The 55625-nt window shown below is 64.0% G+C and carries 59 protein-coding genes, 1 tRNA gene and 1 riboswitch (1 of these 61 running past the window's edge); of the genes, 22 read left to right on the forward strand and 38 right to left on the reverse strand.

Translation table 11 applies throughout. The features are described 5' to 3' along the window. Positions 1–1164 (forward strand): glycerol kinase GlpK (locus tag L632_RS0116580; RefSeq protein ID WP_028717154.1); only part of this gene is annotated, 1164 nt, incomplete at its 5' end. Between the two features lie 291 nt (positions 1165–1455). Here the strand turns inward: L632_RS0116580 and L632_RS0116585 are convergent. Further along, on the reverse strand, positions 1456–2652 hold the full coding sequence (locus L632_RS0116585; RefSeq protein WP_028717155.1) for a PLP-dependent aminotransferase family protein: 1197 nt from the start codon (positions 2650–2652) through the stop codon (positions 1456–1458). Positions 2653–2797: 145 nt separating this feature from the next. On the opposite strand from L632_RS0116585, the gene L632_RS0116590 reads away from it, so the two are divergent. Next, a complete protein-coding gene (locus L632_RS0116590) occupies positions 2798–3766 on the forward strand; it encodes a bile acid:sodium symporter family protein (protein WP_028717156.1) in 969 nt (322 codons plus the stop codon). Here the strand turns inward: L632_RS0116590 and nrdF are convergent. From nrdF to nrdH, 4 genes are all read right to left on the reverse strand, one after another. Continuing rightward, positions 3763–4734 carry a class 1b ribonucleoside-diphosphate reductase subunit beta gene (nrdF, locus tag L632_RS0116595; RefSeq protein WP_028714312.1) on the reverse strand — a complete coding sequence of 324 codons (972 nt, stop codon included), beginning with the start codon at positions 4732–4734 and terminating at the stop codon, positions 3763–3765. The two genes, L632_RS0116590 and nrdF, sit on opposite strands and share 4 nt — an antisense overlap. Positions 4735–4797: 63 nt before the next feature. After that, positions 4798–6924, reverse strand: coding sequence for a class 1b ribonucleoside-diphosphate reductase subunit alpha (gene nrdE / locus L632_RS0116600; RefSeq protein ID WP_028714311.1), 2127 nt, complete (start codon positions 6922–6924; stop codon positions 4798–4800). Further along, complete coding sequence (nrdI, locus tag L632_RS0116605; RefSeq protein ID WP_028714310.1) at positions 6906–7334, reverse strand: class Ib ribonucleoside-diphosphate reductase assembly flavoprotein NrdI; 429 nt, start codon at positions 7332–7334, stop codon at positions 6906–6908. The genes nrdE and nrdI overlap by 19 nt, the downstream gene beginning before the upstream one ends. 10 nt (positions 7335–7344) lie before the next feature. Continuing rightward, entirely contained in the window at positions 7345–7566 is a 222-nt protein-coding gene (nrdH, locus tag L632_RS0116610) for a glutaredoxin-like protein NrdH (protein WP_028714309.1), read from the reverse strand. A 90-nt stretch (positions 7567–7656) separates the two neighbouring features. After that, positions 7657–7846, reverse strand: a riboswitch (cobalamin riboswitch). Positions 7847–8223: 377 nt separating this feature from the next. Between nrdH and L632_RS22940 the strand changes: the two genes are divergently transcribed. The 7 genes from L632_RS22940 to L632_RS25195 all read left to right on the forward strand — a co-directional run bounded on the left by L632_RS22940 (position 8224) and on the right by L632_RS25195 (position 14489). Then, on the forward strand, positions 8224–10479 hold the full coding sequence (locus L632_RS22940) for a TonB-dependent siderophore receptor (RefSeq protein ID WP_051416345.1): 2256 nt from the start codon (positions 8224–8226) through the stop codon (positions 10477–10479). Positions 10480–10608: 129 nt separating this feature from the next. After that, complete coding sequence (locus L632_RS0116620; protein WP_028714308.1) at positions 10609–11292, forward strand: Fe2+-dependent dioxygenase; 684 nt, start codon at positions 10609–10611, stop codon at positions 11290–11292. Continuing rightward, entirely contained in the window at positions 11289–12386 is a 1098-nt protein-coding gene (locus tag L632_RS0116625) for an alpha-hydroxy acid oxidase (RefSeq protein ID WP_028717157.1), read from the forward strand. The genes L632_RS0116620 and L632_RS0116625 overlap by 4 nt, the downstream gene beginning before the upstream one ends. Continuing rightward, positions 12386–12784, forward strand: coding sequence for a flagellar biosynthesis regulator FlaF (locus L632_RS25085; RefSeq protein ID WP_084648128.1), 399 nt, complete (start codon positions 12386–12388; stop codon positions 12782–12784). The genes L632_RS0116625 and L632_RS25085 overlap by 1 nt, the downstream gene beginning before the upstream one ends. Further along, complete coding sequence (flbT, locus tag L632_RS23995) at positions 12784–13188, forward strand: flagellar biosynthesis repressor FlbT (protein ID WP_084648129.1); 405 nt, start codon at positions 12784–12786, stop codon at positions 13186–13188. The genes L632_RS25085 and flbT overlap by 1 nt, the downstream gene beginning before the upstream one ends. Positions 13189–13247: 59 nt before the next feature. Continuing rightward, complete coding sequence (locus L632_RS24000) at positions 13248–13979, forward strand: DUF1217 domain-containing protein (protein WP_232220991.1); 732 nt, start codon at positions 13248–13250, stop codon at positions 13977–13979. A gap of 270 nt (positions 13980–14249) precedes the next feature. Then, a complete protein-coding gene (locus tag L632_RS25195) occupies positions 14250–14489 on the forward strand; it encodes a DUF4011 domain-containing protein (protein ID WP_084637907.1) in 240 nt (79 codons plus the stop codon). Here the strand turns inward: L632_RS25195 and L632_RS22945 are convergent. Both L632_RS22945 and L632_RS24425 read right to left on the reverse strand, forming a co-directional pair. Continuing rightward, positions 14396–15106, reverse strand: a complete 711-nt coding sequence (locus L632_RS22945) for an AAA family ATPase (protein ID WP_051416342.1) — start codon at positions 15104–15106, stop codon at positions 14396–14398. The genes L632_RS25195 and L632_RS22945 overlap by 94 nt on opposite strands. Continuing rightward, positions 15103–15267: a hypothetical protein gene (locus tag L632_RS24425; RefSeq protein ID WP_156929531.1), complete on the reverse strand. Its 165-nt coding sequence runs from the start codon at positions 15265–15267 to the stop codon at positions 15103–15105. The genes L632_RS22945 and L632_RS24425 overlap by 4 nt, the downstream gene beginning before the upstream one ends. A 984-nt stretch (positions 15268–16251) precedes the next feature. On the opposite strand from L632_RS24425, the gene L632_RS0116640 reads away from it, so the two are divergent. The 6 genes from L632_RS0116640 to L632_RS0116665 all read left to right on the forward strand — a co-directional run bounded on the left by L632_RS0116640 (position 16252) and on the right by L632_RS0116665 (position 20821). Continuing rightward, on the forward strand, positions 16252–16803 hold the full coding sequence (locus L632_RS0116640) for a thioredoxin family protein (RefSeq protein WP_028714303.1): 552 nt from the start codon (positions 16252–16254) through the stop codon (positions 16801–16803). Beyond that, on the forward strand, positions 16804–17487 hold the full coding sequence (gph, locus tag L632_RS0116645; RefSeq protein ID WP_028714302.1) for a phosphoglycolate phosphatase: 684 nt from the start codon (positions 16804–16806) through the stop codon (positions 17485–17487). 114 nt (positions 17488–17601) lie between these two features. Then, positions 17602–18030: a TIGR01244 family sulfur transferase gene (locus L632_RS0116650; RefSeq protein WP_028714301.1), complete on the forward strand. Its 429-nt coding sequence runs from the start codon at positions 17602–17604 to the stop codon at positions 18028–18030. A 19-nt stretch (positions 18031–18049) separates the two neighbouring features. Continuing rightward, on the forward strand, positions 18050–18205 hold the full coding sequence (locus tag L632_RS24430) for a hypothetical protein (protein WP_156929530.1): 156 nt from the start codon (positions 18050–18052) through the stop codon (positions 18203–18205). 75 nt (positions 18206–18280) lie between these two features. Next, complete coding sequence (gene typA / locus L632_RS0116660; RefSeq protein WP_028714300.1) at positions 18281–20101, forward strand: translational GTPase TypA; 1821 nt, start codon at positions 18281–18283, stop codon at positions 20099–20101. A gap of 84 nt (positions 20102–20185) precedes the next feature. Further along, complete coding sequence (locus L632_RS0116665) at positions 20186–20821, forward strand: TetR/AcrR family transcriptional regulator (RefSeq protein ID WP_028714299.1); 636 nt, start codon at positions 20186–20188, stop codon at positions 20819–20821. Positions 20822–20839: 18 nt separating this feature from the next. On the opposite strand, the gene L632_RS0116670 is transcribed toward L632_RS0116665, so the two are convergent. The 5 genes from L632_RS0116670 to L632_RS0116690 form a co-directional block, all read right to left on the reverse strand. Continuing rightward, positions 20840–21163, reverse strand: coding sequence for a 2Fe-2S iron-sulfur cluster-binding protein (locus L632_RS0116670; protein ID WP_028714298.1), 324 nt, complete (start codon positions 21161–21163; stop codon positions 20840–20842). A gap of 180 nt (positions 21164–21343) precedes the next feature. After that, entirely contained in the window at positions 21344–22552 is a 1209-nt protein-coding gene (locus L632_RS0116675; protein ID WP_028714297.1) for a beta-ketoacyl synthase, read from the reverse strand. Between the two features lie 137 nt (positions 22553–22689). Beyond that, positions 22690–22950: an acyl carrier protein gene (locus tag L632_RS0116680; protein WP_028714296.1), complete on the reverse strand. Its 261-nt coding sequence runs from the start codon at positions 22948–22950 to the stop codon at positions 22690–22692. Positions 22951–22996: 46 nt separating this feature from the next. Further along, a complete protein-coding gene (lpxD, locus tag L632_RS0116685; RefSeq protein WP_028714295.1) occupies positions 22997–24091 on the reverse strand; it encodes a UDP-3-O-(3-hydroxymyristoyl)glucosamine N-acyltransferase in 1095 nt (364 codons plus the stop codon). Between the two features lie 26 nt (positions 24092–24117). After that, positions 24118–25752, reverse strand: coding sequence for a murein L,D-transpeptidase (locus L632_RS0116690; protein WP_232220992.1), 1635 nt, complete (start codon positions 25750–25752; stop codon positions 24118–24120). Positions 25753–26057: 305 nt separating this feature from the next. Between L632_RS0116690 and L632_RS0116695 the strand changes: the two genes are divergently transcribed. Beyond that, a complete protein-coding gene (locus tag L632_RS0116695) occupies positions 26058–26618 on the forward strand; it encodes a DUF882 domain-containing protein (RefSeq protein ID WP_028714293.1) in 561 nt (186 codons plus the stop codon). Positions 26619–26693: 75 nt separating this feature from the next. On the opposite strand, the gene L632_RS0116700 is transcribed toward L632_RS0116695, so the two are convergent. Both L632_RS0116700 and L632_RS0116705 read right to left on the reverse strand, forming a co-directional pair. Further along, positions 26694–27446, reverse strand: coding sequence for an SseB family protein (locus L632_RS0116700; protein WP_028714292.1), 753 nt, complete (start codon positions 27444–27446; stop codon positions 26694–26696). Further along, positions 27430–28047 carry a uracil-DNA glycosylase family protein gene (locus L632_RS0116705; RefSeq protein WP_028714291.1) on the reverse strand — a complete coding sequence of 206 codons (618 nt, stop codon included), beginning with the start codon at positions 28045–28047 and terminating at the stop codon, positions 27430–27432. The genes L632_RS0116700 and L632_RS0116705 overlap by 17 nt, the downstream gene beginning before the upstream one ends. Positions 28048–28248: 201 nt before the next feature. Between L632_RS0116705 and L632_RS0116710 the strand changes: the two genes are divergently transcribed. The 3 genes from L632_RS0116710 to kdsA are packed head-to-tail and all read left to right on the forward strand — an operon-like array spanning position 28249 to position 31503. Beyond that, positions 28249–28902 carry an ABC transporter ATP-binding protein gene (locus L632_RS0116710; RefSeq protein ID WP_028714290.1) on the forward strand — a complete coding sequence of 218 codons (654 nt, stop codon included), beginning with the start codon at positions 28249–28251 and terminating at the stop codon, positions 28900–28902. After that, on the forward strand, positions 28886–30673 hold the full coding sequence (locus tag L632_RS0116715; RefSeq protein ID WP_028717159.1) for a capsule biosynthesis protein: 1788 nt from the start codon (positions 28886–28888) through the stop codon (positions 30671–30673). The genes L632_RS0116710 and L632_RS0116715 overlap by 17 nt, the downstream gene beginning before the upstream one ends. Next, positions 30670–31503, forward strand: a complete 834-nt coding sequence (gene kdsA, locus L632_RS0116720) for a 3-deoxy-8-phosphooctulonate synthase (protein ID WP_028714288.1) — start codon at positions 30670–30672, stop codon at positions 31501–31503. The genes L632_RS0116715 and kdsA overlap by 4 nt, the downstream gene beginning before the upstream one ends. Here kdsA and L632_RS0116725 read toward each other — a convergent pair whose 3' ends face one another. Continuing rightward, on the reverse strand, positions 31504–32712 hold the full coding sequence (locus L632_RS0116725) for an NAD(P)/FAD-dependent oxidoreductase (protein WP_028714287.1): 1209 nt from the start codon (positions 32710–32712) through the stop codon (positions 31504–31506). Positions 32713–32807: 95 nt separating this feature from the next. Here L632_RS0116725 and L632_RS0116730 point away from each other — a divergent pair. After that, a tRNA-Gln gene (locus L632_RS0116730) sits at positions 32808–32882 on the forward strand. Positions 32883–33223: 341 nt separating this feature from the next. Here the strand turns inward: L632_RS0116730 and L632_RS0116735 are convergent. From L632_RS0116735 to L632_RS0116790, 12 genes are all read right to left on the reverse strand, one after another. Next, positions 33224–33574: a hypothetical protein gene (locus L632_RS0116735; RefSeq protein WP_156933681.1), complete on the reverse strand. Its 351-nt coding sequence runs from the start codon at positions 33572–33574 to the stop codon at positions 33224–33226. 102 nt (positions 33575–33676) lie between these two features. Then, a complete protein-coding gene (locus L632_RS0116740) occupies positions 33677–34207 on the reverse strand; it encodes a hypothetical protein (RefSeq protein ID WP_028717161.1) in 531 nt (176 codons plus the stop codon). An 81-nt stretch (positions 34208–34288) separates the two neighbouring features. Further along, positions 34289–34465: a hypothetical protein gene (locus tag L632_RS24435; RefSeq protein ID WP_156929403.1), complete on the reverse strand. Its 177-nt coding sequence runs from the start codon at positions 34463–34465 to the stop codon at positions 34289–34291. A 151-nt stretch (positions 34466–34616) separates the two neighbouring features. Further along, entirely contained in the window at positions 34617–35177 is a 561-nt protein-coding gene (locus L632_RS24440; RefSeq protein WP_156929402.1) for a hypothetical protein, read from the reverse strand. Between the two features lie 66 nt (positions 35178–35243). Beyond that, the gene (locus L632_RS0116755) at positions 35244–35690 is read right to left on the reverse strand and encodes a hypothetical protein (RefSeq protein ID WP_028711369.1); all 447 of its coding nucleotides are present in this window, start codon (positions 35688–35690) and stop codon (positions 35244–35246) included. A gap of 512 nt (positions 35691–36202) precedes the next feature. Then, positions 36203–38764, reverse strand: a complete 2562-nt coding sequence (locus L632_RS23600) for a phage tail tape measure protein (RefSeq protein ID WP_028717162.1) — start codon at positions 38762–38764, stop codon at positions 36203–36205. Between the two features lie 17 nt (positions 38765–38781). Beyond that, the gene (locus tag L632_RS0116765; protein ID WP_028717163.1) at positions 38782–40416 is read right to left on the reverse strand and encodes a terminase large subunit; all 1635 of its coding nucleotides are present in this window, start codon (positions 40414–40416) and stop codon (positions 38782–38784) included. Then, positions 40416–40808: a phage terminase small subunit P27 family gene (locus L632_RS0116770; protein WP_028711367.1), complete on the reverse strand. Its 393-nt coding sequence runs from the start codon at positions 40806–40808 to the stop codon at positions 40416–40418. Before L632_RS0116770 ends, L632_RS0116765 begins: the two co-directional genes overlap by 1 nt. Continuing rightward, complete coding sequence (locus L632_RS0116775) at positions 40805–41122, reverse strand: phage head closure protein (RefSeq protein WP_028717164.1); 318 nt, start codon at positions 41120–41122, stop codon at positions 40805–40807. Before L632_RS0116775 ends, L632_RS0116770 begins: the two co-directional genes overlap by 4 nt. A 1-nt stretch (position 41123) precedes the next feature. After that, positions 41124–41528 (reverse strand): DUF3168 domain-containing protein, encoded by a 405-nt coding sequence (locus tag L632_RS0116780; RefSeq protein WP_051476473.1) that lies wholly within the window; start codon positions 41526–41528, stop codon positions 41124–41126. Between the two features lie 8 nt (positions 41529–41536). Next, positions 41537–41992: an HK97-gp10 family putative phage morphogenesis protein gene (locus tag L632_RS0116785; protein WP_028717166.1), complete on the reverse strand. Its 456-nt coding sequence runs from the start codon at positions 41990–41992 to the stop codon at positions 41537–41539. Beyond that, positions 41985–42302 (reverse strand): head-tail connector protein, encoded by a 318-nt coding sequence (locus tag L632_RS0116790; protein WP_084648131.1) that lies wholly within the window; start codon positions 42300–42302, stop codon positions 41985–41987. Before L632_RS0116790 ends, L632_RS0116785 begins: the two co-directional genes overlap by 8 nt. A gap of 132 nt (positions 42303–42434) precedes the next feature. Between L632_RS0116790 and L632_RS24010 the strand changes: the two genes are divergently transcribed. Both L632_RS24010 and L632_RS24015 read left to right on the forward strand, forming a co-directional pair. Next, a complete protein-coding gene (locus L632_RS24010) occupies positions 42435–43241 on the forward strand; it encodes an HNH endonuclease (protein ID WP_084637752.1) in 807 nt (268 codons plus the stop codon). 161 nt (positions 43242–43402) lie between these two features. Continuing rightward, entirely contained in the window at positions 43403–44848 is a 1446-nt protein-coding gene (locus tag L632_RS24015) for an RNA-directed DNA polymerase (RefSeq protein WP_198021838.1), read from the forward strand. On the opposite strand, the gene L632_RS24445 is transcribed toward L632_RS24015, so the two are convergent. The 11 genes from L632_RS24445 to L632_RS22955 form a co-directional block, all read right to left on the reverse strand. Further along, a complete protein-coding gene (locus L632_RS24445) occupies positions 44829–45434 on the reverse strand; it encodes an SLATT domain-containing protein (protein WP_156933682.1) in 606 nt (201 codons plus the stop codon). The two genes, L632_RS24015 and L632_RS24445, sit on opposite strands and share 20 nt — an antisense overlap. A 46-nt stretch (positions 45435–45480) precedes the next feature. Continuing rightward, positions 45481–45801, reverse strand: a complete 321-nt coding sequence (locus L632_RS24020; protein ID WP_371256000.1) for an HNH endonuclease — start codon at positions 45799–45801, stop codon at positions 45481–45483. Positions 45802–45832: 31 nt separating this feature from the next. Continuing rightward, positions 45833–46312 carry a phage tail assembly chaperone gene (locus L632_RS0116800; RefSeq protein WP_156933683.1) on the reverse strand — a complete coding sequence of 160 codons (480 nt, stop codon included), beginning with the start codon at positions 46310–46312 and terminating at the stop codon, positions 45833–45835. Positions 46313–46447: 135 nt separating this feature from the next. Then, the gene (locus tag L632_RS0116805) at positions 46448–48007 is read right to left on the reverse strand and encodes a phage major capsid protein (protein WP_028717169.1); all 1560 of its coding nucleotides are present in this window, start codon (positions 48005–48007) and stop codon (positions 46448–46450) included. Next, the gene (locus tag L632_RS0116810) at positions 48000–48317 is read right to left on the reverse strand and encodes a gene transfer agent family protein (protein ID WP_028717170.1); all 318 of its coding nucleotides are present in this window, start codon (positions 48315–48317) and stop codon (positions 48000–48002) included. Before L632_RS0116810 ends, L632_RS0116805 begins: the two co-directional genes overlap by 8 nt. Then, positions 48314–48448 (reverse strand): hypothetical protein, encoded by a 135-nt coding sequence (locus tag L632_RS25090; RefSeq protein ID WP_256380446.1) that lies wholly within the window; start codon positions 48446–48448, stop codon positions 48314–48316. Before L632_RS25090 ends, L632_RS0116810 begins: the two co-directional genes overlap by 4 nt. Beyond that, entirely contained in the window at positions 48441–49649 is a 1209-nt protein-coding gene (locus tag L632_RS0116820; RefSeq protein ID WP_036698646.1) for a phage portal protein, read from the reverse strand. Before L632_RS0116820 ends, L632_RS25090 begins: the two co-directional genes overlap by 8 nt. Positions 49650–49733: 84 nt before the next feature. Beyond that, the gene (locus L632_RS0116825; protein ID WP_028717172.1) at positions 49734–51536 is read right to left on the reverse strand and encodes a site-specific integrase; all 1803 of its coding nucleotides are present in this window, start codon (positions 51534–51536) and stop codon (positions 49734–49736) included. A gap of 619 nt (positions 51537–52155) precedes the next feature. Continuing rightward, positions 52156–53106: a GGDEF domain-containing protein gene (locus tag L632_RS0116830; protein WP_051416121.1), complete on the reverse strand. Its 951-nt coding sequence runs from the start codon at positions 53104–53106 to the stop codon at positions 52156–52158. Between the two features lie 41 nt (positions 53107–53147). Continuing rightward, a complete protein-coding gene (locus L632_RS0116835; RefSeq protein WP_028717173.1) occupies positions 53148–53717 on the reverse strand; it encodes a heme NO-binding domain-containing protein in 570 nt (189 codons plus the stop codon). A 38-nt stretch (positions 53718–53755) separates the two neighbouring features. Continuing rightward, a protein-coding gene (locus L632_RS22955; RefSeq protein WP_232220994.1) for a ComEC/Rec2 family competence protein crosses the window boundary here: on the reverse strand, positions 53756–55625 show its 3' portion. Its footprint extends 314 nt past the window's final position; 1870 of the gene's 2184 nt are visible here — the last part of the coding sequence; its start codon lies beyond the right edge, outside the window — the gene reads right to left on this strand; its stop codon occupies positions 53756–53758.

The raw sequence follows: 55625 nt of genomic DNA on the forward strand, positions 1-55625 counted from the left end.
CTTTGCGACCGGCTCAGGGCCGAGGGGCACGAGCCGATGATCGCCGCCCGCACCGGGCTGCTGCTCGACCCGTATTTCTCGGGCTCGAAGCTGAAATGGCTCCTGGACAATATCGACGGCGCCCGCGATCGCGCCCGGCGCGGCGAGCTCGCCTTCGGCACCGTGGACAGCTGGCTGATCTGGAACCTGACCGGGGGCCGCACCCATGCCACCGACGCCACCAATGCCGCCCGCACCCTGCTTTTCAACATCGCCGAGAACCGCTGGGACGAGGATATCTGCGCGCTTTTCGACATCCCAATGCAGCTTCTGCCCGAGGTCAGGGATTGCGCCGCCGATTACGGCGCCACGCGGGCCGACCTGTTCGGGCGCGAGATCCCGATCCTCGGCGTCGCCGGCGACCAGCAGGCGGCGACGGTGGGCCAGGCCTGTTTCGCGCCCGGGATGATGAAAGCGACCTATGGCACCGGCTGCTTCGCGCTGCTGAACACCGGGGAGGAGATGGTGGCCTCGAAGAACCGGCTGCTGACCACCATCGCCTACCGGCTGGGGGGCCGGACGAGCTATGCGCTGGAGGGCTCGATCTTCGTGGCCGGGGCGGTGGTGCAATGGCTGCGCGACGGGCTGGGGATCATCCGTTCGGCGGCCGAGACGCAGGGTCTGGCCGAGGCGGCGGATCCGGGGCAGGAGCTGGTCCTGGTGCCGGCCTTCACCGGGCTGGGGGCGCCCTATTGGCGGCCGGACTGCCGGGGCGCGGTGTTCGGGCTGACGCGGAACTCGGGTCCGGCGGAGCTGGCGCGGGCGGCGCTGGAGAGCGTGGGCTTCCAGACCCGCGACCTGTGGGAGGCGATGCGGGCGGACTGGCCGGGCGCCGCTGCGGGGGTGCTGCGGGTGGATGGCGGCATGGCGGCGAGCGACTGGACGATGCGGTTCCTGGCCGACATCCTGGGCGCGCCGGTGGACCGTCCGCGGGTGACCGAGACGACGGCGCTTGGCGCGGGCTATCTGGCGGGGCTGCAGGCGGGCCTGTGCCCGCCGCCCGAGGATTTCGCCCGCGCCTGGGCCTTGGAGCGCCGCTTCGAGCCCGCCATGGCCGAGGGCGAGCGCGAGGCCCGATACGCAAGGTGGAAAAGCGCCGTGGAAGCGACGATGGGGGCGGCATGAGCGGGGACGGCATGAGCGGGTTTTCCTTTGCCCTGCCGGGCCGGGTGATCTTCGGCCGCGGCCAGGCGCAGAACGCCCCGGCGATGATCCGGGTCCTGCGCCATGGTCCGGCATCGCCTTCCGCCGCGACGTCTCAAAGCAGGGCCGAAGCGGATGGGCGAGCTTCGGCCTGGCGGCTGCGGCGCGCTCCGGTAGGCGGGCAAGGGGCGATGAGGCCCGGTCCTGTCGCGCCTTATCCAGAGATGCCGCGAAGCTGCTGGCCCTGCCGCCTTTCTGGCCGGGCTGGCGCGCTCAGCCCGCCTCGGCCAGTGCGGCGCGGATGGCGCGGGCAAGCCGCCGACAGCCCTCCTCCAGCCGCTCGGGCGGGTTCAGGGTGAAGTTGATCCGCAGCGAGCGGCGGTCAAGCCCCTCGGGATCGAAGACGCTGGAGGGCGAGATGCACACCCCCTCGGCCATCGCATGATGCAGCAGCCGGTCGGTATCCAGCCGCGGATCGCGCGCCGTCGCCCAGACGAACATGCCGCCGACCGGCACCTGCCAGTCCAGGTCCCCCGCCAGGTGCTGCTGCATCGCTGTGCAAAGCGCGTCGCGCCGGGCGCGATAGATCGCCAGCACCTCGGGGCGGATGCGGTCGGTCATGCCCGCCTGCAACGCCCGCAGCGCCAGCATTTGCGACAGCCCGCTGGTGCACATGTCCGAGCCCTGCTTGGCGGTGGCCAGCGCCGCGATCATCTCGGGCGCGGCGATCACCCAGCCGATGCGCAGCCCCGGAGCCAGTTCCTTGGAGAGCGACCCCATATAGACTACCGGGCCGTCATAGGGCCCGGGCCGCTCGGCCCCCGACAGGTCGAGCAGCCGGGGCAGGGGCCCGCCCTCATAGTAAAGCGCGCCATAGGGGTCGTCCTCGATCAGCCAGGTGCCGGTGGCATGGGCAGCGGCGACCAGCGCCTGCCGCTCGGGCAGGGCCACCAGCCGGCCGCTGGGATTCGAGAAATTCGGCACCGTATAGGCGAATTGCGCCCCCGCCAGCGCGGCATGGGGGTCGAAACCATTGCTCTCGATCCGCATGGCCCGGTAACGCGGCGCATGCGGCATCCAGGCGTCGAGGGCCCCCAGATAGGCCGGGCTTTGCGCCGCGACCAGCCCGCCCGGCTGCAACAGCACCTTGCCCGTCAGTTCCAGCGCCTGCATGCCGCCGGTGGTGATCAGCACGTTCTCGCGCGAAAGCCGCAGCGCCTCGGTCGAGAAGCGGGCGGCGATCAGGTCGCGCAGCGCCGGCAGGCCGGGGATCGGGCCATAGCCCAGCGTCTCGTCGGGGTGGTTGCGGATCGCCTCGGCGGCAAGATCGGCCAGTTCCTCGACCGGCCAGACCGAGGGCTCGGGCAGGCCGCCGGCAAGGTTGACCAGATCGGGCACCTGTCCCGCCGCCAGAAAGACCGAGGTCACATCGTTGCTGCAGGACAGCCAGGGGGCAAAAGCGGGACGCATCGTCGGAACCGTTTCATCGGGGCATGATCCTGCTGTGACCGTTTTTTGCCAGCGGGGCAAGGGTCATGCCTTTGCGCCGCGCTCCGGCTTGTGCCCGGCGCGGATGTATATCAGACAGGGGCGCGACAGCGCGAAGGGGCAGGGAATGCAGGCACTGAAACGGATCGGCATCGACACCTACATGCTGCTGCTGATCGGCATGGTGCTGCTGGGGCTGGTCCTGCCCGCCCGCGGCATCGCGGCCGAGATCCTGCGCGGCGCCACCTTCTGGGCGGTGACGCTGCTGTTCTTTCTCTACGGCGCCAAGCTGGATCCGGCCTCGGTGCGGGCGGGGCTCTTGAACCTGCGGCTTCAGGGCCTGACCTTCGCCGCCACCTATGCGCTGTTTCCGGCCCTGGGCATTTTGCTGGCCGCGCTGTTCGGCGGCGTGCTGGGACCACAGCTGGCGCTGGGGCTGCTGTTTCTCGCCGTGCTGCCCTCTACGGTGCAAAGCTCGATCGCCTTCACCTCGATCGCGGGCGGCAACGTGCCGGCGGCGATCTGCGCGGCCTCGCTGTCGAACATGGTGGGCGTGGTGCTGACGCCGCTGCTGGTCACGCATCTTCTGCATCAGGAGGGGGGCGGCGCCAGCCTCGACGCCATCGAGAAGATCGCCGTGCAGATCCTGCTGCCCTTCGTCGCCGGGCAATTGCTGCGGCGCTGGATCGGCGGCTTCGTCCAGCGCCACCGGCTGCTGACCATGGTGGTGGATCGGGGCTCGATCCTGCTGATCGTCTATTCCGCCTTCGGCGCCGGCACCGTCGCCGGCATCTGGTCGGCGATCCCGGTGCCGGGGCTGGTGCTGTGCTTCCTGGTCACCGCGCTGCTGCTGGCCTTGGTCATGGGGGGCATGGTCGGTGCCGGGCGGCTGTTCCGCCTGCCGCCCCAGGACCAGGCGGTGCTGTTCTTCTGCGGCTCGACCAAAAGCCTCGCCAGCGGGCTGCCCATCGCCACGGCGATCTTTCCGGCCGCGGCGGTGGGTGCGATCGTGCTGCCGGTGATGATCTATCACATGACGCAGCTGCTGGTCTGCTCGGCCATCGCGCAGCGGCTGGCGCGGAACCCACGACCCTAGAAATTCCAGTCCTCGTCCTCGGTCGCCACCGCCTTGCCGATGACATAGCTCGACCCCGAGCCGCTGAAGAAATCGTGGTTCTCGCTGTCCGGCGACAGGGCGGCCATGATCGCCGGGTTGACCTCGCAGGCCTGCGGCGGGAACAGCGCCTCGTAGCCCAGGTTCTGCAAGGCCTTGTTGGCGTTGTAATGCAGGAAGGCCTTGACGTCCTCGGTCAGCCCGATGCCGTCGTAAAGCTCGGCGGTATATTTCGCCTCGATGTCGTAGAGATCGAAGATCAGCGCGAAGGCGAAATCCTTCAGCGCCGCGCGCTCGGCCTCGCCCAGCCGCTCCAGACCGCGCTGGTATTTATAGCCGATGTAATAGCCATGCACCGCCTCGTCGCGGATGATCAGCCGGATCAGGTCGGCGGTATTGGTCAGCTTGGCGCGGCTCGACCAGTACATCGGCAGGTAGAAGCCGGAATAGAACAGGAAGCTTTCCAGGAACACGCTGGCGATCTTGCGCTTCAGCGGGTCCGAGCCGGCCTTGTATTCCTCCAGCACCAGCCGCGCCTTCTGCTGCAGATGCGGGTTCTCCTCGGCCCAGCGGAAGGCCGCGTCCACCTCGGGCGTCAGGCACAGCGTCGAGAAGATCGAGGAATAGCTGCGCGCATGCACCGCCTCCATGAAGGCGATGTTCGACAAGACCGCCTCTTCATGCGGGGTCAGCGCATCGGGCATCATCGCAGGCGCGCCCACGGTGTTCTGGATGGTGTCCAGAAGCGTCAGCCCGGTAAACACCCGGATGGTCAGTTCGCGCTCCTCTGGCCGCAGCGTGGCCCAGCTCTGTACGTCGTTGGACAGCGGCACCTTCTCGGGCAGCCAGAAATTCACGGTCAGCCGGTTCCAGACCTCCAGGTCCTTCTCGTCCTCCAGCCGGTTCCAGTTGATCGCTCGCAAGGGCGTGCGCAGGGCATGATCCTTCATCCGAAGAACCTTTCTTTCTTGTCTAAATATCCCACGGGGGTCCGGGGGTGTGAAACCCCCGGCTCAAAGCGTGCAGGAGACGCAGCCCTGCACCTCGGTGCCTTCCAGCGCGGTCTGGCGCAGCCGGATGTAATAGATGGTCTTGATGCCCTTCTTCCAGGCGTAGATCTGGGCGCGGTTGATGTCGCGCGTGGTGGCCTCGGCCGGGAAGAACAGCGTCAGAGACAGGCCCTGGTCGACATGTTCGGTCGCCGCCGCATAGGTATCGATGATCGCCTCGGGACCGATCTCGTAGGCGTCGCGGTAATAGTCCAGGTTCTCGTTGGTCATGAAGGCCGCGGGATAGTAGACGCGGCCGATCTTGCCTTCCTTGCGGATCTCGATCCTGGCGACGATGGGGTGGATCGAGCTGGTCGAGTTGTTGATGTAGCTGATCGAGCCGGTGGGCGGCACCGCCTGCAGGTTGCGGTTGTAAAGCCCGTGCCGCATCACCGATTCCCGCAGCATGGCCCAATCCTCGCGCGTGGGCAGGGCGATGCCCTCGAAGACCCGGGCGACCTCGGGCAGCGAGGGCAGCCAGTCGCGCGTGACGTATTTGTCGAAGAACGAGCCGTCGGCATATTTCGACTTCTCGAAATCCTTGAACGTCCGGCCCTTTTCCTGGGCAAGCAGGTTCGAGGCGCGGATGGCGTGATAGGCGACGGCGGCGAAATAGACCGAGGTGAACTCGATCCCTTCGGGGCTGCCGTAATGGATGCGCTCGCGCGCCAGGAAGCCGTGCAGGTTCATCTGGCCCAGGCCCACGGCATGGGCCTCGTCATTGCCGCGCCGGATCGAGGGCACGGCGTCGATGGCCGACATCTCCGACACCGCGGTCAGCGCCCGGATCGCCGCCTCGACGGTCGCGCCGAAATCCGGCCCGTCCATGGTCGCGGCGATGTTCAGCGATCCGAGATTGCATGAGATATCAGTGCCCAAATGGGAATAGCTCAGATCTTCGTTGAACGTGCTCGCCTCGTTCACCTGCAGGATCTCGCTGCACAGGTTCGACATGCTGATGCGGCCGGCGACCGGGTTGGCACGGTTCACCGTATCCTCGAACATGATATAGGGATAACCGCTCTCGAACTGGATCTCGGCCAGGGTCTGGAAGAAGGCGCGGGCATTGATCTTCTTCTTCCTGATGCGCTTGTCGTCGACCATCTCGGCATATTTCTCGGTGACGGAAATCTCCGAGAAGGGCAGGCCGTAGACCCGCTCCACGTCATGGGGCGAGAACAGATACATGTCCTCGTTGCGCTTGGCGAGCTCGAAGGTCACGTCGGGGATCACCACGCCCAGGGACAGCGTCTTGATGCGGATCTTCTCGTCGGCATTCTCGCGCTTGGTGTCCAGGAAGCGCAGGATGTCGGGGTGATGCGCGTTCAGATAGACCGCGCCCGCGCCCTGCCGCGCGCCCAGCTGGTTGGCATAGCTGAAGCTGTCCTCCAGCAGCTTCATCACCGGGATAACGCCCGAGGACTGGTTCTCGATCCCCTTGATCGGTGCGCCGGCCTCTCGCAGGTTGGTCAGCATCAGCGCCACGCCGCCGCCGCGCTTCGAGAGCTGCAAGGCCGAGTTGATCGAGCGGCCGATGCTCTCCATGTTGTCTTCCAGCCGCAGCAGGAAGCACGAGATCAGCTCGCCACGGGACTTCTTGCCGGCATTGAGGAACGTGGGCGTCGCCGGCTGGAAGCGGCCCGAGAGCATCTCCTCCATGAAGCGCATGGCCAGCGCCTCGTCGCCGCGCGCCAGCGTCAGGGCGACCATGACCACCCGGTCCTCGTAGCGTTCCAGGTAACGCTGGCCGTCGCGGGTCTTCAGCGTATAGCTGGTGTAATACTTGAAGGCGCCCAGGAAGGTCGGGAAGCGGAACTTCCGCGCATAGGCAGCATCCCAGATCGCGCGCTGGAAATTGCGCGAATACTGGTCCAGCACCTCGGGCTCGTAATAGCCTTCGTCGACGAGATAGCGCAGCTTCTCGTCGAGATTGTGGAAGAACACGGTGTTCTGGTTGACATGCTGCAGGAAATATTGCCGCGCGGCCTTGCGATCCGCCTCGAAGCGGATGCGGCCCTCGCCGTCGTAAAGGTTCAGCATCGCGTTCAGCGCGTGATGGTCCAGCACGGCCTTTACGCCATTGTCAAGCATTCCGTCCCCCAGAATTTCTCAAGCCCCGCCCGGACGCGGGAAAGATCGTTGTCGTCGCCCGCCAGCTCGAATCGATACAGCACGGGGACGTCGCATTTAGCAGAAATGACCCTCGCCGACAGGGCGAAGGTGGCGCCGAAATTGCGGTTGCCGGCGCCGATCACGCCGCGCAGCAGCGCGCGGCGCCCGGGGTCGTTCAGGAAGCGGATGACCTGTTTCGGCACCGCGCCCCGCCCCGCGCCATCGGCATAGGTCGGGCAGATCAGCACATAGGGCCGGCCGGGCTCGGGCAGGATCTCGCACGGCGAGACCGGGATGCGGAGCGCCGGCAGCCCCAGCCGCGCCATGAAGCGCGCCGTGTTCCCCGAGCCCGAGGAATAATAGACCAGTTCGCCCCGGTGCCCGCCCATGGCCGCGCGTTCAGGACAGCCGGCCGATCATGTCGGGCCGGAAACCCGCCCAATGCGCCTCGCCGGCGACGACGACGGGCGCCTGGCGATAGCCGAGCGAGGTGACCAGTTCCATCGCCGCCTCATCCTCGGTCAGGTCGACCAGCTGATAGGGCAGGCCGCGCGCCTCGAGCGCCCGGGTCGTGGCGGTGCATTGCACGCAGGCGGGCTTGGAATAAACGGTGATGGTCATGCCTCTGCTCCTTCTTTCTGTCGGCAAGCAGGGGCCGCGCCCGATGACCGCGCCATCGGAACCGCTTCAGCCCCGCGCCCGCCGCACGGTTTCGTCCTTTCGCGCCATGGCAGGTCTTCTGACTCGCGGGTCCCGGCTTGGCTGGCCTTCCCGGGGCTGGCCCCAGTGGCATTCCAGCGTCGCTCTCCGCTTACAGCTGCGGGGGCAGTGCCGGCCTTGCACCGGCTTCCCTGTTGATCCCCGAGTCGCCCCGGAGGTAACCATGACCCCTGCAGTTAGCCACGCTCCGCCACGCAGGTCAATCCACATCTAGTGGGAAACTGCCCGCCCATTGGAACATCTGGTGGGCTTTCGAACGCCCGCGGGGCGGGCGCCACTTGCATCCCGGCCGAGAGTTGCGGCACCTTTTCCGACGGGAGAGCATCCGGATTGTTGAATCGCTGCAACAGTCGGGCCTGCCGATCCGGGATTTTACGCAGCGTCGTTTGACAATTTGCGACAATTAACCCTCTTGCATGGATCACGCGCGGCTAGGACAGGGGGCGACTGCTCCCCCTCCCGGCTCGTTTCACCGCAAGCCACTCTGCTGAGCCAGCACGTTCCTGTCGCCTCCATCCTCGCGGATGGCAGCGATTTCTTTTGTGCCGGGAGCAATCCATGAACAAGTCCCATCCGAAACCGCCGGTCACGGGGGGCGCAGCGCAATTGCTGCCGACCCTGGGCCTGCTGCCGGTGCTGGCCATCTCGGCCGGCGTGGCCGGCCCTGCACAGGCGCAGGACACCGTCACTCTGGACACGGTGGTCATCCGCCGCCAGCAGGGCAACGAGGCCGAGACAAGCTACAAGGTCACCGAAAGCACCTCGGACAAGGCCACCGCGCCGCTGCTCGACACCCCGCGCTCGGTCACCGTCGTCACCGCGCGCGAGATCGAGGAGCGCGGCCAGACCTCGGTCGCCGACGTGCTGCGCACCACGCCGGGCGTCACGCTGGGCGCGGGCGAGGGCGGCGTGCCGCAGGGCGTACGCCCCTATATCCGCGGCTTCGAGGCCAGCCAGGACCTGCTGATCGACGGCATGCGCAATGCCTCGCGCACGCAATACGAGGCCTTCAACCTGGAATCGATCGAGATCAACAAGGGGCCGGGCGGCGTCTATTCCGGCGCCGGTTCGACCGGCGGCACCATCAGCCTGAACAGCAAGACCCCGCAGCCGGGCGCCTTTGACCAGGTGGCGCTGTCCTACGGAACCGGCAACTATCTCCGCGGCACGCTGGATTCGAACCGCGAATTCGGCGCCCTCGGCCTGCGCCTGAACCTGATGGGGCAGCGCGCCGACGATCTGGGCGGGCGCGACGGTGTCGAGTCCAGGCGGTTCGGGGTGGCGCCGAGCTTCAGCTATCGGCTGACCGATGACAGCAAGATCACCGCCGGGCTCTATTACTACAAGGACGAGGATACGCCCGATTATGGCGTGCCGATGTCGAATGCCACCACGCCTGCCGAATGGCGGCGCGGCTCGGGCACCCGCATCGACCCGTTCCTGCCGGCCGATGTCGATCCCGATACCTTCTATGGCCTGCATGCGCGCGATTTCCGCGACGTGGAATCCGCCTCGGGCTACCTGAAGTTCGAGCACGCATTCTCGGACAGCCTGCGGCTGACCACGGCGCTGCGCAAGGCGCGCGACACCAATACCTATGTCGTGACCTCGCCGACCTCGGGCAGCGACGGGCTGGTGTCGCGCAGCTCCAAGGCTTCGGACCGGGTGAACGAGACCGTGTCGTTCAACGCCCAGCTTTCGGGCGAAGCGCAGGCCGGGGGCGTCGAGCACAGCTTTGCGGTCGGCGTGGACATCGCCAATTCCCGCGCCACCACCCGCCGGCTGACGGTGGTCAACCCCGATCCTATGCCGACCTCGCCCTACGAGAATCCGGATGCCGGCGCGCCCTGGGGCGGCAGCATCGAGCGCGGCGGCGATACCGGCTACAGCACCACCAAGTCGCGCGGCATCTACGCGCTGGACACCATCACGTTCACCCCGCAATGGGAGGCGACGGTGGGCCTGCGCTGGGACGATTACAGCGTCAACAGCGTCACCCACGCCACCGACGAGAATCCGCGCGAAAGCCATCGCAACGATTCCGACTTCCTGAACGGAATGCTGGGCGTGGTCTACAAGCCGGCGCCGAACGGCTCGGTCTACGCCTCGGTCAGCAGCTCTTCGAACCCGGCCGGCGAGGGCGCGGGCACCGGCGGCAGCAATGCCTCGGACGATCTGGACAGCCTCGATCCCGAGCGCAGCGTGAATTACGAGATCGGCACGAAATGGCTGGTGCTGAACGACCAGCTTCAGCTGAGCGCGGCGCTGTTCAGGACCGAGAAGGACAATGCCCGCGTCACCAACTCGCTGGGCGAGACCGAGAATATCGGCAAGACCACCGCCAAGGGCGTCGAGCTGGGCTTTGCCGGCCAGATAACCGAGCGCTGGGGCATCTGGGGCGGCTATGTCCATCAGGACGTCAAGCTGAAGGACGGCGGCTGGACCACCCCGCGCGGCGGCGGCGATCCCTATCCGAACCCCGGCACCGGCAGGCAGGTGGTGAAGATCCCGCGCAACAGCTTCTCGCTGTGGACGACCTATGACTACAGTCCGGAACTGATGCTGGGCGGCGGCGTGACCTATACGGGCAAGCGCATGGCCAGCTATTCGCAGAACGGCGATGCCGATGCCGGGCTGCCGTCGAGCTGGCGCACCGACCTGATGGCCGCCTACAAGCTGACCGAAGCGACGGCGCTGCAATTCAATGTCAACAACGTCTTCGACCGCCAGATCTATACCGACTCGCATAGCGGGCAATTCGCCAATATCGAGCCGGGGCGGAACTATGTGCTGACGCTGAAGCACGCGTTCTGAGGCATCAACCCGCAGGGGCGGCCTGTCGGTCGCCCTTGCCGCGGCTGGCGCCAAAATAACCGACAGAAACGCTTAACTTCTCGGGACGCCGGTTCTATCCTGCGCCTCGATGCACCGCAGGAGAATCCCATGCTCGTCACCATTCCGGACCTGCTGACGCCCGAAGAAGTCGCCTATATCCGGCAGGTGCTGGAGGGCACCGACTGGGTCGACGGCCGCAGCACCGCTGGCGACCAGGCGGCCAAGGTCAAGAAGAACCTGCAGGTGCCGGTGGACAGCCCGGTGGCGCGCGAGCTCAGCGGCATCGTCCTGCGGGCGCTGGGGCGCAGTCCGGTCTATTCCTCGGCCGCATTGCCCCTGCATGTGCTGCCGCCGATGTTCAACCGCTATGACGAGGGCATGACCTTCGGCGCCCATGTGGACGGCTCGATCCGCATGGTCCCCGGCACCGGCCAGCGCATCCGCACCGATGTCTCGACCACGGTTTTCCTGACCCCGCCCGAGGATTACGACGGCGGCGAACTGGTCGTGCACGACACCTATGGCGAGCATCGCGTCAAGCTGGCGGCGGGCCATGCCGTGATCTATCCCGCCACCTCGCTGCATTCGGTGACGGCGGTGACGCGCGGCTCGCGTTGGGCATCGTTCTTCTGGGCGCAATCGATGGTCAAGGACGACTGGCGGCGGCACATGCTCTATGACCTCGACCAGTCGATCATGCGCATCCGCGCGATGCTGCCCGACGACGATCCGGCGGTGACCGGCCTCACGGCGCATTATCACAACATGATCCGCCACTGGTCCGAGATTTGACGCAGGCCATTCCGCCCGACGTCGTGGCGCTGGAGGATTATCAGCGCCTGGCCGCAGCCATCCTGCCCGCGCCGGTGCGGGCCTATGTCGATGGCGCCGGCGCGGACGGGCTGACCGCCGCCGCCAATCTGGCCGCCTGGCAGGGGCTGAGGCTGCAGTCGCGCCTGCTTTGCGACATGCGGGACGCGCATACTGCCCTGCGGCTTTTCGGCCTGGACCTGCCGCATCCCTTCCTGCTGGCGCCGGTGGCCTTTCACGGCCTCGCCCATGCCGAGGCCGAACATGCGACCGCGCTTGGCGCCGCGGCGGCCGGCAGCCTGATGGTGGTCTCGACCCAATCCGGCCTCTCGCTCGAAGAGATCGCCGCCCGCGCGCAGGGGCCTTTGTGGTTCCAACTCTACATGCAGCCCGAGCCCACAGACACGCTGTCGCTGGTCCGCCGGGCCGAAGCGGCGGGCTATCGCGCGCTGGTCGTGACCGTGGACGCGCCGGTGAACGGCCTCCGCAACATGGAGACCCGTGCCGGATTCGCCCTGCCCGAGGGACTGCGCGCCGTCAACCTGGACGGCTTGCGCCCGCCGCATATCCGCAGCGAGCCGGGGCGGGCTGCGACCTTCCTTGGCCTGCTGGACCAGGCGCCACGTTGGGAGGATATCGGCTGGCTGAAGTCGCAGTCCCGGCTGCCGCTGCTGCTGAAGGGCGTCATGTCAGCGCATGACGCCGGTCGCGCGGTCGAGGTCGGGGTGGATGGCGTGATCGTCTCGAACCATGGCGGCCGGGCGCTCGACACGCTGCCCGCAACGGCCGAGGCGCTGCCCGTCGTGGTTCGGGAGGTGGCGGGCCGCATCCCGGTGCTCTGCGATGGCGGCATCCGGCGCGGCACCGATGCGCTGAAAGCCCTGGCATTCGGGGCTGCGGCAGTGCTGGTCGGAAGGCCGCAGATCCACGCCCTGGCGGTAGGGGGCGCGGCCGGGGTGGCGCATATGCTGACCATTCTTCGTGCGGAACTCGAGGTCGCCATGGCGCTGACCGGGCGCCGCCGCCTGGCCGAGATCGATGCATCCGTGCTCTGGCCCGCAGATGCCGGTCACTGATGCGCGGCGTTTGCGGTGATTCTGCCAGGCTGCCGATTGTTGGGCGGGCGAACTGCGTCGCCCCCGCCCTCTCGCGCGCGTGGTTAAGCCATAGTTGCGCGGCGGGCATCCCAGCTGCCTTTGAACCCACGCAAAAACTACAAAAAGCCATCGAAGACAGCGATCATCCCCCAATGATCGAAGCCATCTATGCGAACAATCAGCTATGGACGGCGTTGGCTGCAGATCTGGCACATCCAGAGAATGGCTTGCCCGCGGAGACAAAGGCCGGCCTTCTTTCATTGGCGATCTTTTCTCTCAAGCAAGGGCGTCGTGTCGTGGAAGAAAGACTGTCTGCCATATCCTTGGTGGAAATCAACTTAAGAGTTATGAAAGGCCTAAGGGGGGAGATCAAGTAATGGGTGGACTCATTCTCAAGCTGGCGCCAAAGGAGCGCATCCTTATCAATGGAGCCGTCATTGAAAATGGTGATCGTCGTGCAAAGATCTCGATCTGTACGCCCGATGCGAATATCCTGCGGCTAAAGGATGCTATTCATCCCGAGGCCGTAAATTCCCCTATATCCCGGCTTTGCTATATTTGTCAGCTCGTTTTGTCCGGCGATGCGGAAAAAATTGCAGCCACCCGGCAAGTTGTCCTGGGCATCGAACAGGTATCACGGATATTTTTGGATCCAGATAGTCGTAACATTTTGTCGCATGCCACAAGCGCAATTACCGAGAACGATTTTTATCGTACGCTCAAGCATTTAAGACTTCTTCTTCCTCGGGAAATGAGATTGGTATCCTTGGGCGAAACATGACATACAGTGTTCACATTGGATCCGGGGGCTATCTTGGCTGGAAGATTCTTGCGCGCACTATGACCACGCAACGTAATGCTTTTGTCCAAAGCTCTGCCATGGAGACCGCGCGAGACTACTTTTCTCGGAAAATGCCCGAGGTCATAACAGCCGAATCATTTGTTAATGATCGAAAGCTTTTGACCGTAGCATTGCGAGCGTTTGGGCTCGATGCAGACATCAATAGCAAGTATTTCATCAAGAAAGTTCTTGAAGCGGATCCTGATGATAAGACTAGCCTGGTGAACAGACTTGCTGACAAGCGCTATTTAAACTTGAATCGGGCTTTCTCCGCTTATTTTTCTAACGCAGCGGAAGCTTTGGATGTGGATTTGAGTGAAATTTTAGAAAGATATAATTCCAGATCCTTTGAGAAAAACATCGGTGAACAGTACGCAGAAATAGAGTTAGCTCTAAATGCTCAGCGCGAACTCAGAGAGATTGCAAGAACCGATATCAGTGAAAATGCAAAATGGTATCAGATTCTTGCTTCGAAACCCCTTCGGCAGATATTCGAGGGGGCTTATGGGCTGAGGGGTGGGTTTTCTGCTCTTCCTGTCGGCCGGCAACTCTCTGAACTAAAAACAAAAACTGCAAAGCTTACTGGAAGCGACGATGTGTCGCAGTTTTCATCAGGTCAGGCTCTTGAAAGCATTTTGCGACGTTATCTTCTCCGTAGCCAGATGGAGGCGTCTCCAGCAACGTCTGGTTACTCTGTCGCCTTGGCTCTGCTGACTTCCAGCCCCCCATGACGAATCAGCTTGTTTGCCGTTACCTTGAATGCTGGGAATTTCTCGTTTGCTTTCTTAAGGAATGGTCGCGCAACCATTGATGGCAACCCAAGCGCCTAACAAGCCTCTGAAGAACTCCGGCCTCTGACACGCCTTTTTGCGCGCTTTGGCGTTCCCTGTTTAGGATCAAGACTCGTTCTTGGACCACAACCAGAGGGTGATGGCCGTCTGCTCTGATCGTGCAAATAGTCGTAAGGCAGCAACCGTCCGAGCTAACCGCTCTGCCTTGGGATGAGAGTGCGGGATATCCGTCACGCGCCGCTGCTGCTGATCCCGGTCTCGCTGGAACGTGGCACGGCCGGGGAACGGTTCCGCCTGCGGGCACGACCAGAGGATTTCGCGACAAACCTGTCGCTCGAGAATGTCCTGGATCGGATTCATGGGATTCGGCTGAGAGGCTCCGGCAGTAAGTTGGCATCGTTGGAGGTCAGCACCCAGCCGATCCAGCCCATATCGAAGGGGAGTTCATGATAGGGACAGGTCCAGCGTCGGGCCGTCGAGGGCTCGAGCAGCGGCAGCAAGGCGGAGGGGAGGTCGAAGACGCTGCCTTTCATGGAAATGGGCCTGCCGGCCTTTTCGATTTCATCGATTACCGCGATGGGGTTGCCCACCTTGTGCCGGAGCATGTCTGACAGCACTCGGCCCGGCGCTGAGTTGCCCCAGTCGCGCTGCGCCCCCACGATGCCGAAGCTGGCGCTCTCGTTCGTGGCGTCGATCTCGATGATCGACGTGCCGAGCAGGTTCGCCAGATGGCGTGCCCAAGCCGATTTGCCGATGCCCGGAGGGCCGTCCAGGAGCAGCGGCTCCAGTCTGACACCGGGAAGGCCATCGCGGACCGAGCGGCGCAACGACCACCAGACGGACTCGGAAGCAGGGGTGAGCCAGGGGAGTTCACCGTGCAACCGGACCGCGATCTCGTCGGCATGGGCTTCCGAAACGATGCCGACGAGCCGGACACCGTCGTGCAGCTTTTTCAGCCGGGCACGGTCTTCGATCTTCAGGCGGTCGAACCCGCTGATCGCGTTCCGCGGCTCCATGATACGCTTGATCCGTCGACGGATCCGGTGCCGGTCAGCGATACGGATCATGGGGGCTCTTCGGTTTCCGGCTCAGTGCGCTCCCAGGCTTTATCGGCGAAAGGGTCCACGCCGCACAGTTTACCCAAATGCCGGAGGAACCGATCCTCGAGCGACGCGAGCGTTTCTTCGGGGTTGAAAGTCCGGACGAGAAGGAACGGGATGCGCGACATGCGGGATTCCTTTCGGCAAAGTGCGACCGGCGGCCGGCAAACACTTGGCCAGGCAGTAAGTCAGGATTAGATGGCTGCAGGGCAGGGGTCGCACGGACGAATGCCGGCGGGTTTTCACTCAGCGCATGTGAGCGGGAATATGATCGGGGCAGGGCGGTGATTGCGCCAGGACCATGAGAGGGCGTTGTCGGCCCTGACGCCTGCCAGCAAAGCCTTGATGAAACTCATGTTGCGGCATCGCAATCTCCCTTCGAGACACGGCTCCGCCGTTCGGAAAAGCGGCACTTTCCGGCGGGATTGGGAGGGTTCGGAAACTCCGAAGATCCGGCAGCCGTCAGGCCGCGCCACCGCTCCGGAACGGATTAACACGACCTTGCCGGGCCTTGCCTCGGTGGTCAACGGGCCGGGTCTGGGCTTGGGCGGCAAATCACGGCCACAAGCGGTGATTGAGCGTTTCCAACCAATGCATTGAAATTACTTGATTAGGTAAAGATCAGTCGAAGCGGTGGACAATAATTGGTTGTAGCAAGGACAAAAAAGGGGCCCGAACGGTCATTATTTCGGTTGTTCGACATCTACCTGAGTTCCACACTTAAAATCTCGATAATCCGAATTATGTCATCCACTATCATGCCAGGTCGGCTTGGCCTTCACTTCGGTCGATGCGGCCTGAGCCTGGCCAAGCCTCGGGCTCATGTTCGGACCACGTTCGACCCGCCACGCAAGCAGCAAGGATTCCGGCTCTGCGCCAGAAGCGACCGGGCAAGCGCGCGCTGGCGCTGGCCCGGAAGACTGTTGCTCAGCCGCGGTGCAGCTGTTCGAGCAATGCCGCCACAGGGTGGCCTGCGAGAAACCATTGCAGCATGGCGGCGTCGTGTAGGTCGGCGCCTCTTTCTTTCCGCGCTTGCGCATCCTAGTCTGCACGGGCGAATCCACCGCCTTCCGCTGCCCTGACAGGCAAAGGCCGCAACCCGAGGAAATCAGATGGCCGTTCGTCCTCCCGTCTGCGATTTTGGCGCCAAGGCGCCGGATTTCACCCTGCCGGACCCCGATGGGCATCTGGTCTCGTTCCGTGACATCGCCGGACCGCGCGGCACGCTGGTCATGTTCATCTGCAACCATTGCCCCTATGTGCAGGCCGTCATCGACCGCATCCAGCGCGACGCGGCCGAATTGCAGCAGCGCGGCATCGGCGTCGTGGCGATCTCGGCCAACGACGTCAGCGAATATCCGCAGGACGCGCCCGAGCACATGAAGGCCGAGGCGCTGAAGCACGGCTTCACCTTTCCTTATCTCTATGACGAAAGCCAGGACATCGCGCGCGCCTATGGCGCCGAATGCACGCCGGATTTCTTCGGCTACAATGCCGAAGGCGAGCTGCAGTATCGCGGCCGGCTGGACGCCTCGGGCCGCAACCCGGCGCCGCCGGATGCGCGGCGCGACCTGTTCGAGGCCATGGCGCAGATCGCCGAAACCGGGCAGGGTCCGCGCGAACAGGTGCCCTCGATGGGCTGTTCGATCAAATGGAAGGCGTGAATGACCATCTGCTTTGCCCCCCGCCCCGTGGTTTTCGACCTTGACGGCACGCTGATCGACAGCGTGCCCGACATCCATGCCTGCGTGAATGCGGTGCTGCGTCTGCATGGCGTCGCGCCCCTGACGCTGGACCAGGTCCGCGGCTTCGTCGGGGGCGGCGTCGATCTGCTCTGGCGCCGGGTGATCGCCACCACCGCGCTGCCGGTCGAGGCGCATCGCGATCTGGTCGCCTCGTTCATGACCCGCTATCACGACGCCACCGGCCTGACCCGGCTTTATCCCAATGTTACCGAGGCCTTGGGGGTTCTGGCGGATCGCGGCTATCCGCTGGGGCTTTGCACCAACAAGCCGCTGGGGCCGACGCGGGCGATCCTGGACCATTTCGGCATCGCCCAGCTGTTCCGCATGGTAATCGGCGGCGATTCCCTGCCGCAGCGCAAGCCCGATCCGGCGCCGCTGCGGGCGACCTTTGCCGGGCTTGGCGCCGATCCCGACAGGCCGCGCGGCGTCTATGTCGGCGACAGCGAATTCGACGAGGAATGCGCCCGCAATACCGGCGTGCCCTTCCTGCTGTTCACCCGCGGCTATCGCAAGACGCCGGTCGAGCAGCTGGCGCATCACGGCACGTTCGACGATTTCATCCGCCTGCCGCTGCTGGTCGAAGAGGCCTCGGCCGTCGGCTAGGATCGCCGGCGTGCCGCGGCGCTTGACAGCGCGGCGAAACGGGACGATCCGTCGCCGCATGCCGCCACTCCGGCCCGACCGAACGCCCCCGACCGAACGCCCAAGGAGCCCCGCATGGACCTGCGTCAACTGACCCCCGACCTCGCCGTCTCGGCCCAGATCCGTCCCGAGGATCTGCCGGCGCTGGCCGAGGCGGGCTTTCGCGTGCTGATCAACAACCGCCCCGATGACGAGGTCGGCCCCGACGAGGATCACGAGGCGATGCGCGCGGCGGCCGAGGCGGCCGGGCTGGACTATCACTTCAACCCCTTCACCCCCGGCCAGATCACGCCGCAGATGATCACGGCCCAGGCCGAGGCCTTGGCCGCGCCGGGTCCCAAGCTGGCCTATTGTCGCTCGGGAAACCGCTCGACCGTGCTCTGGGCTTTGGCGCGCGCCGGGCAGGAGCCGGTCGAGGACCTGATCGAGACCGCCGCGCGGGCCGGATACGACCTGTCGGGCGTCCGGCCGCTGCTCGAATCCCTGGCCCGCCAGGACGTCTGACCGATATCGGGCTGGAACCTTGGCCAGCCCGGCGGGTTACCATGCCGCAGCCCGCGACCGGACGGATCGCCCGCCCGGCAGGCCCAAGGGAGGAATTGCCATGAACTCGATCATCTATCTTGTCGGCCTCGTCGTCGTGGTGCTGTTCATCCTGGGACTTCTGGGCCTGCGCTGACGTCATTTGCGATTGACGCTGGCCTTTCGCGCCCCTCTGCGTTACCGGGGGCGCAAATTCTGATAAAGGCCCCCTATGGACATCCGCAATATCGCGATCATCGCCCATGTCGACCACGGCAAGACCACGCTGGTCGACCAGCTTCTGAAGCAGTCGGGCAGCTTCCGCGAAAACCAGGCCGTGGCCGAGCGGGTGATGGACAGCAACGACATCGAGCGCGAGCGTGGCATCACCATCCTGGCCAAGGCCACCTCGGTCGAGTGGAAGGGCACCCGCATCAACATCGTCGACACCCCCGGCCACGCCGATTTCGGCGGCGAGGTCGAGCGCATCCTGTCGATGGTGGACGGGGTCTGCTTGCTGGTCGATGCGGCGGAAGGTCCCATGCCGCAGACCAAATTCGTGACCTCCAAGGCGCTGGCGCTTGGCCTGAAGCCCATCGTGGTGCTGAACAAGGTCGACAAGCCCGCCGCCGACCCGGACAATGCGCTGAACGAGGTTTTCGACCTGTTCGCGAACCTGGGCGCCAGCGACGAGCAGCTTGATTTCCCGCATCTTTACGCCTCTGGCATCGGCGGCTGGGCCGACGAGACGCTGGACGGGCCGCGCAAGGACATGTCGGCCCTTTTCGACCTGGTGCTGCGCCATGTCGAGGCGCCGAAGCAGATCGCGCGCCAGGACGAGCCCTTCCAGATGCTGGCCACCACGCTGGGCGCCGACCCGTTCATCGGCCGCATCCTGACCGGCCGGGTCGAGGCCGGCCGCGCGAAACCCGGCGACACCATCAAGGCGCTGTCGCGCGACGGCGAGCGCATCGAGCAGTTCCGCATCTCGAAGGTGCTGGCCTTCCGCGGCCTGACCCAGCAGCCCATCGACGAGGCGGTGGCCGGCGACATCGTCACCATCGCCGGCATGTCCAAGGCCACGGTGGCCGACACGCTCTGCGCGCTGGAGGTCGAGACCGCCCTGCCCGCCCAGCCCATCGACCCGCCGACCATCAGCGTCACCTTCGGCATCAACGACAGCCCGCTGGCCGGCCGCGACGGCAACAAGGTGCAGTCGCGGGTGATTCGCGAGCGGCTGATGAAGGAAGCCGAGACCAATGTCGCGATCAAGGTCGAGGACACGCCCGGCGGCGACGCCTTCGTGGTCTCGGGCCGCGGCGAATTGCAGATGGGCGTGCTGATCGAGAACATGCGCCGCGAGGGGTTCGAGCTGTCGATCTCGCGCCCGCGGGTGATCTTCCGCGACATCGACGGCGTGCGCCACGAGCCGATCGAGGAAGCCATCATCGATGTCGACGACGAATATACCGGCGCGGTGATCGACAAGCTGACCGGGGCGCGCAAGGGCGACCTCGTCGAGATGAAGCCCGCCGGCCATGGCAAGACCCGCATTGTCGCGCATGTGCCCTCGCGCGGGTTGATCGGCTATCAGGGCGAGTTCATGACCGACACCCGCGGCAACGGCGTGCTGAACCGCATCTTCCACAGCTGGGCGCCCTACAAGGGCCCGATCCAGGGCCGCCGCCAGGGCGTGCTGATCTCGATGGAGGACGGCGTCTCCGTGGCCTATGCGCTGTGGAACCTGGAAGAACGCGGCAAGATGTTCATCGGCGCGCAGGAACAGGTCTATCAGGGCATGATCATCGGCGAGCATTCGCGCGACAACGACCTGGAAGTGAACCCGCTCAAAGGCAAGAAGCTGACCAACGTCCGCGCTTCGGGCACGGACGAGGCGGTGCGGCTGACGCCCCCGGTGCGCATGTCGCTGGAGGAAGCCATCGCCTATATCGACGACGACGAGCTGGTCGAGGTCACGCCCAAGAGCATCCGCCTGCGCAAGCGCTACCTGGACCCGCACGAGCGCAAGCGCCAATCCCGCGCCGAAGGCTGAATTTATCTCCCTTTCTATTAGATTACAGACTTCCGCATTGTCGGAAGTCTGATAGATTTGAGACGAATGGTTCGGGAGCGGCTGATGGAAAGCCGGGGCAATATTTATCAGACCTTGATTTTCGCCGCCCAGGAGCACCTGGAGGAAACCGGTCACCTTCCCTCCGACCCGGGCGATCTCGCGGCACGCGCCGATGCGAGTCCGGAAGAGATCCGCACCATGTTCAGCTCGACCGAAGAGCTGCATGAAGGGCTGATCTATCACGCGGTCACATTGCTGAACGATGCTCTGCGCCAAGGGGTCATTGAGGCCGATACCGGCGACCCGATCGCGCAGATGCATTCGATCGGCCACAGCTACCTGAACTGGGCCGAGAGCAATCCGACCCTGTTCCGGCTGCTGGTGAACGGGCTGAACGGCGCCATCCGGCCCGACAGCGCGCTGCATCGCTATACCAGCTCGATGCGCGACCTCTATCACCGCAAGTTCAGCGAGGCGCAGCGGCTGGGCATCCTGTCCGAGGAAGCGGATGTCGAAATCCTGACCATGATGCTGCATTGCCTGGTCAAGGGGGGAAACATGATGTTCCTGACCCGCAGCACCGATCCCTGGTTCGACGGCGATCCCCGCTCGACCCGCGAACTCGCCGAAAGGATATTCACCGAGTTCATGGACAACCTGGTCAGGGCCAACGCGCCCGAAAGCCGCGCAACCGCCTGAAGGCGGGCCACGGGCGGGTCAGATCTGCCGCTCGGGCAGATGCAGCACCAGCCCGTCCAGCTCGGGCGTCACCTTGATCTGGCAGGTCAGCCGCGACCGCTCGGGATCGGGCTGCCAGGCGAAATCCAGCATGTCCTCCTCCATCGGTTCCTTGGCCGGCAGCCGGTCGACCCAATCCGGCGCCACATAGGCATGGCAGGTCGAACAGGCGCAGGCGCCGCCGCAATCGGCGTCAATGCCGGGAACGCCGTTGTCGCGTGCGCCCTCCATCACGGTCATGCCGGGTTTGACGTCGATCTCATGGGCGGTGCCGTTGTGCTCGATATAGGTGATCTTGGCCATGGGTGCCTTCCTTGCGCTTCCCTCCGCAGATAGGTCATTGCGCCGGCAGAGAAAAGCCCCGGCATTGCCCTTGGAACGAACCTCTCCGGCTTCTTTCTTGCCCAAATATCCCGGGGGGCGCGCCGCGCCTGCCCCGTCGAGGGGCAGGCGCGGCGCGGGGGGCAGAGCCCCCCGCCAGGCTCACACCTTGCGCAGCGCGATCACCGCATTGAGCCCGCCGAAGGCGAAGGCATTCGACAGCACCGCCTCGACCTTCGCCTCGCGCGCCTCGTTCGGCACCACGTCCAGCGCGCATTCCGGGTCCGGCTCCTCATAGCCGATGGTCGGGGCGATCACGCCGTCGCGCAGCGCCATGATGCAGGCCAGAAGCTCGACCGCGCCGGTACCGCCGATCAGATGGCCATGCATCGACTTGGTCGAGGAGATCATCAGCCGGTCGGCATGATGGCCGAAGGCATGGGCGACGGCGGCACATTCGGTCTTGTCGTTCGCCGCCGTGCCGGTGCCATGGGCGTTGATATAGCCGACCTCCTCGGGACGCATATGCGCATCCAGCATGGCGCCGGTGATGGTGCGCTCGGCGCCGATGGCCGAGGGCATGACGATGTCCTGCGCATCGGCCGACATCGAGAATCCCACCACCTCGGCCAGGATATCGGCGCCGCGCGCCGCCGCATGCTCCCAGTCCTCGAAGACGAAGACGCCCGCCCCCTCACCCTGCACCATGCCGTTGCGGGTGGCCGAAAACGGCCGGCAGGCATCCTTGGACATGACGCGCAGCCCCTCCCAGGCCTTGACGCCGCCAAAGCACAGCATCGCCTCGGACCCGCCGGTCAGCATCACCGTCGCCGCCCCCGAGCGCACCATGTTGAAGGCCAGGCCCATGGCGTGATTGGAGCTGGCGCAGGCGGTGGCCACGGTGAAGCTGGGCCCCAGCAACCCGTATTCCATGCTCAGATGCGAGCAGGCGGCGTTGTTCATCAGCTTCGGCACCACGAAAGGATGGACGCGGTTCTTCCCCTCTTCATAGACGGTGCGGTAATTCTCGTCCCAGGTGTTCATGCCGCCGGCGGCGGTGCCCAGGACCACGCCCGCGCGCAGGCCCAGCTCGCCCTCGAAGACCAGCCCCGACTGCGCCACCGCCTCGCGCGCGGCCAGCAGCGTGAACTGGGTGAACTTGTCATAGAGGACGATCTGCTGGCGGTTGAAATAGGTCTCCGCCTCCCAGTCGCGGACCTGGCCGCCGATGCGGATCGCCAGCCGCTCGACATCGCGGAACTCCAGCGGGCCGATGCCGCAACGGCCCTCGCGCATCGCCTCCAGCGTCGAGGGCACGTCGCGCCCCAGCGCGTTGATCGTGCCCATGCCGGTGATGGCGACGCGGCGCATGCCGTTGCCGTGCCGGCCCATGATGACCCGGCCCAGCACGGTGCGGGCGATCTTGGTCGCGCTCTTGACCTTGCCCTTGACCTTGCCGGGCTTGCGCGGGGATTTCGGCGGCCTCTCGCCCTTGTTCTTCTTGGCGTTCATGCCTTTTCAGCGACCAGCTTTTCCACGGCGCCGATGATGGCGCCGAGGCTCGATATGTCGAACTCGGATTTCTCGGGCTCGTTGGCGTTGAAGGGCACCGAGATGTCGAACGCCTCCTCGATGGCGAAGATGGATTCGACCAGGCCCAGGCTGTCGATGCCGATGTCTTGCGGCGACATCTCGAGCTTCAGCTCGGACGGGTCCAGCATCGCCTGCTCTGCGACAATCTGGATGATGCGGTCGCGGATTTCTGTCATCTCGGCCTCCGTTCTGTCCGGTCGCAGACGCTTGCCTGCGGAAATGCTATTCTGCACCGTCCTTGTCGAGCAGTTTCTTAACAGTTTCGCGAAGCTCGGCCACCTGCGCATAAAGTCGCGGCAGGCGGCGGATGTTCTTCTGCGCCTCGACATGGGTTTCCATCCGCACCGCCGGGCTGCCCAGCAGCACCCGGCCGGCGGGGGCATTGGTGAAGATCTTGGTCGCGCCCCCCGCGATCACGTCGTCGCCGACGAAGATGTTGTCCGAGACGCCGACCTGCCCGCCCAACACCACGCGGTTGCCGATCCGGGCCGAGCCGGCGACGCCGACAAGGCCGCAAAGCAGGCAATCCTCGCCCACGAGGCAATTATGGCCGACCTGCACGAGGTTGTCGATCTTGGTGCCGCGGCCGATGCGGGTGGCGCGGATGGTGCCGCGGTCCACGGTGGAATTGGCGCCGATCTCGACATCGTCGCCGATCTCCAGCCCGCCCAGGGAATGGATGCGGGTCCAGTGCTGCTGGCGGATCTCGGCCCGCTCGCCCAGGGATTGGCGGATCTCCTCGACGCCGGATTTCTCGGGCGTGACGAAGGAAAACCCGTCCGCGCCCAGCGAGACGCCGGGGTTCAGGATCACCCGGTCGCCGATGGTCACGCCATGGGCGATGCGCACGCCGGGATGGATCAGCGCGTCGCGGCCGATCACCGTATCGGCGCCGATCGAGACATGCGAGGCGATGCGCGCCCCCGCCCCGATCCGCACCCGCGGCCCGATGACCACGAAGGGGCCGACGGCGGCGTCCTCGGGCAGCTCGGCCGTGGGGTCGATCACCGCGCTGGCATGGATGCCCGGCGCGATGCCGGGGCCGGGATCGAAGGCGCGGGTCAGCCCTGCCATGGCCAGCCGCGGCCGCCCGACCAGGATGGCCGCGCGCAGCCCCAGCGCCTCGGGGTCGGTCCCCTCGGCCAGCAGGGCCATGCCGCCGGGGCTCAGCTTCTCGGCATAGGCGGGCGAGGTCGCGAGCGCGATCTGGTCCGCGCGCGCCTGCCCGGCTTCGGCCGCGCCGTTGACGATCAGGCCGCCGTCGCCCCAAAGGCGGGCATCCAGCGCGCGGGCCAGTTCGGCGATGGTCAGTGTCATGCGTTTCCCCTTGCTTCGGGGTTCATCTATTCATCCCCGGCCGCGGAATCCAGCCCGGCCTTCACCAGCGCCGCATGCACCAGCGCGTCGCGGCCATAGATATCCGGGAAGCGCCGGATCTGGCCGGTCTGGTCCGGAAATGCGGTGAAATAGACCAGATGCACCGGCACGGGCGGGCGCAGGTTCAGATAGGTCTCGCGCCCGGATTTCAGCGCCTTGGCGAACACCGCCTCGGGGCTTTCGACCTGACCCTTCAACAGCTCATGCGCCAGGTCGACGGGCCGGCCGACGCGGATGCAGCCATGCGAATAGGCGCGGCTGGACTGGTTGAACAGATGCTTGGTCGGCGTGTCGTGCAGATAGATGTTCCAGGGATTGGGGAACATGAACTTGACCTGCCCCAGCGCATTGTCGTCGCTGGGTTTCTGCCGCATCCGGTAGGGAAAGGTCCTGGCCGTATACTTGCGGAAATCGATGCGGTCGCGCGGGATGACATTGCCCGCCCCGTCCACCACGTCGAGATGGCCGACCGCATGGCGGTTGGCCTGCAGCCGCGGCAGGTATTCCTTGACGGTGATCGAGCGCGGCACGTTCCAGCGCGGATTGACCACCATGTATTTCATCGTCTCGCTGAACTCGGGCGTCTCGAATTCGCGATTGGCCTTGCCGATGACCACGCGGGTCTCGAACACCTCCTGCCCGTTCTCGTAGATGCGGGCGTTGAACTCGGGCAGGTTCACCCAGACGTGCCGGGCGTTCAGGTCGTGGCCGGCCATCCAGCGCATGCGCTCCAGCGCGACCAGGATCGCCTCGGCCTCGGGGCCGGTGCCGCGGTTGAGCCGTGCCACGGTGCGCGGTCCCGCCACGCCATCGGCCGGCAGACCGGCCGCCTGCTGATAGGCCGCGACCGCCTGCGCCAGCGGCGCGTCGAAGGTCAGCGGGCTACCCGTGGCGGGCGCGGCGAAACCCACCGAGGCCAGACGCACGCGCAGCGCCGCGACGGCGGGATCGCTGATCCCCTCGCGCCAGAGCCCCTCGGGCACCCGCGGCGCATCGGCCGGCGCGACCAGCCGCGACTGCCGGGCCAGCGCCTGGCGCAACGCTTCGTAGCGCGGATCCTGCGGCGGCAGGCCGGCCAGCATCGCGGCGGGATCGGCAGCGCGGGCGAATGCGCGCAGCAGATCGCCGGTGCGCGGGCGCTGCACCTCGCGCTTGATGCCCGGCTCGACCCGGCGCGGATCGAGAATGCCGCCGGTGACATCGTGGCTCCAATCGGCGAAGCTGCGGGCGAAGCGAAGCTCGGCCTCGACCGTCCCGGCCCCGTCGCGGTCGAGCTGCCGCAGCACGGCCGGACGATAGCGGCCCGCCGACAGCCCGTGCGAGGCCGCCTGTTCCACCGCCTCGATCAGCGCGGCGCGGCGCGCCGCCCCCCCTGCCCCCAGGAAGACCGGCTTCAGCCCGTTGCTGCCGTAGAAATCCGCCAGGCCCGGATGGGCGGCGACCCGCTCGGCCAGGCGCATCTCGGCTTCGGAAAAGGCCAGCCGCGGCGCCGGAAGCGCGGCCACGGGCGCGGCGTCCAGACCCTGCGCCACGGCAGGGCGCGGCAGCACCGCCAGCACCGCCAGAACAACCAGCGCACGAATCAACCCGGAAAGTGGCACGGAACGCATCCTTTTCTCTGTGACGGAAATCTTCGCATCGGCAACGATTCCGGTCCAGCGAACGGCGTTTTTTTCTTGCGTCACTGATGCAGCGCAGGCACGGCCGCGCAAAAACTTGGGCTCCGGTTCCGAATCGGCTTATCGTCGGCGGATTTTTGCCGAGAATGGCGGAACTCCGCCGCGCATGGAACGAAAAGCTTCCCTCGGCTCGCGCGCTGGTGACATATTCTTAACCGGTCCCGGCTAAACCGGGGCGTGCCGTTCAACGGGCGGCAAAACAACGAAAGCAGGACAGGCGATCTGACATGACGTTTGAAACTATCTCGCGTCGGGGCATCCTCGGTGTCTTCGCGGCGACGACGGTGGCAGCAGCGCCGGTTATGGCCAATGCCTTCGGACTTTTGCGGGGCGCCGGCGACATTCGCCGCATCCGCATGTATTCGGGGCGCACGGGCGAAAGCATCGACACCGTCTACTGGGTCGAAGGCAAGTATATCCGGGATGCCCTGAATGAAATCAACATCTTCATGCGCGACTGGCGGACGGGCCAGGCTATCGGCTTCGACCCGCGCACGATCGACATCGCCGCAGCCTCGCATCGGCTGCTGCAAACCAACGAACCCTACATGATGCTGTCGGGCTACCGCTCGCCGCAGACCAATGCCATGCTGCGCTCGCGCTCCTCGGGCGTGGCCAGGAACTCGCTGCACATGGTGGGCAAGGCTGCCGACCTGCGCCTGAAATCGCGCTCGGTCTCGCAGATGTACAAGGCCGCGGCGGCCTGCAATGCAGGCGGCGTCGGCAAATACTCGCGCTCGAATTTCGTCCATATGGACTGCGGTCCGATCCGCCATTGGGGCGCCTGACTCGCGATCGGTCAAATCGCGGTGATCACGCAAAGACCCGCCCCTTGGGGCGGGTTTTCGTTTGCCCGCGCGGCGCTAGCGCAGCCGCGGCGGCGCCGAGGGATCGCGGCGCGGCGGCTCGGGCGCCGGCGCCGGAGGCGGCGGCTCCAGCACCAGCGCGCCCGGCGGCAGCCCCGGCGCGGCGAAGCCGATATCGACCCCGCCGGGCAGTTCGGGCAGAAAGGCCAGCAATTCGGCCAGCGCCTTGGCGACCGCCGCCTCATGCGCCGGATCGACGCCGGCAAGGATCAGCGCGTGGTTGCGCCGCCCGTCCCGCCATTCCGCCGCGACCAGGGCCAGCCGTCCGACCAGCCCCGCCATGTCGCCCAGCCGCTGCGCCAGCGGCTCGGCCAGCAGCGCCACCGCCTCGGCCGAGGGCGCGCCCAGCCGCCGCGCCGCCTCGGCCCCCGCCATGCTGGGCCGCGCCGCAAGCGCCCGCCCCAGCCAGGCCAGCACCTCGGCATCCAGCATCAGCTGCGAGCCGTGGCCGGGGTTGAGAAGCAGCCCCTGCCCCTCCTCGGCCAGGGCCGCGGCAAGGACGCGGCCCGGCAGGGCGACATAGGCGACCGGCCCACCGACGAAGCCCGCCAGCCGATCCTCGCGGTCGCAGGCCAGGGCAAACCGGCCCTCGGGCAGGTCGAACAGCCGCAGCTCGGCACGGTCTCCGGCCGGCTCGGCCACCAGCGCGGCGAACAGCTCGGTATCGGCCAGGCGAGACAGGATGCGCGCGCGGGCGGGGGCGTCGGCCTCGTGAAAAGGAACCTTGCAAAGCTCATCCAGCGGGGTCATCGGGCTCTCTCAACAGGGCGGCAACGGCAGCGCGCAACTCCGGCAGCAACTCGGCCTGGAACCAGGGATTGCGCCGCAGCCACGCGGTATTGCGCCAGGACGGATGAGGCAAGGGAAAGATGTGCGGCGCATGATCGCGCCAGCCGGAGACCGTCGCCGTCACCCCGGCCTTTGCCGCCGCGCCCAGATGCCAGCGTTGCGCATGGCCGCCGACCAGCAGCGTCAGCCGCGGGGCCAGTTCGGCCATCACCCGCTCGCGCCAGGTCCGGGCGCAGATCGGCGGCGGCGGCAGGTCCGAGCCCTTGGCGTCATAGCCCGGAAAGCAGAAGGCCATGGGCACGATGGCGATGCGCGAGCGGTCGTAGAAGGTCTCGGCCGGCACGCCGATCCAGTCGCGCAGCCGGTCGCCCGAGCGGTCCGCGAAGGGCCGCCCCTGCAGATGCACCTGCATACCCGGCGCCTGGCCCACGATCAGGATGCGTGCGCCGGGCCGGAACCAGGCCACCGGGCGCGGGCTGTGCGCCGTCGCGGTCAGGGCGAAGCGCGGCGCGCAAAGCCGGCAGGCGGATATCTCGCGGACAAGGCTGGCAGAAGAGGACATGATCGCCAGATAGGCGCGCGGCGCCCGGCAAAAAAGACCCGCGCCCCTTCACGATATATAAAGCATTGCACGCCATGGTGGACAGCGCGGGCGCCCGGACATATTGTCCGCCTGCCGCGGCCGGGGCGTTCCGGCGGCGGCGGATATTTCGTGTCGTAACCATTGCCAGCCTGCGCGGCGTGCGGGGATCAGGACGGCCAGATGATCGAATTCGACAATGTCTCCAAGTCGTTCTGGACCGGGACCCAGCGCAAGGTGATCCTCGACCGTGCTTCGTTCCGGATCGACCTGGGGCGGTCGATGGGCATCCTGGCGCCGAACGGCACTGGCAAGACCACGATCATCAACATGATGTGCGGCCTGGAAAAGCCCGACGAAGGCACGATCCGCACCGATTGCCGGGTCTCGTTCCCGCTGGGCTTCATGGGCGGCATCACCGCGACGCTCAGCGCCAACGAGAATGCGCGCTTCATCGCCCGCATCTATGGTCTCGACCCGGATTATGTCGAGGCCTTCTGCCGCTGGCTCTGCGATATCGACGAATATTTCGACATGCCCGTCGGCACCTACAGCGCCGGCATGCGGGCGCGCTTCACCTTTTCGCTGATGCTGGCGCTGGAATTCGACGTCTATCTGATCGACGAGGGCATGCCCAGCACCACGGATGCCGAATTCAACCGCAAGGCCGGCTCGGTGCTTTACGACCGCCTGAAATCCGCCACCGTGGTGGTGGTGTCGCATCAGGCGCAAACCATTGAAAAATTCTGCAATTGCGCTGCCGTCCTGCGCGACGGCAGGTTATATCAGTTCGAAACCCTCGAAGAGGCCAAGCAGTATTATGACTACACCGCCTAAGGCCCGCGCCTATCGCATCAGCCGCGAGGAATCGGTCCTGGCGGTCAGCCAGGACGGCGACGCGGTCGAAACGGCGCGCAAGGTGCAGGTCGAACGGCACAGGCGCAGCCAGGCCGCCCCGCCCGAGCAGGCGAGCGAGCAGCTTTTCGCCGGCAACGAGGACGGTTTCGGCGATATGCGCTTCCCCGGCGCCGAGACGCCCGCGCCCCGGGACACGGCGCCCCAAGGCACGGCACCCCAAGGCGCGGCGCTTCAGGACACGACGCCCATGGCCGAACGCATCGCCGCGGTGCGGGCCGAGAACCTGACCGACCGCCAGCTGCGCATGGCCCGCCGCATCGCCGCCATGCACGAGATCGAGGTCGAATCCGATTACGAGGCGATCGTCATGCTGCGCGACCGCGGCATCGATCCCTTTCACCGCACCTCGGTGGGCAAGATCCTCTCGGAAGAGGGCGCGCGGGCCCAGGCGCAGGCCCAGGCCGGCCCGGCCTCGCCCTCGGCCAACATGCCGGTGCCGACCCGCAACTCCAGCCCCGCCCGCCGCGGCCGCGGGACGGAGATCACGCCGCTGCCGCCCGGAACGACCCAGCTTCCCTCGCGAGAGGCGCTGACCGAGGATCGCCGCGCCGCCGAGATCATCCGCATCCAGCAGGACATCGCCCGCCGGCGGCGGCGCAAGCTGCTGATGCTGCTGGCGCGGCTGGCCGCCTTCGTCGCCCTGCCGACGCTGATCGCGGGCTGGTATTACTTCTTCGTCGCGACGCCGCTTTACGCCACGGTGTCGCAGTTCCAGATCCAGCAGGCCGAGAAATCCAGCGCCGGCAGCCTTGGCGGGCTGTTCAGCGGCACGCAGCTTGCGACCAATCCCGATTCGATCTCGGTGCAGAGCTACCTGACCTCGCGCGACGCGATGATGCGTCTCGACAAGGATCTGGGATTCAAGCGCGCCTTCCAGGATCCGGCCATCGACCCCATCCTGCGCCTGCCGCCCGTGGCGAGCAACGAACAGGCCTACAAGCTCTATCGCAACTCGGTGAAGATCGGCTACGATCCGACCGAGGGGGTGCTGAACATGGAGGTGATTGCGCCAAATCCCCAGCTTTCGCAGGATTTCGCCCTGGCGCTGATCGAATATGCCGAAGAACAGGTGGACCAGATGACGGCCCGCCTGCGCGAGGATCAGATGAAGGGCGCGGTCGAAAGCTATCAGGATGCCGAGGCCAAGGTGCAGCAGGCGCAGCGCCGCGTGCAGGAGTTGCAGCAGAAGCTGGGGGTGCTCGACCCGGTGGCCGAGGGCGGCGTCATCATGGGCCATATCGCCGAACTCGAACGGCAACTGGCCGAGAAGAAGCTCGAGCTCGGGCAGCTGCAATCCAACGCCCGTCCCAATCCCAGCCGCGTCGCCGGCGTTACCGGCGATATCAGCCGGCTCGAGGAAATGCTGGCCCAGACCCGCAGCCAGCTGACCGAGGGCAACAGCGCCCGCGGCTCGCTGGCCGCCATCTCGGGCGAGATCCGCATCGCCGAATCCGACCTGCTGACCCGGCAGGAATTGCTGGCCGCCGCCGCCGCGCAGATGGAGAACGCGCGGATCGAGGCGAACAAGCAGGTCCGCTATCTCTCGCTCTCGGTGGCGCCGGTGCCGCCGGACGAGGCGACCTATCCCAAGGCTTTCCAGAACACGATCGTGGCCTTCCTGGTGTTTTCCGGCATCTATCTGATGCTGTCGCTGACCGCCTCGATCCTGCGCGAACAGGTATCCTCATGAAACATGTCCCGATCGGCAACGTCACTTTCGGAAACGATCTGCCCCTGGTGCTGATCGCCGGCCCCTGCCAGCTAGAAACCCTGGACCATGCGCTGATGATCGCCGAGACCGTCGCCGGGGCCTGCGCCAAGGCGGGGGCCGGCTTCGTGTTCAAGGCCAGCTACGACAAGGCCAACCGCACCTCGCTCAAGGGCCGGCGCGGCATCGGCATCGACGAAGGCCTGCGCATGCTGGAAGAGGTGCGCAGCCGCATCGGCTGTCCCGTGCTGACCGATGTGCATGATATCGAGCAGGCGCGCCTGGCCGGAGCCGCGGTCGATATCATCCAGATCCCGGCCTTCCTGTCGCGCCAGACCGACCTGCTGCTGGCGGCGGGCGAGACCCGGGCGGCGGTGAACATCAAGAAGGGCCAGTTCCTGGCGCCCTGGGACATGCCCAATGTTGCCGAGAAGGTCGCCTCGACCGGGAACGAACGCATCCTGCTGACCGAACGCGGCGTCAGCTTCGGCTACAATACGCTGGTTGCCGACATGCGCAGCCTGCCGATCATGGCGCGGACCGGCTGGCCGGTGGTCATGGACGCGACCCATTCCGTGCAGCAGCCCGGCGGCCAGGGCGGCTCGTCCGGCGGGCAGCGCGAATTCGCGCCGGTCATGGCGCGGGCGGCGGTGGCGATCGGCGTGGCCGGCGTCTTCATCGAGACGCATCAGGATCCGGACAACGCGCCCTCGGACGGGCCGAACATGATCCATCTCGAGCGGATGCCGGCACTGATCGCCTCGCTGATGCGCTTCGACGCGCTGGCCAAGCTTGACCCGGTGATGGGCTGATCAGCCGGCCGCGATGGCCCGCGCCGCCGCATGGCCCGAGGCCCAGGCCCATTGGAAGTTGTAACCGCCCAGCCAGCCGGTGACATCGACCACCTCGCCGATGAAATAGAGCCCGGGAACCGATCTTGCCTGCATGGTCCGGGAATCGAGCGCCCGCGTATCGACCCCGCCCACCGTGACCTCGGCCGTCCGCCAGCCTTCCGAGCCGACCGGCCGCAGATTCCAGCGCTTGATCCGCGCGGCGAGCCGGTCCAGCGCGGCATTCCCCTGATCCGCCAGCCGCGCCCCGGCCAGGCCCACCTCGGCCGTGACCGCCTCGGCCAGCCGCGCGGGCAGCCAGCGCGCCAGCGCCGTGGCCACGGCAAGGCGGCCGCCCTGGCCGCGGATCTCGCGCAGGCCGGCGACGATATCCGCATCGGGGGCCAGATCGACGGTGATATCCTCTCCCGGGCGCCAGAAGCTCGAGATCTGCAGGATCGCCGGCCCCGACAGCCCGCGATGGGTGAACAGCAACCCGTCCCGGAACAGACGGCGCCGCCGACCGCTGCCATGGCTGACCTCGGCCAGGACCGACAGCCCGGCCAGGGGCCGGCAAAGGTCCAGGTCCTGCTGGGCGAAGGTCAGCGGCACCAGCCCCGGTCTCGGCTCGATCAGCGAAAGCCCAAACCGGGCGGCGATCTCGTAGCCGATGCCCGTTGCGCCCATCTTGGGAATCGACTTGCCGCCGGTCGCCACCACCACCCGGCGTGCCGCCAGCGGCCCGCGTGCCGTCCCGACCAGGAAACCCTGCCCCGCCGGCTCGACCTGCTGCACCGCAGTCTCGAGACGCAACTCGGCGCCGCGCATCCGATGCAGCAGCATGTCGATGATCTGCCGGGCGCTGTCGTCGCAAAACAGTTGGCCGAGCGTCTTTTCGTGCCAGGCGATGCCGGATGTTTCGACCATGGCAAGGAAATCCGCCGGCGTGAAGCCCGCCAGCGCCGAGGCCGCGAAACGCGGATTGCCCGAGACGAAGCGGTCGAGCGCGGTCGCGAGATTGGTGAAGTTGCAGCGTCCGCCGCCGGAGATGCGAATCTTTTCGCCCGGCGCGTGGGCGTGATCCAGAACCACGACCCGCCCCGCCCCCTCGCCCGCCTGCTGCAGGATCGAGCCGGCGCAGAAAAGCCCGGCCGCACCGGCGCCAAGAATGACTGTGTCCACCTGTTCCATGCGCGGCGCATAGAGTGCCTGCGCCGGGGCCACAAGATTTTTCCGTTTTGCCTCTTGCGCCCCTGCACGGCCTTGGCTAGATACGCCCCCACAGTTGGGGCGTGGCCAAGTGGTAAGGCAACGGTTTTTGGTACCGTGTACCGTAGGTTCGAATCCTACCGCCCCAGCCATTGAATTTTTCCATTAAAATTCAGGCACTTAACGGAAGCAACTCGATTGCAACCGGAACACTTTTGCGGACCATTCAGCCGGATCAGGACGCGGGGTTTTCGAGTCACCAGTCCAGCAGAAAGGGCGAGGATCGCTCCCCGCCCTTCCCATTCATAAGCACAATACAAGGTTCCGGGTGCCGCGCGACCGGAGATGATCGCCGCACCGTGACGGGGTTTTCGCCAAGCCCATGGCGCGCACTCACCGTCTAATCGCAGCGCGTTATCTGGCGTCTTGGCTGCCAAGGGACGCTCCATCCCTTGCATGCCTTTACGGCTGTTTCGGGATTTTTCTCGCGGGATCAGGCGATTTTCTTACGCAGATCGGTGCGGGCCTCGTCCACCAGGCCGCGAACCAAGCTGCGCAGGCTCGGGGTCGGTGCCGATTTGTCAACCACCACCTTGACCCCTTCAAAGCTGTGGTAAGCGGTCACGGTGCCTTCAGTCGTGCCGCAGTAAACTTCAACCGAGATATACGGCATATCCCAGCTTTCCGGTTCATCAATGCGGAAGGCCGGCGGGTTGCAATCCTCAACTTCCGGGTTTTGGATACCCTGCACCTCGGCGAGCCAGCGACGGAAAGTAATGGCGTCCATCTTCATTTTGAACGGGATTGCCGCCTCGGAGGCGGTCATGATATCGTCTTTCGACATGATGAAAACTCCATTCATCGGGGCTTAAGTCTAAGACAAGGGCGGCACCACGGACTAGGAAACTGCGGATTGCGCCGCCCTTGTCGTTCTCATCAGGCATGTTCAGCCCGTCACCTTCCACGCCGGGAAGGTCCAGCGGACCTGCTTATCAAGCTGGTCCAGCATCTTGTTGAGGCGCGTGGCCTCTTTCAGCGCCGCCTTCTTCTTGGCCGGGTCCGACAGGTCGGATGCCTCGATCTCGGCAAGGCGGGCTTTGATCTCGGTGCGCTTGTAGGTGTTGACTTCATCGGCCAATCCTTCCGCAGCTTTGATCAGACAACCTATCATCACCTCGGCGCGGCCTAAGGACGTGCCGGAATCCTCACCAAAGACAAACTTGGCCTCTAGTTCATCAAGATCGTCCAGTGTGTATGCTTCCGGGCCTCGGTCATCCTCAAACAGCGGCGCGGTAATTCCAGCCAGTTCAAGCGATTGGCAGTATTGCGAACTCACCTGCTCGTCGGGCGGGAACACCTGAAAGAAAGGTTCACGGAACACATCCTGCGGCGCGGTCGCCTGCGTAAGCTCCTGTTGCCTTTTCTCTTTCTGGCGCTGCCTCCAACGGCGCTGCGCTTCGGCGTTAGCGTTTGGCATGTTTGCATCTCCTTCGCAGTCATTACTATTACGGTGTAGATAGTAATGCAACGAGGAAGTGCAGGCGTCACGAAACCGTGATTATGCTGCCTCGGCATCCTCCCGGCAGCACTCAGGCATGATGCCCGCCATAGCCAGAGCCTCCACCAGCTTGTCGCGCAGATCGCATCCGGTCGTAACTGCCGCGATCATGAATGCCGCGCCAAGCTCGACAATCAAATCCTCATAGGCGGCATCGGGAAGGTAGGTGTTTTGCATCGGTGTTGCTCCTGCGTTGCTTGATGCCACAGAGCTAGACCGGCGAAGATTCGGCTGTCAACAAGAAATATTAAGTATATTCAGCTAGTTAGCTAAGTAGCTGAATGGCTGTTTAGCTAACTGGCTAGATAGCCAAGCCCTCCCTGCACCCCTAGAACAAGCCGTATCCGGGCAGCGCTTCCATGGCGGCTTGTTCATCCTGTTCCGTCGCAGCGGTCGCGCGAACGGCCTCACGGTCGCGGATGCGGATAACAAATTCGGCTTGTATCTGAGCCTCGGGGATACCAGCATCGCGGCGGCGCTTGAGCCAGTTCGCATCGGATCGCCGGTCGCGCGCCTGCTGCGCCTGCTGCTCGGGCGTCAGGCTGGACAAGTCGGCATTCGGCTTTGCTCTAACCTTGCGGCGGCTGGCATTGTATTCCTCACGCCCGGCACCGGATCGCCATTCATCAATACTTTCCTGCCGCCGCGATACATCGCTTTCGGCGCGCTTCACCGCATCGCGGGCAGTTTTGATTTGCTGATCAAGCGCCGCCGCTTTGCGCGGATCATGGTCAGGCGGCAGGGCGGCACGTTTCGCAGTCAGTTCACGCCACCTGCGGCTTGCAACGTCATACCGGGTTAGCTTGACCTCATGGATAATCACATCGGGGTCGTTCGGATCAGGGGCGAGGAATGAAAGGCCGGACTCTTGCAGGGTCGATCTGGGCATGATAAAAGTTCAGTGCTTATACAGTGATTTCAAAGGGTCGAGCGTTGGCGCGCTTGGCCCTTTTCCTTATTCTGCGGCGCGTTCGATCTGGCTTGCCAGATCAGCGGCGACACCGGGGGCGAGGGGATAAACTTGCCCGGTGATCGGGCTCACCAGCCGCACACCTGCGGCCATCTTCTGCACCTTCACACCAGACAGAGCCGCCAGACCTTCCAGCCAACGGCGCTTACGGTCCTTGTCGCTGGGGTCCATTTCAGCGGCACCGCGCAGCACATCGGCCAGCGTCGGACCTTGCGCGGAAGGAACCTCCACCGCGAAGCCGCTGGCCTCGATCCTGATCACCGGCCCGGCGCTGGTCACGTCCACGCCCGGAAGGTCGGCGGAAATGGTGCCCGCCTCGATCTCTTTCTGAATCCAACTCTCGATTACCTGCGGAATGGTGATGCCCTTGTCGGCAGCGATCAGCCGCAGTTGTTCGCCGCGTTCATCCGGCAGCTTCAGCATGAAAGACATGGGTGTATGGTCCTTAGTTATCCTTCCGGGTAAGATAGGATAACTAGTAAACCATTACAAGGGGCGTTGTGATGTGCGTGTCGTTTTGCACGTAACGCTGACGTGTCGAACCGGGTCAGCACGGCGTGTCGTTTTGCACGTATATTATATATCTCTTAAGATACTTATGTTCTTACTTACTTAAGATATATACGTTACGTGCAAAACGACACGCTCCCGGCTGGGGAAGCAACCGCGTTACGCTTTTCCTGAATCCTTCCCCGGGCGACACTCGCCGCCTGCGGCGGCTCCCTGCGCCTCGCGCCTGCGGCGCTCGTTGCTGGCGGGCTGCGCCCGCCTGCGGTCTAATGATCACCACCCGGGGAAGGGAAGGAAACCCGTTCCCGGTGGTAAAGCACGCGGCCACGCGCGCAGAGACTCTAGAAGGCACCGGAGAGGCGCAAGACGCCCCGTTCCGGTCCACACCCACCCGGAAGCGCCTCACGCCGCTCTAGGGTGCCTCCCAGAGTCTCCTAGCGCATCAGCCCACCGGGCCGCATTTGCTTCACCATTTCCTGTTGCACCAGCGCGCGCAAACTGGCCTCGGACTCGCGGGCGATCTGCTTGGCAAGGTCGCTGTTCTGTTCCGGGGTGCCGCCGGTCGCGTTCACCGTCACCGGCCCGCCCGTGATGTTCACCACCGGCGCGGATGCCCTCGCAGAGCCGCTAGCTGAGCCGCTGGCGGCCTTCGCGACCGTTCCCGCAGCAGAGACCAGCCCACCCTCGGCATAGCCCTTACGGGCGCGCTGGTGCAGCCGTTCGAGATTGCCCGCGCCAATGCGCTGCACCGTCTCTTTCGAGAAAACGAACTCACCCTTATGAACCACGCCAGCCGGTTCATACTTGCCGCCGTGGCCGGTGAAACCACCATTGGCAAACCCCAGCAGTCCGCCCAGCCATTGCCCGGCACCCGCGAACATGCCGCCGCTGCCAAACATGCCCATGAACACGCGGTTGAATTGCGCCTGGGCGATCTGTTGCAGCAGCCCGGCCAACGCCTCACCGGCTGACATGGAACCAGACAAGATGCCGGTGAACAGATCGGCCAGCGTCTCGGCACCTTTCTGGCCGGATTCCTCCACCTTCTTCATGGCGTCGGCGGCCTGATCGGCCTTATTACCAGCATCGACATAGCTTTGCGCCAGCTTGTCGATTTCAGCGGTCAGGGCGGGCGTGATCGCTTTGCCTGCCTGTTGTGCTGCGAACAGCAGCTTGGCCTTTTCGGATGCGAAGGCAACGGCATCGCCATAGGACTTGCCAGCCGCCGCGCCCGCGATCAGGGCAGCAGATTCAAATTCCAGTTCCCGCGTCCGGTCGCGGATCGCCTCGGCCTCGCGGGCAAACTCATCCAGCTTTGCAGCACCACCAGAGCCGCCAGAACGGCCACCAGAGCCGCCCGAGGATCGCGCGGCGGCATCGGCAGCGGAACGTGCTGCATCGCCATCCAGCGCGGCTTGTGCGGCGCTGGTGATCTGGGCATCGGTCAGGCTCGCGCCCGCCTCGGCAGCGCGTTTGCGCACGGCCTCTTTCTCGCGCTCCAGCTTGACGCCCTCGCTGGTCAGCGCGTTGCGGGCGGCTTCCGAGGCGTTGAAACGCTCGGTCGCCTCGCGCATGGCGTTCAGCGAATCCATGCTTGCGGCCTCGGCGGCATGGCGGTCGCGCATGGCTTGGCTGGACTTGCTGGCCGGGTCGATCTGCGCAGCCTTTGCCAGTTCACCCACAAGCGCCGATGCCTGCGCCGTGACAGAGGCAATGACGCCACCCAGCCGCGACAGTTGCGACATGACGCCCGAGAATTGCGCCCGGTCCACGTCCGAGAGGCTGGCAAAGGCCGCGTCGGCTTCCTTCTGGATCTCGGCCAGCTTGGCGGCAAAATCCTCGCCGGTCATGGTGCCGTCGCGGAATCCTTGCTGCGCCGCGTCCAGTTCGGCGGACAGGCGGCGCAACTGGTCGTCGGCATCGCCGTAGCCCCAGCTATCCAACTGTCCGATAGCACCGCGCATCGCCATGCCCGCGCTGGTCGCCTCCTCGGCCAGCCGCATATATTGCGCATCAAGATCGCGCAGCGCCTCGGCCTGCGCGTCCACCGCGTCACGGTCGCGCGACAGGCTGTCATAAAGCTCATTGCCGAGGATCGCGCGGCCCTCGGCCTCATTGTCAAAGATGCCGTCCAGCCGATCGCGGAAGTCGGCCAGTTCCACCGCAGCGTCAGCAATGGCGATCACCGCGCGCTTGCCGAAGGATTCGACACGCGCGGTCAGTTCGCCAAACCTGCGGTCGATCTCGGCGGCCTTGTCGATCATTTCCGAGTCCAGCACCGCACCCACGTCATGCGCGCGGGCAATGGTGGCGTTCAGGGCTTCCTCGCTCTGGCCGATCAGCGCGCCGAATTGCTCGCCACCGGCACCGCCAAAGATTTCTTCAAGCAAGAAACTGCGCCCGGCTTGGTCGAAGCCTTTCAGCTTGCCCAGAATCTCGGTCATCAAGGCCGAGGGGTCTTTCAGCTTCTCTTTCAACGTCTCGGCGGAATAGCCCAGCTTTTTGAATGCCTCGGCACCGGCCCCGGTGCCATCAAGGAAGAACTCACCGGCCCGCAGGTGCATTTCCTTGAAGCCATCGGTCAGGGCGTCCACGCTGATCCGGTTCTGATCGGCGAGGAATTTCCATTCCTGAAACACGGTCGTGGAAATACCGGCCCGGCTGGCCTCGTTTTTCAGATTCGCCGTTTCCTTGGTGATCCGCGAAACGCTGGTGGCAATCTGATCCAGACCGCCCAAAGCGATACCACCGGCCACGCCACCAAGGAAAGCGCCGCCAATGCCTTTCAGCGATGCCGGGATGCCATTGAAGGCTTTGCCGATCCTGCCGCCGATGCCCTCATATTCCGAGGCGATCTTATTGGCATTTTGCCGGGCCAGCCGTTCCATGCGCTGCGATGCGCGCTGTTGCTGGGTGATCGCCCGGTTAAAGTCCTTCTCCCATTTGGCGACATTCGCCTCTAGCTTGACCAGCAGGCCGGTTTCATCAAGCGCCATAGTTCAATCCTTACTCGTTACGCTGCTTTTAGCAGGTCAAAAATGTCGTCGCGGGTATAAAGCCCGCCTTGCTCATGGGCGATGCGGGCGCGGCTGACGGCCATGGCCGAGGCAACAGCCGCGTCGATGCGGCCATTGCTGCGCTGTTTGTGCATCCGCACCAGCCCGGATTGCGGGTTCGTGGAAACGGCCACGTTGTCGAAATGGCTGCGCATCACCGGATCGCCGTCATGGCGGATCAGATCGCCATTCACCGCCTTGACCAGTTCACCAATGGCGCGGCTCATCTGCATGACCGATTGCGGGTGCTGGAACACCGGCAAGGCGTCGTCGGCAAGGTTCTGCATCAGCTTGTTGGCAAGATGCGGGTCCACCGCGATCTCTTGCACGTCATAGCGCCCGCAAAGCTCGCGGATATGATCCTCCACCTGCTTCTCATCAATGATGCCAGCCGGGCAAACCTCGATCAGCCCGGCGTCGGCCCATTCCTGATAGGGCGCGCGGTCCTTGTCGCCCTTGGCTTTCAGATCGGCGGCAGGCACGAAACAGCGGTTGCGTAAGGTGATCTGCCCATCATCATGCCGGAAGGCGATGGATACGGACGACAGATCGCCGGTTTGCGACAGGTCCACGCCGATATAGGCCGGAAGCTGTTCAAGGTCGGATTCGTCGTCGTCCAGCTTGCGGGCGTCATACACCGCCAGATCAAACAGCGGATCGCGGCTGTTCCCCTGCCATTTGTTCAGGTGATATTGCTGGAACGCATAGCCAGCGGCAGGCAGGTTCTGCGCCCGCCGTGCCTTGTTGCGCAGGTCTTTCAGGTCTTGGAAACCGTCGGCAAGGCCGGGATTGCAGCGGTGCCAGACCGCCTCGTCGGTCCAGTCGTCGCCATCCTGCATCTCGAACAGGACGGGCAACAGGGACGGGTCCGAGATTTCGCCGGTGGCAACGGCACGGGCATAGGCATACTGATCGGCGGCAAAGCCGGTGGCACCGCGCCCGGCAGTCGTCGCCGTGACCATCAGGCCGTTGCGGCCTTTCGAGATGCCGGATTCCAGCACCTCCCACATCTCGGCCCCTGCCGCTTCCTGCCAAGCGTGGATCTCATCCGCCAGGACGAAAGAGGGCGTGGTGCCGTTCTGCCGCGATCCGTCCGAGGAAACCACTTCCAGCTTGGATTCATAACCCCGGATCAGGCTTTCGATCTCGCGCGCGGCATTGCGCTGGTTGATGATCTTGGTGGCCTGCATCAAGCGCCGATCCAGCGTCACCATCTCGCGGGCTTCCTTGAAGGCAATGGACGCCTGCCGCTTGTCACCGGCAGCAAAGACGATCTCGCCGCCCGGCACTTTCTCAGGGCCGATCAGGTGCAAGAGCGCCAGCGCCGCCGATAGCGTGGTCTTGCGGTTGCCGCGCGGGATATAGAAGAAAACCCGCGTCACAATGCGGTCGCCATCAGCATCGCGCGGCCCGTAGATCGCCCGGATAATCCGTTCCTGCCAAGGATAGAGCGTGAAGGCGCGGCCCGGTGCGGTGCTTTTGATATGGCGAAGGGCGCGCAGGAATTGCACCGCGCGTTCGCCATGCCCGAGAGGATCGGGAATCGGGCTGTTATCATAGACCCATGCAGGGAAGCTGGATTTTTGGGCCATCAGATCGCCAAGGGGTTCGGGCTGGTGTCGTCGTCGCCATCACCCCCAGCACCCATGCGGGCGCGGCTGGTCGGAGTCAGGCCATATTCGGCGGCAAACTGGCGGGCGGCCTGCATGTAGCGGATTTGCAGCCCGGCCAGTTTCAGATCAGGCACCGGCATGGCGTTGATGATTTCCGCGATCTGACGGACCGCACCGGCAGCGGTGCAATAGGCTTCCACGCCCGACATATCGGCCTTGGTGATCACGCCGCGCGCGACCAGCAGCGGCAGGACGCGCCGCCACTCCGCTTTCGCTTGGCTGGTCAGATAGGCCGGTGCCGGGGGTGCCTTGGTCAGCGCCTCGGCATCGCGGCCAAGGGCAGGCTTGACGCCGCGCAGGTGCTTGCTCATGCCGCGATCACCCGCAGCTCAAGCCCGCGCCTGCGCCCGATCTCGGCCAGCCCGACGATATTGTAAGCCTTGCCGTCCATCACCAGCCGGTCGGCGGTGGTGATCTCAACCACCAGCGGATAGCGGATCAGGAACACGGCCTTGCGGTTGTCCATCTCGCCGGGACCGGTCAGGAACTCGGTCGTGGTGGCGTCCTTGATCTCGGCCTTGCAGGTCAGCACCGGCAACCTCGTCTCGCGGGCATGGCCGTAATCATCAACCAGCACCGCGTTGCGTTCGATCTGGATGCGGTTTTGCAGCTTGCCAGCGCGCATCTTACCGCCTCCACCGCAGCACGGCGCGCAGGCTGATCACCGCATGGGCGCAGGTTAGTGCCGGGTCAGGGTCCGGCACCCACGCCATAATCGGGCGTTCCCAGCGATCAATCTCGGCACCATCCGGGCGCGGGGCATCCATCAGCGCCAGCATTGCCGCGCCCGTCACCTGTTGCGCGACGGCAGCCTGATCGGCAGCGGTCCAGACATGCAGCTTCATGGCTGCCTCGGCCACCACCTGACCACCGGACGCATGACCAAAGATATGCACCTCGGCGGGCGACATGATGATGCAGGGCATGGCCTCGGGGCGGGCAAGGCCGGTGCGGATGCACTCGGGCGTGACATGCTCCGCAACGCCCGGTGCCGCGATCAGCGCCAGCCGCACGGCGCGTTGCAATTCCATGTCGGGCGTCATTGGCTGGCCTCGCGGACCGCTTTGCGCAGCAGCCGGTTAATGCGCGCCTCAAGCCGCTTGCGGTTCAAGCGCCACGCCGGATTGAAGAACGGTTGTGCCGGCATGGTGCCGGTGGTGGTGCCGTCCTTGTGCAGCCGGGGTGCGGTGCCGCCCTCCACAAGATGCGCGTGGCGGGCATCACTATCGCCTGCCGTCACCAGCACCTCAAATTCGCCTGCGGTGCGTTGCCCGCCATCGGTGCTATGGGGCGGGGTGCTTTCGCCGGGGCCGGTGACGTGAATCGACTCGATCAGATCGCCCGTGCGGCGGCTGGACTCGGCAAGGGTGCGGGCATCGGCGGCAATTTCTTCACCAGCCTTGACCAGAGCCGGGCGCAGGACCGGCGCGACAGCATCGCGCATGGCTTGCAGCTTCTTGGTTAGTTCGGCAGAGCCTTGCACCAGATCAGCCATCGGTCGAGACCTCCGGTTCGGGCACATAGCCCAGCACCTGCCGCTTGATTCCCGCCAGCAGATCGGTGACGCCGAACGGAAGCTGATATGCGCTGGCAAAGGTGACGGCCTCGCGCGCCTCATACTGATGCGCGATCAGCATCAGCGCGGCTTGCAACATCAGCACGTTGTCAGGGTCGAAAGGCAGGCCGGTATAGGACGCAACCCATGCCTCGGCCACGTTGCCGTAGTGGGCCAGGATCGCGTCGTCGGCAGTTTCATCCGGCAGAAAGTTCAGATGCGCCCGGACAAGGGCAGCAGGCAGGGGCATAACGGGTCACTCAGTATAAAGATCATAACAATGTTATAACATAACATTAATAAATATTCAATGATTCAAAATGCTTCTTATTGATTCGACCTTCCAGACGCGATTACATGGCATCCCAAAAGGGAGGATTTAATGACCTGGGGTTTTATCAAAGGACAAGTTTACAACCGTCGTGCTGACATACACGCGCGCTTCCGCGGGCAAATGCAGGGCGGCATCATCACCCCGGCAGGCGCTGGCTTGCCGATCATCATCATCACCGGTGAAGAGGGTCATGCACACGGATACGCCGATCGCCTGCGGGAAGATGGAGTATTTGAATACTTTGGAGAGGGCCAACGGGGCGACATGCAGATGGTTCGCGGGAACGCGGCTATTCAAAGCCATGCGTCAGAGGGTCGCGACCTTTTACTCTTTCGCAAGCAGAAGCAGGGGCTCCGGTATCTGGGCCAGTTTATCTTTGAAGCGTCTCACACGGAGTTGGCTCCCGATACTGAAGGGAGGATGCGCAACGCGATCGTCTTCGAACTCAGTCCTTTCGAAGCGGTAGCCGGTGTTCCCGATGATGTAACGATAGACGACACAGCCGGCGATCTAACTGATTTGCGAAGACGAGCCATCGAAGCTTCACGATCAGTTCCAGCGCAAGGTCAGAGGCTCACAACCGTCTACGAACGAAGCAAACTCATCTGCTCCTATGTGTTTGCACGGGCAAACGGGACCTGCGAGTTCTGTAGCTCTCCCGCACCGTTCCTTCGCGCCAACGGGGTTCCATATCTCGAAGCCCACCACATACACAAGCTGACAGACGGCGGGCCCGACGATCCGCGCACCATGATTGGTATTTGCCCGAACTGTCATCGTCGCGCGCACTCTGCCGCCGATCGCGATCAGGTCAACGCAGCGATGCTTCAGGCAGTCCAGACGCGAGAAGCTTAGCGAAAAAAATTTATATTCCGCCTTTCTTGCGTGCGCCTCCCCCCGCCGGTTCCCGAGATAGGGCGAAAGTTCGGGGATACCCGCCCCAACTGATCCGAACGAATCACTTTTTCTATCTGGGTGAACGGGTTAAGAGCACTATGCCGAACTATGAGAGTTGTATGGAAGAGCTAAGAATTAGAACCCCATTCACTCGCAAGGTCTGGCGACATCTAGCAGATGGAGAGATACCAATCTGCTCAGAAAGCGATATACGCGATGCTTGGAGGTGGGTCGAAGACATTAATAGGAAGATAAAGACCCGCAGCTATGTCCCGGAAGTTGTTCACGGCTACATGGGCATTGAGAAAAACTCCGGCGTCACCAGATTTATACCAATTATCTCGAAAGAGGACATGGCGGTCTATTATCACTTATGCGGCGCAATAGGTGATGCAGTTATAAGGGATAAAGACCGTATGTTTGGAGGGTGGCGTGCCATCCCAACCGGTCAAAACCTCCGCACACTTGCAAGAATCCGACCAGACGAAGCTGAAGCACTTTTATTCGAACAAAACTACTATGCGATGCCTTTTTCAAGTGCGGCGTGGTTTCAGCAATACAAGAACTTTAACGAGTTGCTGCAATCTCTCGTCAACAACAGCGGAACTGGCAACTACGTTATAACTACCGATATAGCAAACTTCTATGACTCGATCGACATCGGTCGATTAGTCAGAAAACTACGTATTGACGCCCCAAAGTTGAGCGAGCACGTATCTCTGCTTGAGATATTCTTGGGATATTGGAATCGCAGGACAACAGGATACCAGCAGTCCTCAAAAGGAATACCTCAAGAAATAATATCAGATGGATCAAGAAACCTTTCCCACTATTACTTGCAAGATTTTGACGACAAGTTTGACGATTATTGCAAAAAGAAAGACTTAATATACGTGAGGTGGGCGGATGACATCCTCATATTTGGATCATCAGTCAAAGCACTTGAAGTTGCAGTGCATAATGCATCCCGAATGCTTTTGTATGATGGACTAAACCTCAATGCATCTAAAACGAAATGTTATAGTCGTCGGGACTTCGAGAGTTATCGCGGGCTCAGATTGCTTTCGGCGATATCGAGATCCGATGGCAACGCCTACAGGCGAGAACTAAGAGCAGCTCTGAACTGGGCAAGGCACAATCCATTTAAACTGGACACGGTCTTTAGAGCATCTATCGGCTTCATCTCCAAGATGGGATGCGGCGCTACAACTTTTGAGAAAAACTTTCTGCAGGAAACCGCGAAGGAGAACCCAAAATTAATTGGAAGCTTGAATCCATCACAACTTAACAGGCTCATTTCACTGGCAGACGATCCGATCAGGACTTTTAGAGATTTCGTATCCTATGCAGCAAGCTACGAAATCACCGCACCAAAGGCGCGTATCTTGTCCTGCATTAGGGGCCAATCACACAATCTTCGAAAGTCCGGTATTTCTGTTAAGACACTTGAGACTGCCATTAACCGCTTAGACAGCTCTAGCGACGAAAGCGGGATCATACAGGCTTTTTGCACTCCCGCCACAAGACTCTCAATTTCAAAAGCCTTTAGAAGAAATAACCCTTGATCAGCGGCGGAATCCGCCAAGTCAAAAGAATAGCGATAACGCACACGATTGTATAAATTGCAGGTGAATAGCAGGACATGAGGTATAAAAACCAACCTCTTATCCAACCAATGCCATCAGCATCTCCAGGGAAATCCTTCGCATTTTCAAATAGGGTTTTCCAATTGTCGCATTCATCATGATTGTCGTCGTAGGCGTTTAGAATACTTTCATAGTCATTGCGCGCGTCCTTGTATTCAATCGCGCCGGCCTGAAATTTACCATATAGACCACTTATATCTCGCGCGCATTGATGCGCTTGCTGCGATCTCTTCATCAACTCAGAGACGGGATTTTCGACGGAAAGCATTAGGGACACGACAGAAGCAGTCGTAACCAAAATACTTACGTATATTCCGACGGCGCCTGCCGCATCCGGTGGACTCGCCAAGAGATATATACTGGCAAATATACACAGAAGGGATAGGAAGTTTACTGAAAGGGACTTAACCGTGGCCTTCCTCGCGAGCCGCTTTGAATAATTAAACCTATTACTTTTTGTCCTCTTCATTCTAAGAAGCAGCTTCAGGTGTTTTTCATCTTCCAAGCGATCTACTTTCGTATAACCAGAAATTTCAGCTACTTAACTTGTATTAGTGCAGATCTTGACGCAAGTTTGTTCCGTTTTCAACTCTCTGCTTCGCCGAACTGTGGCAACCGGTGCAAAGTGCCTGCCAGTTGTTCCAGTTCCAGAACAGCGCCTTATCGCCACGATGCGGCTTGATGTGGTCAACCAGGGTCGCGTCGGCACCGCACATGGCGCAGCAGGGATGAAGGCGCAGGAACTCGGCCCGTGCCTTCTCCCATTGGCGCGTATAGCCGCGCTGGCGGCTGTTCGGGCGGGTGGCGTCATAGCGGCGCTTGCGTTCAAGCTGGCGCTCTTGCTGGCAAGCGCAGAGGACGCCATGGGGCACGATAGCACCGCAGGAACAGAGGCGCGGCGGCTTAGGCACCGTGGCGGGCTTTCAGGGCGCGCAGGGCATTGCGGTTGAACTCGGGATCAAGGCCAGCAACCTCATTGGCTTGGCGCTGTTCTGCACTCATGGCGGGCATGTGCGGTCCGCCATTGGTTGGGGCTTCCATGGCTTCCATTCGTTCGAGGCGGGCGCGCAGAATCGCGTCGATCTCGGCTGGTGATGCCTGCCAGACCTCGGACGGCGGCCATTCCAGAATGGTGGTGCCGAATTTGAACAGTTCGGCAAAGTAATCCCGCAGGGCCATGGGCTGCGCGGTGGTGCTGGCCGGTGCGGGTTCGTCCGGTTCCGGCAGAAGGTGCATCATCAGATCAAGGCAAGCCGCTTGCGCATGACCAAGGAAGGACGCAAGCGGCTTGCTGGACAGCGACGCCAGAACGGAAAACGCCGCTGCCCGATCCGTGGCGGTGGCGAGGATCACCGCACGGATTCCGGTATAGGTCTGGCGCATGAGACTATCCCATGCGCCGGGGATGCCGCCCGGTAGGTTGTCCAGGGCGACAGCAGCCCGCAGGGACGCCCGCAGCGTCACGGCATGGTCGCCGTGGCGCAGGGTCGTTTCGTATGCGGGCTGCAAGGCCACGGGTTAGGCCGCCACGCGCAGCATCACAAAGCGGTCGGCATGGGTCAGGTCGGCACCCACGCGCTTGCGGGCGATGAACCGCACCTGACCTTTCGTGCCCAGCGTGTAGGGGTCTCGCAGAATCGACAGGTCCACCCGATCAAAGATGCGATAGCCCGACATATCGCCAAACATGATCGGCGCGGTGCCAGCCGCCACGTTATCCATGTCGGGCATCTCCACGATGGGATTGCCCAGCAGGCGCAGGACACCGCCGTCTTTCGGATCGGTGACAAGATACTGGCCCTGCGCGTCCTTGAACTTGCGGATGGTCGCGAGCGTGTTGCGGTTCATCAGCCAACAGGCGCTGCGGGCGTGGAACGACGGAATGGCGTGCTGCATGGTGATCAGCACATCCATGGGATTGCTGGCCGGGAAGTTCGCGGCAACGCCCGTCTTGACCTCGGCAATGCCGGTCGCGGTCATCAGGCCGCGCGGCTGGCCGGTGCCGGTGCCTTTGACAAAGGCCAGCCCTTCCACCTTGGCGAAGCCCTCGGCCAGTTCGCGGTTCATCACGCTTTCCAGATCATAGGCGTTATCTTCCAGCACCTTGTTGCTGGCGACGTAGAAGCTGGAAAGCTCATGGTTCGCGATCTTGACCTGACCAAAGGTCGGTTCGCTGGCGGTCATGTCGCCGCCTTCCTCGGTCCAGAACGCATTCACGCCCGACAGCAGGGTCGGAAAAGTGATGTCGCTGCCGGTGACGGTCTGGACATTGGCATACTGCCGCAGCGGCGACATTTCGGTCAGCAGTTTCAGGATTTCCGAACCGAACTCGGGCGGCACCAGATAGCCGCCGTTCGCGTTGTTCGCGACGGCCAGCGCCTTGACTTCGGTTGCTTCCATGCGGGCCTCGCCGCCGCGCAGGTAGCTGGCAAATGCCTTTTTCTCGGCGGTGTCGCCTTGCACGACAGCAGGGGCGCCCGGACGGTTCGCCTTGGCTTCCAGCTTGTCGAGGCGCGACAGGACGCCGTTAAACGCCTTGGTGTCGATCTGGGCAGCGTCGTTCGCGGCGGTCTTGGTTTCGGCCTCTTGGGCCGGGTTTGCGTTTTCCATAACAATTTCCTCGTTAACAGGATCAGGGGTGCCACCTTTGACGGTTTGAATGCGCGCGTCCGGGTGGCACGGGACCGCGACAACTGAAATTTCATGCAGGGCAAGCGCCTTGATGGTGCGGCCCTTGGCGTGGCGGGTGGCGTCCTTGGTGACGAAACCAATGGACAGGCCAGAGACAGCACCGGCCCGGATCATAGCGCGGACCTCGCGGGCGCGTTCCACATCGTCCACCAGCAAGCGGCCCTTGACGGTCAAGCCCTCGGGCGTCTCGGTGATGGAATCCCAGACGCCGATCACCTGACCTTGGTCATGGGCGAACAGCATGGGTAGCGCCTCGGGCTGGTCGAAAGCGCCTTTCTCGATCACGTCGCCAACGCGGTCAGGGGTGCCGAACGGCCACGCAATGCCGGTGATCTCGCCGGCCTCGGTGGCGGTAAGCTGGGCTTTAACCTCGATCCGGTCAGCCATGTTGCACCTCATCAGCGCCAAGCCAGCGGGCGGCAAGGATCGCGGTCGCCAGCGGTAGCATCTCGGCCACCGGGCGATTGCGCGCATAGCTGTTCACCAGCCGCGCGGCTTCCTCGGGGCTGGTGCCTGCGCCGATCAGACCAAGCCGGATCACCTCGGCCAGATCGGCCAGCTTGAAGGCATGGGCGGTCAGGCGCTGGAACAGGGTGCCAATGCCGGTGCCGATCGAGGCTTCCAGTTCCTCCACCATGGGATCGGTCAGGGTGAACGGGCGTTCCCGGTCGCCAAAGAAAGCGGTCGCGGTGATCATGCGGCATCATTCTCAGGCAGGCCGATCATGGCGCGCAGTTCGGCAGCGGTCAGGATACCGGCATTGACAAGTGCCAGGGCGATTTCCAGCGCCGCCAGCATTTCCAGCGGGCTTTGCGTGGTGTCATTCATCGGGGTTTTCCTCATTGGAAGCGGGCGCGGTGCCCGAGGTGGTGAAGGGGTTCGACAGTTCATCACCGCCAGCCATGGGCGGCAGGTTCAGCCCGGCCCGGACCTCGTTCGGGGTCATGGCGCGCATGGCGACGTATTGCGAATAGGCGGTGGCCTGTGCCGCAAAATCCACGGTCATCAGGTCTTTGGTTTCAGCCTCGATATAGAGGGCGCGGCGTTCATCCGGCGACAGCAGGACGCGCGCATAAGCGGCCTGCCAGCGTTTCAGCCAAGGCCGCAGGGTCATGGTCAGAAACTGTTGCGCCATCTGTTCGACATTCGACCAAGTGCCGCGTTCCAGTTCAAAGATCATGCTGGGCGGGATGCGGAAGGCTCGGGCGATCTCACGGATTTGCTCAATCCTGTTCGCGTAGAACTCGGCATCCGTGTTGCTGGTGGCGACGACATGATAGGTCACGCCCTTGTCAAACAGCGCCGGGCGTCCGGCTTCCTCGCCGGTATGACCGGCCTGAAACGCTTTCAGGATGCCAACGGCTTCATCAGCCCCCAGCTTTTCTTGGGTCGAGAGATAGCCGCCCGGACGCCCGGAACGGCTATACCAGTTCGCAAGGTGCTGTTCCGCTGCCAGCGCAAGGCCAATGGCTTCCTTGGCATGGGTGATCGGGGAAACGCCGTCCAAGGTGCTGATATGCAGCACATCGGTATAAGGCAGCACGGTATCACCGCCACCTTTCAGCCGGATGCGATAGCTGGGTTCGCCGTAGTCGTCAGTTTCGACCGATACCGCGCCGGGGTCGATCCGGTGCAGTTCGAGGGGCTGGCCGATGCCGTTGCGCACCACCTGCGCAAAGCCAGAGCCGGTTAGCAGGGCATCGCGGGTCAGGTGTTCGCGTAGTTCCTCGGCGCTGGTCCAAGGGTTCGCCTCGCCGTGGATCAGTTCATAGCCGGGATGATCTTTCTGCGCCTCGCGCGTGTCGCGGTCGTGCAGCTTGAACGGCAGGTTGCCGCAGGCTTCCGAGATAAGCCCGACAGCGGCGGCAACAGCAGGGACGCGCAGAGCGGTGGCGCTGGTCACGGTGACACCGGATCGCACCGGCAGGCCAGCGAACAGGCCGTAAGCCTCGGGGCTGGTCAGCGTGACCGCTTTTTGTTCGGTGACGCCTTGCCCGAAGAACCGGGCAAGGCGTTTGGTGATACTCATTAACAGGCACTCGCAAATCTTCCTGTGTTACAATGTAACATGCAGGGTGATTATTGCAAGCGTTCATGTTGTTATGAATTTCATTCAATCAATAAGATGCGACAGATCAAGCCCCGGATAGGAAATTGCTCGCACCAGTTCCACGCGCTGTTCCAGCATCCCTTGCGGCATAATGCCGTAACGCCCGGTCATACTGGCCTCGGTATGGCCGAGGATGAAGCCAAATTGATTGTCGAGATAGCCCGCGCGCCGCAGGGCATCGGCAGCACCGTGGCGGAATGAATAGAGCGAAAGGCCCCTGCCCTGCTTTAAGCCGATCCGCGTGAGATACCGGCCAAATTCGCGCGAAACATCGGCCATCATCTGGCCGCGTTCATTGCGAACAGCATCTGGGAACAGAGCCGCGCCGCCCTGCTTCACGCGCTTCTCATGGTAGCGGATGAAGCCGAGGCGGATTAGCTCGGGATGCACCGGGACCACCCGCATAGAACCTGCGGTCTTGACAGATTTGCCTTCCTCGGTTTCGTCGCTGCCCTCGGTCGTAATATGCATGATCCAATGTCCATGCTCTTGCCGCACATCATTAACCGCAAGCTGGCCGATCTCACCGGGACGGGCACCAGAGTAAAGCATGATCAGCGGCACCCAAAAGCGATGGTCGCGGATAAGCACATTGCCGGGCTTGGCGACATTGCGCCATTCGTCGGCGCTTTTGCAGCCGGTGAACCATGGCGAATTGAATAGCGTCACAAGCTGGTCAGATTTGAAGGGCACGGTCGGCGCTTTCGTCTCTTTCTTCAACATCAGCCCTTCAATCGGGTTGCTATTGAGATAACCGTTATTCACGGCCCACGACAGGAAAGCGGATAGGCTGGACAGGTAGCGGTTCACTGTCCGGTCAGCGATCACCGGCTTGCCAATTCGTTCGTTCGCTTTGATCACCTGTTGAATGTTCATGCCCGCGAAGGCTTTTGTCTCGGTGGCTTTGACCGGGTATTTCACCAGAAGCTGTTTCCAATCGCGGACCTCGGCCTTGCTGATCTTGGCAATGGGGAAGCTCGCGCCCACCAGATCAACAAAGGTGCCAATGTCGCGGCGGCATTGGTCCACGCGATCCTTTGCAACGCCGCGCGGGTTCTCGCGGGCGAACACCTCGAAAATCTCCATGATGGATTCGCCGGGCTTCGCAGCCTCACGGCGCGGGCCGGTGGCGGGCTTCACCAGCGGGTCGGCAGGCTGGCCGGTGAAGTCGCCTCTATCGCGTTCTAGGGTGCGCTGTAGCGCCTCAATCTCGGCTCGCATCATGCGCCGGGCGAGACTGATCCAATCAGGGGTGCCGCGATCCACCAGCAGCTTGTTGCGGTGCAGGTAGTCGTCAACATCGGCAGCAATCAAAGCGGTCTCGCCTTTGGTCAGGTGCTTGCGCAGATCGGTCAGCTTTGCTTGCCGCATGTCAGAAGCGACTGCGTAGGCCTCCTGCTTGACCTTAAGGTCAAGCGTGGCGTCCAAGATCACCAGCGGGTCGGCGCTAGCAATATCGCCGCGCTCGGCCTTCTCCATCAGCTTTGCAGTCTCGGCCTCGATCTGGTCGGCGCCCGGTAGCTGGGTGCGGGCATCATCATCACGGGCAAGCGCCTCGGTGTAGTGGTCCCACGTCGCATTTTCCATATCGGCAGGGACAAGGGCGCGGCGGGCGCGCATGTCGTCAAACTCGCGCTGCCATGCCGCAATCACCGCAGGCAGCGACCGCTTCGCCTCGGCCTCATCTTTCGTTTTAAGAGACTTTTTCCATGTCGTGGTTTTCGCCACCGGCACCAGATCAAGCGGCACGTCGATGCGGGCATAATACGTCGCGCCACGGCGAAACAGATAGGATACGCGAGCCATGGAAAACCTTTCCGAAACAGGTGTCAGGACCACGAAACCGGAACACCTGACCGGAACAGTTTTAGCTAGAAAAGCCTTTGAAAGTCAATTAACTATGCGGATTCAGGGGCTTGAAAAATTCTGTATTAATGTCCTACCGCCCCAGCCAATTCATCTAAGTCAATAAGAAGATGATATTTTCTGCCCTCAGGGACAGGATCCTTCCGAACCTTTTCGATGGAATAGCCTAGATCAGCTCGTGACCTGACTCGTCATGGCGGTTGGGCGACGGACGGGGTTATGCCCCAAGAGATGCCCCAGGGGCTTGGGATGGCAATGTTACGACTGATCCGAGACGATACCCAAGAGATCAGCATAAGGGTCAACCAGCGTCTGACCGTGCGGAAGGCACGCTTGACAAGCTGCTGAAATGTAGTTCTGTTCATTAGATAAGCTCCTGTTTCTGCTTTCTATTTCAGATACAGGAAGTTTCTCAGTTCACCCCCTGACAGGCAGCAGGATCGTCGTGCACGGGCATCCCTGGAGGGGCAGACCGCACGTGATCCGGCCAGGGGAACTTAGCCGAAACTCCAACTGCAGACGATCCGGTGACCAAGCGGCAGAGCATCGGCCTGCGCTGTCATGCGCCTACCGTCTCCGTCGGGCCGCCCCACATGAGCGCCTTGCCCTTCCCGTTCGACTTGGCGTGATACAGCGCCGAATCCGCCATGTCGAACAGCAGATCGGGCCGGGGCTGGGACAGCAGGTCGGAAACCGCCACGCCGATGCTGGCAGAGACCCGGGCCGAGGACGGATGAAAGCGCATCGCCTCGATCCTTTCGATGATCCGCCGGCAGACCCGCAATATGTCCGCGCGCGCGCGATGCGAAAAGATCAGCAGCAGGAACTCGTCCCCGCCGACGCGGCAAACCTTGTCGCTGGCCCGGACCTCGGAGGACAGGACCGCCGCGACCTCGGTCAGCACACGGTCGCCCGCGGCATGGCCGAGACGATCGTTCACCTCCTTGAAATGGTCGAGATCCAGATGCACGAGCGCGAAGGGGTTGTCCTCGCGCTGCTCGAAGGCCCTCGCGAATTCGGCCTCGAACCCGCGCCGGTTCAAAAGGCCGGTCAGGGGGTCGGTAATCGACAGGATCTGCGCATTCTCCCGCGCCCGTTCCAGGCGGGCATTGACCCGGGACAATTCGGACAGCGCGGCGCGGTTGGCCTCATGCAGGAACAGGAATTCGATGGCCAGATCCGAGGGCGGGAAATCGGAATCCGTCAGCCCGAACTCGCGGACGGCCAGGGACAGCGCGATGCCGAATCCCAGGTTCAGGACGATCAGGTCGCACGACAGCGCGACCCCCTGGCCGCGCAGCGAAATGCCCTGATGGCGCTTCATCTGCAGAAACACCCGCTCTCCCGAGCCCAGCCGGGCGAATGCCCGATCAAAGCCGATGCTCTGGCCGATCTGGTCGGTGCAGGCGAAGACCTCGTCCAGCCTCGCGGCATTGCCCACCACCTTCTCCAGGGTCTTGCCCCGGGACAGGATGCGGCCGCGCCGGTCTATGGCCAGATGCATCGGCATGAGGGCCGCCACCTGCCGAAGAATATCGAGCCGGACCTCGATCAAGGCGCCACCTGCGGATGGGAAAGCACGAAGCGGCGTTTCCCGGAATAGTCGGACAGGGCGACGTCGATGTCTATGCAGTCGCGCATCACGGAAATGATCGCCAGCGCGCCATAGTCATCCGCCATGCCGCGCAGCATGCCTGCGACCACGCGCAGCAGGCCAGGCTGATGCGCGCTTGCCGCGATGTGATAGCGCCCGGCCGTCGGCGAGGTGACCGCCAGGGCCGGGATCTGGAAATCCGGGATCACCAGCCTGATGCGACCGGGCAGTTCCCGCAGGGATTCGACGAATTCCTCGAAGGTCGAACCGCTGAAGCGGAGCAACCTGCGGATATCCTCCTGCCGGGTCAGCCAGGCCCCGATATCCTCGAGAAATTCGCCCACGGATTTTTCCAGCAATCGGGCCGAGGCGATCACGATCGAATAGGTGACCTTGTCGGGGCCGGTGCTCCAGGTCAGGAAGCCCTCCGGATCGACGCCGACCTCGCACGTGACCTTTTCCCAAAGGCCCGGACCGTAAGTGCCCCGCATGAACAATTCGATGCAACGATTGACGAGACCATGCATTTCTTCAGATCCGGTTGAAAATCCGCCATTGCGGCATGTCAGTGCCAAAGCCGTCCGCGCCCCGTTCCATCGGCCGAGACAAGCGCAAGCCCATCGGCGCCGAGAAATATCGCCGAGGCGCCGTGCCGCCGCAGATAGGCGGTGTCGAGAACCAGGCATGGCGGGGAACCGGCGCCTGTCGCGAGATTGCCGTCCGCCACCAGAATGCCGCCCGGAGGGCAATGGGTTTCGGCATCGCCCCGCGCAGCCTTGCCGGTCAGATGCCGGATCGGCACCCGCCCGTCGGGTCGCCCGAGCTCTGCCCAGCGGTCCGAGGCCGTGCCTTGCCAGAGCGGCCGCGCCGCCGCGGCGGCCTGGTCTGCGGCATCGCCATCGGCTTCGAGCCAGTTGGCAACCGCGAAGCTGCCCCCTCGCGGTTTCGAGGGCGCCCTGCCCGCCGGCGTCATCACCGCCACTGCGTCGCCCTCGGCCGAGATCAGGATGTCGGGCCGCTTCGCGCCCAGCCAGAGCAAAGCCGAGGCGACCAGCAGCACGCCGCCCGTTGCGCGCCGCAGCAGCAGGAACGCGCGCCGCCCGCCGCCGCCGACCGGCCCCAGCAGGATCATCGCTGCCCCGGCCGCCATCAGCGGCAGGACGAGCCGCGGCGCGGCCGGGACCAATGTGACCGAGCCCTCCAGCTCCGATATCCATTGCGCGACCGCCAGCATCCAGCGGGTGCCCAGCCCCATCAGCCACAGCGCCGGCTGTGCCAGGCCCAGCGGCGCCAGCAACGCGGCGAAGACGCCGCCGGGCATCACCAGCACCCCGACCACCGGCACGACCATCATGTTGGCCAGCAGGCCGTACTGCGTCATGCGGCCGAAATGCGCGGCCGCGATGGGCGCGGTCGCCATGCCGGCCACGAAGGAGGAGACGAAGAGCATCAGCGCCGGCCGTGTCCACCAGGGCAGCCGCGTGGAAAGCCGCATCCAGGGCTCCTGCATCAGGATCAGCGCCACCGTGGCGGCAAAGCTCATCTGGAAGCCGGGCTCGGTCAGCGCCTCGGGGGTCAGCACCAGCACGATGCCTGCGGCGACGGCGACGGTGCGCAGCGACACCGCGCGGCGGTCGGCGATGATCGCCAGCAGCATCACCGCCACCATGATGAAGGACCGCTCGGTCGCCACCCCGCCGCCCGAAAGCCAGAGATAGAGCGCCGAGGCGCCAAGCGCCCCCGCCGCTGCGAGCTTGTGCGCCGGCAGGGCGCGGGGGCCGCCGACCCCCTGCATCGCCACGCCCGAGAGCCGCAGCGCGGCATAGACGAATCCGGCCAGCATGCTCATGTGCAGGCCCGAGATCGACACGATGTGATAAAGATTCGAATCGCGCATGATCTGGTTGGTCCGCTCGGCGATGCCCGAGCGGTCGCCGGTCATCAGCGCCGCCGCGACCGCGCCGGCCTGGCCGCCGATCCGCTCGCGCATGGCCTCGGAAAGCGACATGCGGATGCGATGCAGCGCCAGGGTGCCACCCTCGGCGGGCCGCTCGACGGTCAGGACCGGCGTGCGGGCATAGCCCACCGCCCCCAGCCGCGCGAACCAGGCCAGGCGACGGAAATCGAACCCGCCCGGCTCGGATGGGCCGGAGGGCGGCCCGAGATGCGCGGTCAGCATCACGCGCTGGCCGGGAACCGGCAGGTCCCCCGGCTCAAGCAGCGAGATCCGCACCCGCGCCGGCGTCCGCCCGGGCGGCACCCGCTGCAGCTGCACCTGATCGAGCAGCAGGCGCATCCGGTCGCGCGCCGAGCGGTCGATGCCGATCACCCGCCCCTCGACCGGGCCGTAATAGCGGAATTCCAGCACCGGGGCGGCGACCATATGCGCCCGCAGCCCGGCAAGCCCGGCCCCGACGGCGACCACCAGCAGCGCC

The organism is Paracoccus sp. J39, assembly GCF_000518925.1.
Lineage (GTDB): Bacteria > Pseudomonadota > Alphaproteobacteria > Rhodobacterales > Rhodobacteraceae > Paracoccus.

Bases quoted from the DNA above. Each gene is read 5' to 3' on its own strand.
- L632_RS0116585 (WP_028717155.1), bottom strand. From the start codon at position 2,652: ATGCGTCCCGCTTTTGCCCCCTGGCTGTCCTGCAGCAACGATGTGACC.
- L632_RS0116590 (WP_028717156.1), top strand. From the start codon at position 2,798: ATGCAGGCACTGAAACGGATCGGCATCGACACCTACATGCTGCTGCTG.
- nrdF (WP_028714312.1), bottom strand. From the start codon at position 4,734: ATGAAGGATCATGCCCTGCGCACGCCCTTGCGAGCGATCAACTGGAAC.
- nrdE (WP_028714311.1), bottom strand. From the start codon at position 6,924: ATGCTTGACAATGGCGTAAAGGCCGTGCTGGACCATCACGCGCTGAAC.
- nrdI (WP_028714310.1), bottom strand. From the start codon at position 7,334: ATGGGCGGGCACCGGGGCGAACTGGTCTATTATTCCTCGGGCTCGGGG.
- nrdH (WP_028714309.1), bottom strand. From the start codon at position 7,566: ATGACCATCACCGTTTATTCCAAGCCCGCCTGCGTGCAATGCACCGCC.
- L632_RS22940 (WP_051416345.1), top strand. From the start codon at position 8,224: ATGAACAAGTCCCATCCGAAACCGCCGGTCACGGGGGGCGCAGCGCAA.
- L632_RS0116620 (WP_028714308.1), top strand. From the start codon at position 10,609: ATGCTCGTCACCATTCCGGACCTGCTGACGCCCGAAGAAGTCGCCTAT.
- L632_RS25085 (WP_084648128.1), top strand. From the start codon at position 12,386: ATGCGCGGCGTTTGCGGTGATTCTGCCAGGCTGCCGATTGTTGGGCGG.
- flbT (WP_084648129.1), top strand. From the start codon at position 12,784: ATGGGTGGACTCATTCTCAAGCTGGCGCCAAAGGAGCGCATCCTTATC.
- L632_RS24000 (WP_232220991.1), top strand. From the start codon at position 13,248: ATGACCACGCAACGTAATGCTTTTGTCCAAAGCTCTGCCATGGAGACC.
- L632_RS25195 (WP_084637907.1), top strand. From the start codon at position 14,250: ATGAGAGTGCGGGATATCCGTCACGCGCCGCTGCTGCTGATCCCGGTC.
- L632_RS22945 (WP_051416342.1), bottom strand. From the start codon at position 15,106: ATGATCCGTATCGCTGACCGGCACCGGATCCGTCGACGGATCAAGCGT.
- L632_RS24425 (WP_156929531.1), bottom strand. From the start codon at position 15,267: ATGTCGCGCATCCCGTTCCTTCTCGTCCGGACTTTCAACCCCGAAGAA.
- L632_RS0116640 (WP_028714303.1), top strand. From the start codon at position 16,252: ATGGCCGTTCGTCCTCCCGTCTGCGATTTTGGCGCCAAGGCGCCGGAT.
- gph (WP_028714302.1), top strand. From the start codon at position 16,804: ATGACCATCTGCTTTGCCCCCCGCCCCGTGGTTTTCGACCTTGACGGC.
- L632_RS0116650 (WP_028714301.1), top strand. From the start codon at position 17,602: ATGGACCTGCGTCAACTGACCCCCGACCTCGCCGTCTCGGCCCAGATC.
- typA (WP_028714300.1), top strand. From the start codon at position 18,281: ATGGACATCCGCAATATCGCGATCATCGCCCATGTCGACCACGGCAAG.
- L632_RS0116665 (WP_028714299.1), top strand. From the start codon at position 20,186: ATGGAAAGCCGGGGCAATATTTATCAGACCTTGATTTTCGCCGCCCAG.
- L632_RS0116670 (WP_028714298.1), bottom strand. From the start codon at position 21,163: ATGGCCAAGATCACCTATATCGAGCACAACGGCACCGCCCATGAGATC.
- L632_RS0116675 (WP_028714297.1), bottom strand. From the start codon at position 22,552: ATGCGCCGCGTCGCCATCACCGGCATGGGCACGATCAACGCGCTGGGG.
- L632_RS0116680 (WP_028714296.1), bottom strand. From the start codon at position 22,950: ATGACAGAAATCCGCGACCGCATCATCCAGATTGTCGCAGAGCAGGCG.
- lpxD (WP_028714295.1), bottom strand. From the start codon at position 24,091: ATGACACTGACCATCGCCGAACTGGCCCGCGCGCTGGATGCCCGCCTT.
- L632_RS0116695 (WP_028714293.1), top strand. From the start codon at position 26,058: ATGACGTTTGAAACTATCTCGCGTCGGGGCATCCTCGGTGTCTTCGCG.
- L632_RS0116700 (WP_028714292.1), bottom strand. From the start codon at position 27,446: ATGACCCCGCTGGATGAGCTTTGCAAGGTTCCTTTTCACGAGGCCGAC.
- L632_RS0116705 (WP_028714291.1), bottom strand. From the start codon at position 28,047: ATGTCCTCTTCTGCCAGCCTTGTCCGCGAGATATCCGCCTGCCGGCTT.
- L632_RS0116710 (WP_028714290.1), top strand. From the start codon at position 28,249: ATGATCGAATTCGACAATGTCTCCAAGTCGTTCTGGACCGGGACCCAG.
- L632_RS0116715 (WP_028717159.1), top strand. From the start codon at position 28,886: ATGACTACACCGCCTAAGGCCCGCGCCTATCGCATCAGCCGCGAGGAA.
- kdsA (WP_028714288.1), top strand. From the start codon at position 30,670: ATGAAACATGTCCCGATCGGCAACGTCACTTTCGGAAACGATCTGCCC.
- L632_RS0116725 (WP_028714287.1), bottom strand. From the start codon at position 32,712: ATGGAACAGGTGGACACAGTCATTCTTGGCGCCGGTGCGGCCGGGCTT.
- L632_RS0116735 (WP_156933681.1), bottom strand. From the start codon at position 33,574: ATGTCGAAAGACGATATCATGACCGCCTCCGAGGCGGCAATCCCGTTC.
- L632_RS0116740 (WP_028717161.1), bottom strand. From the start codon at position 34,207: ATGCCAAACGCTAACGCCGAAGCGCAGCGCCGTTGGAGGCAGCGCCAG.
- L632_RS24435 (WP_156929403.1), bottom strand. From the start codon at position 34,465: ATGCAAAACACCTACCTTCCCGATGCCGCCTATGAGGATTTGATTGTC.
- L632_RS24440 (WP_156929402.1), bottom strand. From the start codon at position 35,177: ATGCCCAGATCGACCCTGCAAGAGTCCGGCCTTTCATTCCTCGCCCCT.
- L632_RS0116755 (WP_028711369.1), bottom strand. From the start codon at position 35,690: ATGTCTTTCATGCTGAAGCTGCCGGATGAACGCGGCGAACAACTGCGG.
- L632_RS23600 (WP_028717162.1), bottom strand. From the start codon at position 38,764: ATGGCGCTTGATGAAACCGGCCTGCTGGTCAAGCTAGAGGCGAATGTC.
- L632_RS0116765 (WP_028717163.1), bottom strand. From the start codon at position 40,416: ATGGCCCAAAAATCCAGCTTCCCTGCATGGGTCTATGATAACAGCCCG.
- L632_RS0116770 (WP_028711367.1), bottom strand. From the start codon at position 40,808: ATGAGCAAGCACCTGCGCGGCGTCAAGCCTGCCCTTGGCCGCGATGCC.
- L632_RS0116775 (WP_028717164.1), bottom strand. From the start codon at position 41,122: ATGCGCGCTGGCAAGCTGCAAAACCGCATCCAGATCGAACGCAACGCG.
- L632_RS0116780 (WP_051476473.1), bottom strand. From the start codon at position 41,528: ATGGAATTGCAACGCGCCGTGCGGCTGGCGCTGATCGCGGCACCGGGC.
- L632_RS0116785 (WP_028717166.1), bottom strand. From the start codon at position 41,992: ATGGCTGATCTGGTGCAAGGCTCTGCCGAACTAACCAAGAAGCTGCAA.
- L632_RS0116790 (WP_084648131.1), bottom strand. From the start codon at position 42,302: ATGCCCCTGCCTGCTGCCCTTGTCCGGGCGCATCTGAACTTTCTGCCG.
- L632_RS24010 (WP_084637752.1), top strand. From the start codon at position 42,435: ATGACCTGGGGTTTTATCAAAGGACAAGTTTACAACCGTCGTGCTGAC.
- L632_RS24015 (WP_198021838.1), top strand. From the start codon at position 43,403: ATGGAAGAGCTAAGAATTAGAACCCCATTCACTCGCAAGGTCTGGCGA.
- L632_RS0116800 (WP_156933683.1), bottom strand. From the start codon at position 46,312: ATGCGCCAGACCTATACCGGAATCCGTGCGGTGATCCTCGCCACCGCC.
- L632_RS0116805 (WP_028717169.1), bottom strand. From the start codon at position 48,007: ATGGCTGACCGGATCGAGGTTAAAGCCCAGCTTACCGCCACCGAGGCC.
- L632_RS0116810 (WP_028717170.1), bottom strand. From the start codon at position 48,317: ATGATCACCGCGACCGCTTTCTTTGGCGACCGGGAACGCCCGTTCACC.
- L632_RS25090 (WP_256380446.1), bottom strand. From the start codon at position 48,448: ATGAATGACACCACGCAAAGCCCGCTGGAAATGCTGGCGGCGCTGGAA.
- L632_RS0116820 (WP_036698646.1), bottom strand. From the start codon at position 49,649: ATGAGTATCACCAAACGCCTTGCCCGGTTCTTCGGGCAAGGCGTCACC.
- L632_RS0116825 (WP_028717172.1), bottom strand. From the start codon at position 51,536: ATGGCTCGCGTATCCTATCTGTTTCGCCGTGGCGCGACGTATTATGCC.
- L632_RS0116830 (WP_051416121.1), bottom strand. From the start codon at position 53,106: ATGCCGATGCATCTGGCCATAGACCGGCGCGGCCGCATCCTGTCCCGG.
- L632_RS0116835 (WP_028717173.1), bottom strand. From the start codon at position 53,717: ATGCATGGTCTCGTCAATCGTTGCATCGAATTGTTCATGCGGGGCACT.